50 protein-coding genes and 1 pseudogene (2 of these 51 cut by a window edge) are annotated in these 55,434 nt (G+C 70.9%); 35 read left to right on the top strand and 16 right to left on the bottom strand.

Annotated elements, in window-relative coordinates; genetic code table 11:
• The 8 genes from ACOQFR_RS05630 to ACOQFR_RS05595 all read left to right on the top strand — a co-directional run.
• On the top strand, nt 1–8 hold the 3' portion of the coding sequence (locus tag ACOQFR_RS05630) for a putative signal transducing protein (protein WP_421379457.1). 280 nt of this gene lie to the left of the window's left edge; the window shows 8 of its 288 coding nt (coding positions 281–288); the start codon falls outside the window, past its left edge; its stop codon occupies nt 6–8.
• A 63-nt stretch (nt 9–71) separates the two neighbouring features.
• Complete coding sequence (locus ACOQFR_RS05625; RefSeq protein WP_421379455.1) at nt 72–836, top strand: hypothetical protein; 765 nt, start codon at nt 72–74, stop codon at nt 834–836.
• An 87-nt stretch (nt 837–923) separates the two neighbouring features.
• Entirely contained in the window at nt 924–1,751 is an 828-nt protein-coding gene (locus ACOQFR_RS05620) for a hypothetical protein (protein ID WP_421379453.1), read from the top strand.
• Nucleotides 1,751–2,605 (top strand): hypothetical protein, encoded by an 855-nt coding sequence (locus ACOQFR_RS05615; RefSeq protein WP_421379450.1) that lies wholly within the window; start codon nt 1,751–1,753, stop codon nt 2,603–2,605. The genes ACOQFR_RS05620 and ACOQFR_RS05615 overlap by 1 nt, the downstream gene beginning before the upstream one ends.
• On the top strand, nt 2,602–4,767 hold the full coding sequence (locus ACOQFR_RS05610) for a TonB-dependent receptor family protein (RefSeq protein WP_421379447.1): 2,166 nt from the start codon (nt 2,602–2,604) through the stop codon (nt 4,765–4,767). The genes ACOQFR_RS05615 and ACOQFR_RS05610 overlap by 4 nt, the downstream gene beginning before the upstream one ends.
• A gap of 85 nt (nt 4,768–4,852) precedes the next feature.
• Entirely contained in the window at nt 4,853–5,494 is a 642-nt protein-coding gene (locus ACOQFR_RS05605) for a hypothetical protein (protein WP_421379445.1), read from the top strand.
• Between the two features lie 52 nt (nt 5,495–5,546).
• A complete protein-coding gene (locus ACOQFR_RS05600) occupies nt 5,547–6,323 on the top strand; it encodes an EcsC family protein (protein WP_421379792.1) in 777 nt (258 codons plus the stop codon).
• Nucleotides 6,324–6,444: 121 nt separating this feature from the next.
• Complete coding sequence (locus ACOQFR_RS05595) at nt 6,445–6,660, top strand: hypothetical protein (protein WP_421379444.1); 216 nt, start codon at nt 6,445–6,447, stop codon at nt 6,658–6,660.
• 16 nt (nt 6,661–6,676) lie between these two features.
• Here the strand turns inward: ACOQFR_RS05595 and ACOQFR_RS05590 are convergent, their stop codons facing one another.
• The 3 genes from ACOQFR_RS05590 to ACOQFR_RS05580 are packed head-to-tail and all read right to left on the bottom strand — an operon-like array spanning nt 6,677 to nt 8,515.
• Nucleotides 6,677–7,165, bottom strand: a complete 489-nt coding sequence (locus ACOQFR_RS05590; RefSeq protein WP_421379441.1) for a DNA-deoxyinosine glycosylase — start codon at nt 7,163–7,165, stop codon at nt 6,677–6,679.
• A gap of 45 nt (nt 7,166–7,210) precedes the next feature.
• Entirely contained in the window at nt 7,211–8,074 is an 864-nt protein-coding gene (locus ACOQFR_RS05585; RefSeq protein WP_421379439.1) for an SDR family oxidoreductase, read from the bottom strand.
• Between the two features lie 18 nt (nt 8,075–8,092).
• Nucleotides 8,093–8,515 carry a hypothetical protein gene (locus tag ACOQFR_RS05580; protein ID WP_421379437.1) on the bottom strand — a complete coding sequence of 141 codons (423 nt, stop codon included), beginning with the start codon at nt 8,513–8,515 and terminating at the stop codon, nt 8,093–8,095.
• Between the two features lie 137 nt (nt 8,516–8,652).
• On the opposite strand from ACOQFR_RS05580, the gene ACOQFR_RS05575 reads away from it, so the two are divergent.
• From ACOQFR_RS05575 to ACOQFR_RS05540, 8 genes and pseudogenes are all read left to right on the top strand, one after another.
• Nucleotides 8,653–9,231, top strand: coding sequence for a GIY-YIG nuclease family protein (locus ACOQFR_RS05575; protein WP_421379435.1), 579 nt, complete (start codon nt 8,653–8,655; stop codon nt 9,229–9,231).
• A 65-nt stretch (nt 9,232–9,296) separates the two neighbouring features.
• Nucleotides 9,297–10,298 carry a Ku protein gene (locus ACOQFR_RS05570; protein WP_421379433.1) on the top strand — a complete coding sequence of 334 codons (1,002 nt, stop codon included), beginning with the start codon at nt 9,297–9,299 and terminating at the stop codon, nt 10,296–10,298.
• Nucleotides 10,295–12,838, top strand: a complete 2,544-nt coding sequence (gene ligD, locus ACOQFR_RS05565) for a DNA ligase D (protein ID WP_421379431.1) — start codon at nt 10,295–10,297, stop codon at nt 12,836–12,838. Before ACOQFR_RS05570 ends, ligD begins: the two co-directional genes overlap by 4 nt.
• Entirely contained in the window at nt 12,835–13,842 is a 1,008-nt protein-coding gene (locus tag ACOQFR_RS05560; protein WP_421379429.1) for a ligase-associated DNA damage response exonuclease, read from the top strand. The genes ligD and ACOQFR_RS05560 overlap by 4 nt, the downstream gene beginning before the upstream one ends.
• Before the next feature lie 19 nt (nt 13,843–13,861).
• A complete protein-coding gene (locus tag ACOQFR_RS05555; protein ID WP_421379427.1) occupies nt 13,862–15,466 on the top strand; it encodes an ATP-dependent DNA ligase in 1,605 nt (534 codons plus the stop codon).
• Between the two features lie 44 nt (nt 15,467–15,510).
• Nucleotides 15,511–17,982 (top strand): annotated as a pseudogene (locus tag ACOQFR_RS05550) (ligase-associated DNA damage response DEXH box helicase).
• Nucleotides 17,969–18,637, top strand: a complete 669-nt coding sequence (gene pdeM / locus ACOQFR_RS05545; RefSeq protein WP_421379425.1) for a ligase-associated DNA damage response endonuclease PdeM — start codon at nt 17,969–17,971, stop codon at nt 18,635–18,637. Before ACOQFR_RS05550 ends, pdeM begins: the two are co-directional and overlap by 14 nt.
• Nucleotides 18,638–18,717: 80 nt before the next feature.
• On the top strand, nt 18,718–19,155 hold the full coding sequence (locus ACOQFR_RS05540) for an OsmC family protein (RefSeq protein WP_421379423.1): 438 nt from the start codon (nt 18,718–18,720) through the stop codon (nt 19,153–19,155).
• Nucleotides 19,156–19,235: 80 nt separating this feature from the next.
• Here ACOQFR_RS05540 and ACOQFR_RS05535 read toward each other — a convergent pair whose 3' ends face one another.
• The gene (locus tag ACOQFR_RS05535) at nt 19,236–19,841 is read right to left on the bottom strand and encodes a DUF4142 domain-containing protein (RefSeq protein WP_421379421.1); all 606 of its coding nucleotides are present in this window, start codon (nt 19,839–19,841) and stop codon (nt 19,236–19,238) included.
• A gap of 156 nt (nt 19,842–19,997) precedes the next feature.
• Here ACOQFR_RS05535 and ACOQFR_RS05530 point away from each other — a divergent pair, with 156 nt between their 5' ends.
• Nucleotides 19,998–21,602, top strand: coding sequence for a sensor domain-containing diguanylate cyclase (locus ACOQFR_RS05530; RefSeq protein ID WP_421379419.1), 1,605 nt, complete (start codon nt 19,998–20,000; stop codon nt 21,600–21,602).
• 6 nt (nt 21,603–21,608) lie between these two features.
• On the opposite strand, the gene ACOQFR_RS05525 is transcribed toward ACOQFR_RS05530, so the two are convergent.
• The 3 genes from ACOQFR_RS05525 to ACOQFR_RS05515 are packed head-to-tail and all read right to left on the bottom strand — an operon-like array spanning nt 21,609 to nt 25,803.
• Nucleotides 21,609–22,517, bottom strand: a complete 909-nt coding sequence (locus ACOQFR_RS05525; protein WP_421379416.1) for a DUF72 domain-containing protein — start codon at nt 22,515–22,517, stop codon at nt 21,609–21,611.
• On the bottom strand, nt 22,514–23,389 hold the full coding sequence (locus ACOQFR_RS05520) for a ribonuclease H-like domain-containing protein (protein WP_421379414.1): 876 nt from the start codon (nt 23,387–23,389) through the stop codon (nt 22,514–22,516). The genes ACOQFR_RS05525 and ACOQFR_RS05520 overlap by 4 nt, the downstream gene beginning before the upstream one ends.
• On the bottom strand, nt 23,386–25,803 hold the full coding sequence (locus tag ACOQFR_RS05515; protein WP_421379412.1) for a DEAD/DEAH box helicase: 2,418 nt from the start codon (nt 25,801–25,803) through the stop codon (nt 23,386–23,388). Before ACOQFR_RS05515 ends, ACOQFR_RS05520 begins: the two co-directional genes overlap by 4 nt.
• A gap of 144 nt (nt 25,804–25,947) precedes the next feature.
• On the opposite strand from ACOQFR_RS05515, the gene ACOQFR_RS05510 reads away from it, so the two are divergent.
• Nucleotides 25,948–26,376, top strand: coding sequence for a VOC family protein (locus ACOQFR_RS05510; protein ID WP_421379411.1), 429 nt, complete (start codon nt 25,948–25,950; stop codon nt 26,374–26,376).
• 36 nt (nt 26,377–26,412) lie between these two features.
• Here the strand turns inward: ACOQFR_RS05510 and ACOQFR_RS05505 are convergent, their stop codons facing one another.
• On the bottom strand, nt 26,413–27,429 hold the full coding sequence (locus ACOQFR_RS05505; RefSeq protein ID WP_421379409.1) for a hypothetical protein: 1,017 nt from the start codon (nt 27,427–27,429) through the stop codon (nt 26,413–26,415).
• A gap of 205 nt (nt 27,430–27,634) precedes the next feature.
• On the opposite strand from ACOQFR_RS05505, the gene ACOQFR_RS05500 reads away from it, so the two are divergent.
• The gene (locus ACOQFR_RS05500) at nt 27,635–28,792 is read left to right on the top strand and encodes a threonine aldolase family protein (RefSeq protein WP_421379406.1); all 1,158 of its coding nucleotides are present in this window, start codon (nt 27,635–27,637) and stop codon (nt 28,790–28,792) included.
• A gap of 5 nt (nt 28,793–28,797) precedes the next feature.
• Here the strand turns inward: ACOQFR_RS05500 and ACOQFR_RS05495 are convergent, their stop codons facing one another.
• Nucleotides 28,798–29,268, bottom strand: coding sequence for a DUF1456 family protein (locus ACOQFR_RS05495; protein ID WP_421379404.1), 471 nt, complete (start codon nt 29,266–29,268; stop codon nt 28,798–28,800).
• A gap of 177 nt (nt 29,269–29,445) precedes the next feature.
• Between ACOQFR_RS05495 and ACOQFR_RS05490 the strand changes: the two genes are divergently transcribed.
• Both ACOQFR_RS05490 and ACOQFR_RS05485 read left to right on the top strand, forming a co-directional pair.
• Nucleotides 29,446–30,414, top strand: coding sequence for a L,D-transpeptidase family protein (locus ACOQFR_RS05490; RefSeq protein ID WP_421379402.1), 969 nt, complete (start codon nt 29,446–29,448; stop codon nt 30,412–30,414).
• Nucleotides 30,415–30,432: 18 nt separating this feature from the next.
• Nucleotides 30,433–31,233 (top strand): M23 family metallopeptidase, encoded by an 801-nt coding sequence (locus ACOQFR_RS05485; RefSeq protein WP_421379400.1) that lies wholly within the window; start codon nt 30,433–30,435, stop codon nt 31,231–31,233.
• Nucleotides 31,234–31,298: 65 nt separating this feature from the next.
• On the opposite strand, the gene ACOQFR_RS05480 is transcribed toward ACOQFR_RS05485, so the two are convergent.
• Complete coding sequence (locus tag ACOQFR_RS05480) at nt 31,299–31,691, bottom strand: VOC family protein (protein ID WP_421379398.1); 393 nt, start codon at nt 31,689–31,691, stop codon at nt 31,299–31,301.
• Nucleotides 31,692–31,937: 246 nt separating this feature from the next.
• Here ACOQFR_RS05480 and lexA point away from each other — a divergent pair, with 246 nt between their 5' ends.
• From lexA to ACOQFR_RS05455, 5 genes are all read left to right on the top strand, one after another.
• Nucleotides 31,938–32,555 carry a transcriptional repressor LexA gene (gene lexA / locus ACOQFR_RS05475; protein WP_421379396.1) on the top strand — a complete coding sequence of 206 codons (618 nt, stop codon included), beginning with the start codon at nt 31,938–31,940 and terminating at the stop codon, nt 32,553–32,555.
• Between the two features lies 1 nt (nt 32,556).
• Nucleotides 32,557–33,171, top strand: a complete 615-nt coding sequence (imuA, locus tag ACOQFR_RS05470; RefSeq protein WP_421379394.1) for a translesion DNA synthesis-associated protein ImuA — start codon at nt 32,557–32,559, stop codon at nt 33,169–33,171.
• Nucleotides 33,172–33,180: 9 nt separating this feature from the next.
• Complete coding sequence (locus ACOQFR_RS05465; RefSeq protein ID WP_421379392.1) at nt 33,181–34,605, top strand: Y-family DNA polymerase; 1,425 nt, start codon at nt 33,181–33,183, stop codon at nt 34,603–34,605.
• A 2-nt stretch (nt 34,606–34,607) separates the two neighbouring features.
• Complete coding sequence (locus ACOQFR_RS05460; protein WP_421379390.1) at nt 34,608–37,754, top strand: error-prone DNA polymerase; 3,147 nt, start codon at nt 34,608–34,610, stop codon at nt 37,752–37,754.
• 198 nt (nt 37,755–37,952) lie between these two features.
• Nucleotides 37,953–39,116, top strand: a complete 1,164-nt coding sequence (locus ACOQFR_RS05455; RefSeq protein WP_421379388.1) for a zinc-dependent alcohol dehydrogenase — start codon at nt 37,953–37,955, stop codon at nt 39,114–39,116.
• A gap of 96 nt (nt 39,117–39,212) precedes the next feature.
• Here the strand turns inward: ACOQFR_RS05455 and ACOQFR_RS05450 are convergent, their stop codons facing one another.
• The 4 genes from ACOQFR_RS05450 to ACOQFR_RS05435 all read right to left on the bottom strand — a co-directional run bounded on the left by ACOQFR_RS05450 (nt 39,213) and on the right by ACOQFR_RS05435 (nt 44,210).
• Nucleotides 39,213–41,231 carry a catalase gene (locus ACOQFR_RS05450; protein ID WP_421379789.1) on the bottom strand — a complete coding sequence of 673 codons (2,019 nt, stop codon included), beginning with the start codon at nt 41,229–41,231 and terminating at the stop codon, nt 39,213–39,215.
• A gap of 378 nt (nt 41,232–41,609) precedes the next feature.
• Nucleotides 41,610–41,888, bottom strand: coding sequence for a hypothetical protein (locus ACOQFR_RS05445; protein WP_421379386.1), 279 nt, complete (start codon nt 41,886–41,888; stop codon nt 41,610–41,612).
• 2 nt (nt 41,889–41,890) lie between these two features.
• A complete protein-coding gene (locus ACOQFR_RS05440) occupies nt 41,891–42,511 on the bottom strand; it encodes a ferritin-like domain-containing protein (protein WP_421379384.1) in 621 nt (206 codons plus the stop codon).
• A gap of 55 nt (nt 42,512–42,566) precedes the next feature.
• Nucleotides 42,567–44,210 carry an ABC1 kinase family protein gene (locus ACOQFR_RS05435; RefSeq protein WP_421379382.1) on the bottom strand — a complete coding sequence of 548 codons (1,644 nt, stop codon included), beginning with the start codon at nt 44,208–44,210 and terminating at the stop codon, nt 42,567–42,569.
• Between the two features lie 210 nt (nt 44,211–44,420).
• Between ACOQFR_RS05435 and ACOQFR_RS05430 the strand changes: the two genes are divergently transcribed.
• The 4 genes from ACOQFR_RS05430 (at nt 44,421) to ACOQFR_RS05415 (ending at nt 47,873) form a co-directional block, all read left to right on the top strand.
• On the top strand, nt 44,421–44,915 hold the full coding sequence (locus ACOQFR_RS05430) for a hypothetical protein (RefSeq protein WP_421379380.1): 495 nt from the start codon (nt 44,421–44,423) through the stop codon (nt 44,913–44,915).
• A gap of 70 nt (nt 44,916–44,985) precedes the next feature.
• A complete protein-coding gene (locus ACOQFR_RS05425; RefSeq protein WP_421379378.1) occupies nt 44,986–45,195 on the top strand; it encodes a DUF1289 domain-containing protein in 210 nt (69 codons plus the stop codon).
• Nucleotides 45,196–45,275: 80 nt separating this feature from the next.
• Nucleotides 45,276–47,324 carry a S9 family peptidase gene (locus ACOQFR_RS05420; protein ID WP_421379376.1) on the top strand — a complete coding sequence of 683 codons (2,049 nt, stop codon included), beginning with the start codon at nt 45,276–45,278 and terminating at the stop codon, nt 47,322–47,324.
• Nucleotides 47,325–47,483: 159 nt separating this feature from the next.
• The gene (locus tag ACOQFR_RS05415; protein WP_421379374.1) at nt 47,484–47,873 is read left to right on the top strand and encodes a hypothetical protein; all 390 of its coding nucleotides are present in this window, start codon (nt 47,484–47,486) and stop codon (nt 47,871–47,873) included.
• A gap of 85 nt (nt 47,874–47,958) precedes the next feature.
• Here ACOQFR_RS05415 and ACOQFR_RS05410 read toward each other — a convergent pair whose 3' ends face one another.
• The gene (locus ACOQFR_RS05410) at nt 47,959–50,868 is read right to left on the bottom strand and encodes a two-component regulator propeller domain-containing protein (RefSeq protein WP_421379372.1); all 2,910 of its coding nucleotides are present in this window, start codon (nt 50,866–50,868) and stop codon (nt 47,959–47,961) included.
• A 165-nt stretch (nt 50,869–51,033) separates the two neighbouring features.
• On the opposite strand from ACOQFR_RS05410, the gene ACOQFR_RS05405 reads away from it, so the two are divergent.
• The 4 genes from ACOQFR_RS05405 (at nt 51,034) to ACOQFR_RS05390 (ending at nt 54,108) form a co-directional block, all read left to right on the top strand.
• Nucleotides 51,034–51,528: a DUF4124 domain-containing protein gene (locus tag ACOQFR_RS05405; protein ID WP_421379370.1), complete on the top strand. Its 495-nt coding sequence runs from the start codon at nt 51,034–51,036 to the stop codon at nt 51,526–51,528.
• A 140-nt stretch (nt 51,529–51,668) separates the two neighbouring features.
• Nucleotides 51,669–52,094, top strand: coding sequence for a hypothetical protein (locus tag ACOQFR_RS05400; protein ID WP_421379368.1), 426 nt, complete (start codon nt 51,669–51,671; stop codon nt 52,092–52,094).
• A 45-nt stretch (nt 52,095–52,139) separates the two neighbouring features.
• The gene (locus ACOQFR_RS05395; protein WP_421379366.1) at nt 52,140–53,018 is read left to right on the top strand and encodes a DMT family transporter; all 879 of its coding nucleotides are present in this window, start codon (nt 52,140–52,142) and stop codon (nt 53,016–53,018) included.
• A gap of 61 nt (nt 53,019–53,079) precedes the next feature.
• Nucleotides 53,080–54,108, top strand: coding sequence for a hypothetical protein (locus ACOQFR_RS05390; protein ID WP_421379364.1), 1,029 nt, complete (start codon nt 53,080–53,082; stop codon nt 54,106–54,108).
• 11 nt (nt 54,109–54,119) lie between these two features.
• Here ACOQFR_RS05390 and ACOQFR_RS05385 read toward each other — a convergent pair whose 3' ends face one another.
• Complete coding sequence (locus ACOQFR_RS05385; RefSeq protein ID WP_421379362.1) at nt 54,120–54,776, bottom strand: YceH family protein; 657 nt, start codon at nt 54,774–54,776, stop codon at nt 54,120–54,122.
• A 121-nt stretch (nt 54,777–54,897) separates the two neighbouring features.
• Here ACOQFR_RS05385 and ACOQFR_RS05380 point away from each other — a divergent pair, with 121 nt between their 5' ends.
• Nucleotides 54,898–55,434 carry the 5' portion of an HAD family hydrolase gene (locus ACOQFR_RS05380; protein WP_421379360.1) on the top strand. Its footprint extends 201 nt past the window's final position, so only the first 537 of its 738 coding nucleotides appear in the window; the start codon lies at nt 54,898–54,900; its stop codon lies beyond the right edge, outside the window.

Raw genomic sequence — 55,434 nt, 5'->3', positions numbered from 1 at the left:
ACGCCTGAGTCCCCGGCACGACAGCCTGGCCGGTAAATGGCAGACTCGCGCAATCCCCCGGAGGCCGACCGATGAAGACCCCCCTGCTGATCGCCCTGCTTGGTCTTGCCCTTCCGGCGCTGGCGGCAGACGGCCGTCCGTCCGACCAGTACTACACCGTGCGCATGTCGATCGATGCCGATGGCCGCGTCACGGCGGCCGAGCCGCAGGGTGACATCCCCCAGGCGCTGCGCAAGGTGGTGCGTGATGTCGCGGAACGCACGAGCTTCGATCCGGCGCGGGTGGCGGGGCGGCCCGTCAGTAGTCGCACCTCGATCAACGTGGCCGTGAGCTTCCGGCCGATCGGGACGCGCTACGAAGCCAAGGTGTTCGACGTTCGGCCCGGCGGCGGCTGGCAGATGCGCAGCCTTCCGCCCCCGTATCCGCGCGCGGCCCATTCGCGGGGCATCGGCGCCTACGTCATGTCCTACGTCAGCTACGACGCCAAGGGCGACATCGACATGGAGAAGTCGCAGATCCGTTACCTGGTGGCCCGCACGCGGGGCGGCCCTCTGGACGCCAAGGCACAGGCCCGGTACGACGCGGAGTTCCGCCGCAGCGTGCTGCAGGCCATGAGGCGCTGGAACTACACGCCCGACGAGGTCGACGGCAAGCCCGTGCCGGCCTCGGCCCTGGTGCCTACCCTCTTCTGCCCGCAGGGCAAGTGGTCCTACGAACGCTGCGCTGCCGACCTCACCGCCGAGGCGACGCTGGCCGAATCGGCCATTGCGCCGCTGGATCCCTCGGTCAGTTTTGCGGTGCTCAAGCCGGTTTCGCTGCCGGATGACGGCGGCTGAGGGGCGGCCGCCACCGCAGCACGCGGACTTGAGTTCGCCGCGCGGCTTCGGCCAAACTCGGCGGGCACCTCACCCATCGGGACGACCATGATCCGCAAGACTCTCCTTGGCCTGGCCCTGGCCGGCGCCAGCACCGGCGCCTTCGCCGGCGAATGCGAAACCAACTTCTCCAAGTCCGGCAGCGTGTTCTCCGGCACCGACTTCTCCAGCCGCGTCACGGTGGCCGACCTGTCGCTGGCCGATGCCATGGGCCAGATGCGCGGCATCATGATCGCCGAGAAGATGGACGTGATCACTGAAGACCTCGAGGGCGGCACCCTGCTGGTCGAGCAGCGCGCCACCGGCACCACCCGCGCCATCCCCACCCTGATCAACGTCAGCGCCAGCGGCACGGCCGCGGTGGTCGCCATGACGGTGAAGACCGAGAAGGGCCAGATCGCCAAGCAGGACGCCATCCGTCCGTACATGTGCGACCTGCTGGGCCGGGTGAAGGGCGGCGACGCGGGACGTACCGCCGGCGCGGCCGGCGCCGGCGCGCAGAACGCCGCCGACACCACGGTCAAGGACGTCTTCATCTTCTCGCGCGAGATCGCCCGCGAGGCCAAGGCCAATGCGGTGGCCGTCAACGCGCGCCACAAGGGCCGCAGCTACGCGCTCAGCGGACGCGTGGACTACATCCAGGAGGACGGCGAGGAATACAACGTGTCCTTCGACATCCCCGAGCAGTCCGAGCTGCAGCTGCGCCTGCCCAATGACGAGCCGCGCGTGGGCGTGGCCTGCCTGTTCAAGCCCAACCAGCTGGCCAACGTGCTGACCTTCCGCAAGGGCGAGAAGGCGCAGTTCACCGGGTCCTTCCTGCGCTACGACGACTTCAAGCGCATGGTGTGGCTCGAGAACTGCAGGCAGACCCGCTGATGTCGCGCAGCGGCGCGCGCCCGCTGCCGGCCTGGCGCCGGATCCTGACGGGCGCGCTGGCCTGCCTGCCGCTGCTGGCCGGCGCCACCGTAAAGGAGCTTCCGGTCGGCGGCGTGCCGATCGGCCTGCCGGTCGCCGATGACGAGGTGTCCATCGCCAGCGCTTCGCCCGAGCTTTTCAACGTGTTCCGGGCCGGCATCCCGGCCGAGGTGCGGCTGCTGGCGGCGCTCAGCACCCGCGGCGACTTCGACCGGATGATGAAGGGTGAAGCGCAGCAGGACGTGTCGCTGATGGTGCTGGTGCCCAAGCTGCTCGAGGACAAGGAGTTCACGCGCCAGGAGTGGATCGACGCGCGCCCGGCCCTGACCCGGGGCATGCAGGAAGTGGACGTGGCCGAGCGCGTGCAGGCCGAGACCGCCGGCAGCAACCAGCGCATGAGCCAGGCCGCCGGCATGGACGTCAGCGTGAGCTACGGCAAGGTCGATGCGCCGACCATCTACCGGCAGACCGACGACGCGCTGTACTACACGATGCGCGTGCCGGTGAAGGTGTCGGTGAAGTCGGAGCAGGGCGAGATGCTCGAGGATTCCGAGAGCCACGTGGTGGGAAGCATCGTCTTTGTGCGCGGCAAGGTCGTCTTCATCAATGGCTATGCCGACGTGGTGGATCATCGCCCCGACGATGGCCTGGCACCCGACGTGCTGTTGCGCCAGCGCCTGGAGGACAGGGTGGCCCGGGTGCTGGAAATCAATGCGGTCGCGCCCGCGCCGGCCGCGCCCGACGCGCCGGCCGCGGACGGCCAGCCGAGCAAATCGCTGCCTCTGAAGAAGCCGGCGGACGCAGGCAAGTCATGACTCCCGGCGGTCGCGCCGCCTGGGGCCTGGCGCTGTGCGCGCTTGCGCCTGCAGCGGCCGGCCAGCAGACGGCGACCGGACCGGGCTCCGCGCCCGCCGCCGAACTGGCGCCGGTGGTGGTTACCGCCACCCGCGAGGCCGACGAAGCCCTGCAGGTGCCCGCGGCCATCGACGTGATCGACGCGCGCCAGCTGTCGCTGGCGCAGCCGCGGCTGCAGCTGTCGGAATCGCTGCAGCGCGTGCCCGGCGTGGTCGCGCGCGACCGCAACAACTACGCCCAGGACCTGCAGATCTCGATCCGAGGCTATGGCGCGCGCGCCAGCTTCGGCGTGCGCGGCCTGCGTCTGTACACCGATGGCATCCCGGCCACGATGCCCGATGGCCAGGGCCAGGTGTCGCATTTCGCGCTGGAGTCGGCGCAGCGCATCGAGGTGCTGCGCGGGCCCTTCTCGGCGCTGTACGGCAATTCCTCGGGCGGCGTGATCTCGGTGTTCAGCGCCGATCCGTCGCGGTCGCCGCAGCTGTCGCTGGGGCAGGTGCTGGGCTCCGATGGGCTTCGGCGCAGTTCGGTGTCGGCGCAGGGTCCGCTGGGCACGGCGCATGGCGTCGCCCTCGACGCGGGGCTGCTGGAGAGCGACGGCTACCGCGACCACAGCGCGGCCCGTCGCCTCGGTGGGCAGGCCCTGTTCAAGGGCGGATGGCGCGAGGGCACGCGCTACACGCTGCTGGTCAACCACGTGGACCTTCGCGCGGACGATCCGCAGGGCCTGACGTCCGCCCAGCTCGACGGCGACCGGCGCGCAGCCAGCGCCGGCGCGCTGGCCTTCGATACCCGCAAGACCGTCACGCAGACGCAGGCGGGCCTGGCGCTGCAGCAGGACCTCTCGCTCAGCCAGGGGCTGGCCCTGGTGCTGCACGCGGGCCAGCGCGACACCTTCCAGATGCTGTCGGTGCCGGTGGCCGCGCAGGGCAATCCGCTCAGCGGCGGCGGCGCGATCGACCTGGCGCGCGAGTACGGCGGCATCGACCTGCGCTGGCAGTGGGCGGGCGACGTCGCCGGCAAGCCGGCCTCGCTTTCGGCGGGCCTGGAGCATCAGTTCGCCGATGAGCGCCGGCGCGGCTTCGAGAACTTCATCGGGGCGCAGCTGGGCGTGGTCGGCCGCCTGCGTCGCGACGAGGGCAATCGCGTGAGTGGGCGCGATGCCTACGTGCAGGCCGATTTCGAGCCGGGCGAGCGCTGGCGGCTCAACGCCGGCCTGCGGCGCAGCCGCGTGCGCTTCGAGTCCGACGACGACTACGTGCAGGCCGGCAATCCCGACGACAGCGGCCAGCGCGACTACGGCGAAACCTCGCCCGTGGCCGGCGTGCTGTTCCGCGCCACGCCGTCGCTTAGCCTGTACGCGAACACCGGCCGCGGCTTCGAGACGCCCACCTTCGCCGAGCTGGCCTACCGCAGCGACGGCGGCAGCGGCCTCAACGCCGCGCTGCGGCCGGCGCGAAGCCGCAGCCACGAGCTGGGGCTGCGGCTGCGGCGCGAGGGGCTGGACGCCGACCTGGCGCTGTTCCAGTCGCGCACGCGCGATGAGCTGGTGGTCGTATCCAACCAGGGAGGACGCAGCGTATTCGGCAATGCGGCCGATACGCGCCGTCGCGGGCTCGAATTGTCGCTGGCCCGCCGCTGGGACGAGCAGTGGCAGTTCGCGGCGGCCTACACTTGGCTCGATGCGCGCTACCTGCAGGACGTGCCGGGCTGCGGCAGTCCGCCGTGTGCGCCCGGCGATCGCCTGGTGGTCGCCGGCCGGCAGCTGCCGGGCCTTTCGCGCCACTACGCCTGGGCGCAGCTGCGCTGGCAGCCCCGCGCCGGCACCGACCTGGTGCTGGAAGGACGCCATGCCTCGCGCGTGTTCGCCAACGATGCCAACAGCGCCGGGGCCCCGGCCTACACCAGCGTGGACCTGGGCCTGGAGCGGCGCCTTCACTGGGGGCCGCGCGGGTTGCGGGTGTTCGCGCGCGTGAACAACGTCTTCGACCGCGAGGTGATCGGTTCGGTGATCGTCAACGAGGCCAATGGCCGCTACTTCGAGCCTGCGCCGGGGCGGCACTGGCTGCTGGGGCTGAGCCTGGACCTTGCAACGCGCAAGGACGCGCCGGACGGCGACTGAACGAGCGCACCGGTGGGCGTGGTGGTCATGACCGATTCCGCCGACGCGTGGCATCATCGGTGAATCAATCCACGGAGTGCCGCCCATGCGTCGTACCGCGCTGTTTTCCGCCCTCGTCCTCAGTCTCGGGCTGGCCGCCGGCCAGGTGGGCGCGCAGGCGCCGGCCGAACCCTACGAAGTGGAAGTGTGGGCCGACGCCGAATACGCGGCCAGCGGCGAGCTGGTGAGCCTGGAGTTCGTGGACGCAGGGCAGTATCCCGATGCCTTCCTGGCCAACCTGCGCAGCCGCATCGCGGCGCGCGAGTACACCGCGCCGGTGGTGGACGGGCAGCCGGCGTCGTTCGAGACCGGCGTGCGCGTCCAGATCACCGTGACGCCGGGCGCGGGCGGCGGCCAGGTCAAGATCGATGCGATCACCGACTCGGCGCGCGTGGTGCGCATGACCGAGGCGCGCATTCCCGCCGGCACCGACGGCGCCGACTGGAACGGGGTGCTGATCGCGCGCTGCCTGGTCACCGCCAAGGGCCGCTGCAACCTGGCCGGGGTGGAAGACCGCAGCGGCATGGATGGCGCCACCGCGGACCGGTTCGCCAAGAGCATGCTGTCGGATTGGCGCTTCAAGCCGCAGCGGGTGGGCGGCAAGCCGATCGAGTCGGAAGTGACGATTCCGATCCGGCTGGAAGCGGCGGGTACCGAGCGGCCCACGATCCGCGGGCGCCAGTATTGAATCCGCGTCGCGCCAGCGCGGAGCGCGCCTCATGAAGGCGATGGTCACGGCGATGTCGGCGGCCGATCTCGCCGATCTGGCGCGCGCGAAGGCCTTGCTTGAATCGCCGGGCTTGGCGATCCAGCTGGCCAACACGGTGGGTGCGCCGGTGGAATACCTGCTGGCGAAGAAGCTGCCGGTACCGGTCAGCGGCCTGGTGCACCGGGCGGCGCGGCGTGCGGTGGAGGCGGGCTACAGCGCGGCCGCCGCGACCCTGGGCCAGCCCGAGGGCAAGGTCGCCGCCAGCAACCGCGCGCACAAGTTCGCGGTGGCCAGCACCGGCGCGCTGGGCGGCTTCTTCGGCCTGCCCGGGCTGCTGGTGGAACTGCCGGTCACCACGGCCACCATGCTGCGCTCGATCGCGGACATCGCGCGCAGCGAAGGCGAGTCGCCGCGCGACGAGGGCACGCGCCTGGCCTGCATCGAAGTGCTGGCGATGGGCGGCCGACGCAGCGACGACGACGGCGCCGAATCAGGCTACTTCGCCACGCGCGCGGCGCTGGCCCAGCAGGTCACGGCCGCCTCGCGCTACCTCGCCACCAGCCTGGGCAGCGGCGGCGCGCCGGCCGTGGTGCGCGTCATCAACGCGGTGGCCAGCCGCTTCTCCATCCCGGTCACGCAGAAGGCGCTGGCGCAGGCCGCCCCGCTGATCGGCGCCGCCGCCGGCGCCACCCTCAACCTGGTCTTCATCCACCACTTCCAGAACGCCGCGCGCGGCCACTTCATCATCCGCCGCCTCGAACGCAAGCACGGCCTCCCCCGCATCCGCGCCGCCTACGAAACCACCTGACCCCGAAAAAAACATACCAGGTATGTTTTCGGCTCTGGAAAACATACCTGGTATGTTTTTTTTCGGGGTGGGGCTGGCACGGAATGTGCAGCGGGTGGGGCATGTCACCGGGAGATGCCGCATGCCGCTGGAAGAATCCGCCGTACTGTCGCAGGCCGCTGCCGATGCCCTGGATGCGCTGGCGCACCTGACGCTGTTCGCCAAGGCCGCGGGCTATGAACAGTTCGCGCTGGCCGCGATGCACAGCCTGGATGCGCTGATGCAGGCGCCGGATGCCGGGCAGATCATCCCGGCCGAGTACTTCAAGTTCGCCCAGGAGTCCAAGCTCGGGGGCTGAAGCGCGACCCGTGCGATCAGGGCTCCAGCGCCTGGCGCCAGCGCGCCAGCTTCTGGTCGGCGGGTACCGACGCATTCGCAGGACTCGTGGAGGGCAGGCGAAGCCGCGGCAGCGCCGCCAGGTCCGTCGGCAAGGTGGGCACCACATGCCGCTGGAACAGCGCCTCGGCCAGCGCGCCGTTGAAGACGATGCGCTGCAGTCGCGGCAGCGCGTCGAGCAGCGCCGGGAAATCGTTCACCCGCGCGCTGGCCAGTTCGATCGCCGAATCCAGGCTGCCCTGCCGCACGCCGCTGGCCAGCACGTCCCAGACCGCGACACCGTGCGACTGCAGTTCCTGCACGCGCGCCGCATACGGCAGCGCCACCGGGATGGCGAACACCTGGTCCATCACCCACCAGAAGTGATTGCGCGGGTGCGCGTAGTAACGCTGCTCGCGCAGCGACTGCACGCCGGGCAGGCTGCCCAGCACCAGCACACGCGCGCGCGCGTCGGCTATCGGCGGCATCCCGCTCGATCGCGGCGTCATCGCAAGCGGCGCCGGCATGCGCAGTCAGGCCGAAAGATACGAACCGCCGTTGACGTGCAGGATCTGCCCGGTGACGAAGCTGGCGTCCTCGCAGGCCAGGAAGACATAGGCCGGCGCGATTTCGCAGGGCTGGCCCGGCCGCTTCATCAGGGTGTCGCTGCCGAATTCCGCCACCTTGTCCGCCTCGAAACTGGCCGGGATCAGCGGCGTCCACACCGGCCCCGGCGCCACCGCATTGACGCGGATGCCGCGCCCGGCCAGCGACTGCGCAAAGGACATCGTCATCGCGTGGATGGCGCCCTTGGTGGCGGCGTAGTCGAGCAGGGTCTTGTGGCCGCGGCTGCCGGTCACCGAACCGGTATTGATGATGCAGGCGCCGTGGCCGAGGTGCGGCAGTGCCGCGTCGATCAGGCTGTAGAAGCTGAAGAGGTTCGTGCGGAAAGTCTTTTCCAGCTGCTCGCGGTCGAGGTCTTCGGCGCGCTCGACCGGATGCTGCTCGGCGAGGTTGTTCACCAGCACGTCCAGCCGCCCGAAGGCCGCGATCGTGCGATCGATCGCCGCCGCGCAGGCCTGCTCGCCGCCGAGGTCGCCAGCGACCAGCTCGCAGCGGCGGCCTTCGGCCTCGACCAGGCGGCGCGTTTCGCGCGCGTCCTCGGTCTCTTCCAGGTAGGCCACGGCCACGTCGGCGCCCTCGCGCGCGAAGTGCACCGCCACCGCGCGGCCGATGCCGCTGTCCCCGCCGCTGATGAAGGCCACCTTGCCCTCCAGCTTGCCGCTTCCGCGATAGCCGTCGCGGATGGTCACCGGCTCGGGATCCATCAGTGATTGCCGGCCGGGCTGGTGCGCCTGGTGCTGGGGCGGCTGCAGGGCTTTTTCTTCGTCCGTCATCGGAAAGTGTCCCGGAACTCAGGGCCGACGCGGCGTGCGGTCCGGCGGTGGCCGGATCCCGTGAAATGCAAGGTAGGCCCATGCTTCCCGCACGATTGCATAGGCCTCGGGCCAGTCCAGGCGTGACACGCCGCGCAGTTCATCCCACTGCGCCTCGAGTTCGGCGGTCGCCTCGCGGTCGGCGACCGGACCATAGGCGGTGTGGGTGAGATAGCCCAGTGCATACGCCGGGCAGGCGTCCTTCCAGTCCAGGTCCTCGCGCTCGTTGAGGGCCAGGAAATGCTGGCCCGCGAAGCGTTCGTAGGCTTCCGGGATGCGGCTCATGCCGTCCCACGGCAGGCATTGCCGCACGCGGCCCGCCAGCGCGTGCGCAGAGGCGCCGAGGTCGCTGGAGAGCTGCTCGGCTGCGGGCAGGAAGGTCGGGGCGGGACCCAGGGGCATGGCATCAGGGAGTCGGGGCGTTGCGGAAAGACTTGCAGGATCCGGGCCAAGCCGCTTTCGTTGCCCGGGGCGCGGCATGCAGGCAGTCTGGCGCCATGACGCGCCGAACCTCGCCCCCGCGGCCCGCGATCCGGAACGTGGCCCCCAACCGCTCCCCCAGCCACCTGTACCTGTTCCCCGACGCGCACGAGGACCTGCTCAAGCTGGGCATGTCGCGCCGCCCGCTGGCGCGCATCGAAGCCTTCCACCGCCGCTGGTACGAAGCCTTCGACCTCGACCGCGGCCTGCTGCTGGAAACCGAAACCGGACGCGACGCGCGCGAACTGGAGCTGCGCCTGGGCCGCGCGCTGCGCGCCCACAACGCGCCCATGCCGCTGCTCATCCGCGGCGAGGCCGGGGGCCACACCGAGTGGTACCGGGGCGCCTACGCGCCCCTGGCCGAAGCGCTGCAGGCGCTGGCGGCGCAGGGCTACCGGCTGCATGCCCCGCTGCGGCCGTGGCTGCGCGAGGCGCTGCTCGAACGCGCCGACCAGCTGTACGCCTGGGGCATGGGCGCCCTGGACCAGGCCTCGCTGCGGCCCGGCGAGGGTGGCCTGGAACGGCTGACACCCGGCGAGCGGCAGATGATGCGCGACGCGCTCGATGCCTACCCGGCCCTGGACATCGACCTGGCTCCGCGCCTGCCCCCGGAAGTGATGGCCTGGTACCGCGGCTGACCGGGGCTGGCACGGTCCCTGCAGGCCTTTGACTCGCCACCCCCGGCCATTCCCCAGGTATTCCCATGCGCCCCATCTGGACTGGCACGCTGTCCTTCGGCCTGCTCAACATCCCCGTCAGCCTGATGTCGGGCGAGCGCCGCACCGACCTGCAGTTCCGCATGCTCGACAGCCGCGACGATTCGCCGGTGCGCTACGAGCGCGTCAACAGCGAAACCGGCGAAGAGGTGCCCTGGAAGGACGTGGTCAAGGCCTTCGAATACGAGAAGGGCAGCTACGTCGTGCTGGCCGACGAGGACCTCAAGGCCGCGGCGCCCGGCGGCAAGGAGACGGTGGAGATGGCCGCCTTCGTGGACGAAGCGCAGATCGACACCCGCTATTTCGAGAAGCCCTACGTGCTGGTGCCCGGCCGCAAGGCCGAAAAGGGCTACGTGCTGCTGCGCGAAACCCTGCGCAAGCTGGGCAAGGTCGGCGTGGCCCGCGTGGTGGTGCGCACCCGCGAATACCTGTGCATGGTGAAGCCGCTGGACGATGCGCTGGTGCTGATCATCCTGCGCTTCCCGCAGGAGCTGGTGGACCTGGCCGACTTCAAGCTGCCCGGCAAGGCCACCGCCGACTACCGCATCAGCAAGTCGGAGGTGGCCATGGCCAGCCAGCTGATCGAGTCCATGTCGGGCCAGTGGACGCCGGGCGAATATCGCGATGATTTCCGCGACCGCCTGCGCAAGGTGATCGACCAGCGCATCCACCAGAAGGGCGGCACGACCCAGGTGCGCGATGCCGACGAGGACCTGCCCGAGGATGCCACCACCAACGTGGTGGACTTCATGTCGCTGCTGAAGAAGAGCCTGGACAGCAAGAAGCGCACGCCGGCGGTGGGCAAGTCCGCATCGCGTGCTGCCGCTGAAAAGCCGGCGGCGAGGAAGAAGGCCCCGGCGAAAAAGGCTACGGTGAAGAAGGCGCCCGCGAAGAAGGCGGCCTCGAGGGCGGACGCAGGCAAGCCCACGGCGACCAGGAAGGCCGCCGCGCGCAAGCGTCCGGCCAAGGCGACCCGCAAGTCGGCATGAGCCTGGACGAGTACGACCGGAAACGGAACTTCTCGCGAACGGCCGAACCGCGCGGCAAGTCGGCGCACCAGGCCGGCGCGGCGCCGATCTTCGTGGTGCAGCTGCACCACGCGCGCGCCAGGCACTTCGATTTCCGGCTGCAGGTGGGCGGCGCGCTCGCGAGCTGGGCGGTGCCCAAGGGCCCCTCGCTGCGCCCGGGCGAAAGGCGGCTGGCGGTGCAGGTCGAGGACCACCCGCTGGACTACGCGGGCTTCGAGGGCATCATCCCGGAAGGCAACTACGGGGCGGGCGACGTGCGCGTGGTCGACCACGGCACCTGGCAGCCCGAGGGCGACGCCGCGCGCGCCATCAAAAAGGGCAAGCTGGATTTCACGCTGCATGGCACCCATCTCAAGGGACACTGGACCCTGGTCCGCACCGGGAGCGGTGGCAAGCGTGCGCAGTGGCTGCTGATGAAACGAAGCGACGACCAGGCCCGCGATACCGACCTGGATACGCTGGTGCACGCTGCGGCACCGGCGACGAGTGTGCGTGCGTCGGCGAAGGCCAGGCGCCGCACCGCGGCGCCTGAGCCGAAAACCGCCGCAGCTGCTCCGAAAAAAGCCCGCGGCACCGCCGCCACCTCACGCTGGGCGCAGCGCGCACTGAAACTGGCCGGCGCCAAGCCGGCAGGCAAGGGCGCGCCGCCGCTGCAGCTGGCGACGCTGTCGGAGAAAGCCCCGGCGGGCGACGACTGGCTGCACGAAGTGAAGTGGGACGGCTATCGCCTGCTGGCCAGCCGCAGCGGCGACACGCTGCGGCTGGAATCACGCAACGGCACCGACTGGACCGGGCGTTTCCCGGATCTGGAGAAGGTGCTGCTGTCGCTGCCGGTGCACTCGCTGCGCCTGGACGGTGAACTGGTGGTGCTGGACGAGCGCGGGCGCAGCGATTTCGCCCGACTTCAGCGCAGCCTGCAGGGCACCGATCCCGCGCCGGTCTGCTGCATCGCCTTCGACCTGCTGCAGCTTGAAGGCGTGGACCTCACCGGCGTGGCGCAGCTCGAACGCAAACGACTGCTCGAAGCCGTGCTGGCCAAGAAGCCTTCGCCGCTGCTGGCCTACAGCCAGCACATCGTCGGCCACGGCCCCGAAGTGTTCGCGGCCAGCCAGCGCCAGGGCCTGGAAGGCATCCTCAGCAAGCGCGTGGACGCGCCCTATGTCGACGGCCGCAGCCGGCACTGGCTCAAGGTCAAGCACCACGACGGTACCGAGGCTGTGGTGGTGGGCTACACCGCGCCGCAGCGATCGCGCACCGGCCTGGGTTCGCTGATGCTGGCACTGCGCGAAGGCAGGGGCTGGCGCTATGTCGGTCGGGTCGGCACCGGCATGGACGAGGCCACGCTCAAGGACCTGCGCCGGCGTCTTGAGGCGATGAAGCAGGACGCGCCGGTGCTGGAATTGCCCGCACACGTGCCGCTGTCATCGCGTGCCATCACCTGGGTTCGCCCGACGCTGGTGGTGGAAGTCGCCCATCGCGGCTGGGGCAAGGAAGGCCTGCTGCGGCAGGCCAGTTTCCTGCGCGAACGACTCGACAAGTCCGGCGGCGCGGACGATGCCGCGCCGGCAAAGGCGCGATCCGCGCGCGTGGCGGCGAAACCTGGCAAGGCGAGCGGCAAAGGCAAGGCCGCCGAGCCCGCGAAGTCGCGCCTTACCAGCCCGGATCGCGTGGTGTTCAAGTCCCCCCGGCTCACCAAGCGCGATGTCGCCGACTACTACGCCACCGTCGCGCCCTGGCTGCTGCCCGGCATCGTCGGCCGTCCGCTGTCGGTGCTGCGCGCGCCCGACGGGGTTCCGGGCGAAACCTTCTTCCAGAAACACGGCGGCCCCGGGTTTGGCGATGCGGTGCATGCCATCGACGTGCGCGAGAAATCGGGACGCCGGCAGCCCTACCTGGCCATTGATGACGCCGACGGCCTGCTCGCCCTGGTGCAGATGAACGCGCTGGAGTTCCATCCCTGGGGCGCGCACTCGGGCCACCTGGAGGAACCGGAACGCATCGTGTTCGATCTCGACCCGGGCCCCGGTGTGGGCTGGAAGGCGATCCTCGCGGCGGCCCGTGCGGTGCGTGACCAGCTTGCCGAGCTCGGCCTTGAAAGTTTCCCGCTGCTGTCCGGCGGCAAGGGCGTGCATGTGATCGTGCCGCTGGCCCGGGGCCACGACTGGGACCACGCCAAGTCCTTCGCCGAAGCCATCGCCCGGCTGTTGGCGCTGCGCGAGCCCGGCGCCTACGTCGCCACCGCCAGCAAGCAGCGCCGGCAGGGCCGCATCTTCATCGACTGGCTGCGCAATGGCCGCGGCGCCACCAGCATCGCGGCCTGGTCGCTGCGGGCGCGGCCCGGCGCGGCGGTGGCCATGCCGGTGCGCTGGCAGGACCTGTCGCGGCTCACCGGTGCCGATCACTTCCGCCTGCCGGCGGCGCGCCGTCGCGCGGCCACGCTCAAGGCGCATCCCTGGGGCGACTACAGCGCGCTCGACCAGCACCTGCCGGTGCCGCCATGAGCCCTGCCGCCCGTTCGCGCGACCTGGTGCAGCTGCGCCCGGAAGGCCTGTACTGCCCGCCCGGCGATTTCTACATCGACCCGTGGCGACCGGTCGCGAACGCCGTGATCACCCATGGCCACAGCGACCACGCGCGCACCGGCATGGGCCGCTACCACGCGGCGGCGCCGGGCGTGCCGATCCTGCGCTGGCGCCTGGGCGAACAGGACGTGGTGGCGCACGCGTACGGCGAAGTCTTCCGCCTGGGCGATGCACGCGTGTCGCTGCATCCGGCCGGGCACGTGCTGGGCTCGGCCCAGGTGCGCATCGAGGCGGGCGGCGAAACCTGGGTGGCCTCGGGCGACTACAAGCGCCAGCCCGATCCCACCTGCGCGCCCTTCGAAGTGCAGCGCTGCGACACCTTCATCACCGAAGCCACCTTCGGGCTGCCGATCTACCGCTGGCCCGACACCGCCGAGGTGGCCGCCGAACTGGTGGCCTGGCGCGAGGAGTGCGGCGCACGTGGCGAAGTGGCCATCCTGTACTGCTATGCACTGGGCAAGGCGCAGCGCGTGCTGGCCGAGCTGGCGCGGATTTCGCGCGAACCGGTGTGGCTGCACGGCGCGATGCAGGCCGGCCTGCAGATCTACCGTGACGCCGGGATCGACCTGGGCGAGACGGCGATGGTGGCCGATGCGCCGGCGGGCGAGGACTTCGCCGGGCGCCTGGTGCTGGCGCCGCCGTCGGCCGCGGGCAGCCCCTGGCTGCGCCGGTTCAAGCGCGCCCAGCAGGGTTTCGCTTCGGGCTGGATGCAGATCCGCGGCAACCGCCGCCGCCGCAACTACGACCGGGGCTTCGTGGTGTCCGATCATGCCGATTGGCCGGCCCTGCTGCGCACCGTGCGCGAGACCGGCGCGCCGCGCATCATCGCCACGCACGGCAACACCGAAGCCCTGATCCGCAAGCTCAACGAGGACGGCATCGCCACCGAGGCCTTCGCCACCCAGTACGGGGACGAGAATTGAACCGGACCCCGAGTGGCGCATGAAGGCCTTCGCCGACCTGTACACGCGCCTGGACCGCAGCACCGCCACCGGCGACAAGCGTGCGGCCCTGGTGGACTATTTCCGCAGCGCGCCGCCGGCGGACGCGGCCTGGGCGCTGTGGCTGCTCGCGGGCGGCAAGGTCGCGGGCGGCAAGGCCGGCGTGCTGGCGCGCTCGGGCGAGCTGCGCCAGTGGATTGCCGAAGAAAGCGGCACGCCGCCGTGGCTGGTGGACGAAAGCTACGACCAGGTGGGCGACCTGGCCGAAACCCTGACCCTGCTGCTCGACGATCCCGCCACGCCGGCGCCCGACGCGCCGCTGGCGCAGTGGATCCAGCAGCGCCTGCTGCCGGTGGCGGGCCAGGACATCGCGCTGCGCCGCGAGCAGGTCGTGGCGGGCTGGCGTACGCTGCCCGCGCCCGAGCGTCTGGTGTTCAACAAGCTGCTGACCGGCGCGCTGCGCGTGGGTGTGTCGCAGCGGCTGGTGCAGCAGGCGCTGGCCGAGCTGTCGGGCGTGGACATCGCGCTGATCGCACAGCGCATGCTGGGCGCCTGGACGCCGGATCCGGACTTCATGCAGGCCCTGCTGTCCACGGAGGCGCTGGACAGCGACCGCCAGCAGCCCTTCCCGTTTTTCCTGGCCTCGCCGCTGGAAGCCGCCGCGGAATCGCTCGGCGACATCGGCGACTGGCTGCTGGAGTGGAAGTGGGATGGCATCCGCCTGCAGCTGATCCGACGCCAGGGCAGCGTGGCGCTGTGGTCGCGCGGCGAGGAGCGGCTGGACGGCCGTTTCCCCGAGATCGAAGCGGCCGCGGCGCACCTGCCGCGCGACTGCGTGCTGGACGGCGAGCTGCTGGCCTGGAAGCAGGGCGATGCGCCGCTGCCCTTCACCGCGCTGCAGACCCGCATCCAGCGCCGCAAGCCGGGCGCGAAAACGCTGTCCGAAGCGCCGGCACGACTTCAGCTTTATGACCTGCTGGAGCTCGAGGGCGAGGACTGGAGATCGCGTCCGCTGCACGAACGCCGCGCGGCGCTGGTGGCCTTGGTGGAGGCGACCGGTGATCCCCGCCTCACCGTCTCACCGGAAGTGCAGGCGGCCGACTGGTCCGCCGCCGCCGAGGCGCGGCTGGGCGCCCGCGAGCGCGGCGTCGAGGGCCTGATGCTCAAGCGGCGCGCCTCGGCCTACCAGGGTGGCCGCCGCCGCGGCGACTGGTGGAAGTGGAAGGTGGATCCGCTGGTGATCGACGCCGTGCTGCTGTACGCGCAGTCGGGCCACGGGCGCCGCAGCACGCTCTACACCGACTACACCTTCGGCGTCTGGGACGAGGGCGTGCTGGTGCCGGTGGCCAAGGCCTACTCGGGCCTGGACGACAAGGAGATCCTGGCGCTGGACAAGTGGATCCGCGCCAACACGCTCGAGCGCTTCGGTCCGGTGCGCTCGGTGAAGGCGCACCACGTGTTCGAGCTCGGCTTCGAAGGCGTCAACCGCAGCACGCGGCACAAGTCGGGCGTGGCCGTGCGCTTCCCGCGCATCCTGCGCTGGCGCCAGGACAAGCCCGCGGCCGAGGCCGACCGCATCGAAACGCTGCGGGCGTTGGCGCAGTGAGCGAAGCGCCGGAACCTGGACCGCCTGCGGCGCGGCACGAACGCGTGCTGTCGGCCTGGTTCCGCGCGCAAGGCTGGACACCGTCGGCCTTCCAGCGCGAGGCTTGACGGCGCTACCACGCGGGCGAGTCGGGGCTGATCCACACGCCCACCGGCAGCGGCAAGACGCTGGCGGCCTTTGGCGGTCCCCTGATCGAGGCGATCGCGGAGACGGTCTCGTCGCCGCAGGCGGCTACCGTGGCCACTGGAACGAAACCGCGTCGTCGCAAGCCGCGCGCACAGGCACTGCGCGTGCTGTGGGTCACGCCGCTGCGTGCGCTGGCCCTGGACACCACCCGTGCGCTGCGCGAGCCGCTGCAGGGCCTGGGCATCGACTGGCAGGTGGCGCTGCGCACCGGCGACGCCAGCGCGCGCGACCGCCGCCTTGCGCGCGCCGGCCAGGCCGAAGTGCTGGTGATCACGCCCGAATCCCTGGCGTTGCTTTTGAGCTACGCGGACACCGCCGCCACCTTCGCCACCCTGCGCAGCGTGGTGGTGGACGAGTGGCACGAACTGCTGGGCAACAAGCGCGGCGTGCTGCTGCAGCTGTGCCTGGCGCGGCTGCGCACGCTGGCGCCAAGCGCGCGGCACTGGGGTCTGTCGGCCACGCTGGGCAATCTGGACGAGGCGCGATCGGTGCTGCTGCCGCACCAACCGGACGCGCGCATCGTCGCCGGCGCGCGGCCGCGCCCGGTGAAGGTGGAAACGCTGGTGCCGCCGCCGGGCGCGCGCCTGCCCTGGGCCGGCTACCTGGGCCTGGCGCAGCTGCCGCGCGTGGTCGAGCGGCTGATGACGGCCCGCACCAGCCTGCTGTTCACCAACACGCGCTCGCAAGCCGAGCTGTGGCACCAGGCGCTGTCCTCGGTGTGGCCCGAACCGCTTGAGACCCTGGCGCTGCACCACGGCTCGCTGGGACAGGACCTGCGCGCCGCGGCCGAAGACGGCTTGCGCGACGGTCGCCTGCGCTGCGTGGTGGCCACGTCCAGCCTGGACCTGGGGGTGGATTTCCCCGCGGTGGACCAGGTGATCCAGATCGGCAGCCCCAAGGGCATCGCGCGACTGCAGCAGCGCGCGGGGCGGGCCCGGCACCGGCCGGGCGAATCGGGGCAGGTGGCCTGCGTGCCGTCGCATGCGCTGGAGATGCTGGAGTACGCCGCTGCACGCGAGGCGATCGCGCGCGGCCGGATCGAATCGCGGCCGCCGCCGCGGCTGTCGCTGGACGTGCTGGCCCAGCACGCGGTCACGCTGGCCCTGGGCGGTGGCTTCGAGGCGGGTGCCCTGTTCGACGAAGTGCGCGGCACGCACGCCTTCGCGCAACTGGACGCCACGATGTGGCAGGCGGTGCTCGACTTCATCGTGCATGGCGGCCAGGCGCTGGGCGCGTATCCGGATTTCCAGCGCGTGGTGCGCGGCGACGACGGCGTGTACCGCGTCACGGACCGAAAGCAGGCGCTGCGCCACCGCCTGTCGATCGGCACCATCACCAGCGACGGGCACGTGAGCATCAAGCTGCTGCGCGGCGGGCGGCTGGGCTCGGTGGAGGAAAGTTTCGTGAGCCGGCTGCGGCCGGGCGACCGCTTCCAGTTCGCGGGCCGGCTGCTGGAACTGTTCCGGCTGCAGGACATGGTGGCGCACGTGCGCCTGGCCAAGGGCGGGCAGGGCGTGGTGCCGCGCTGGCAGGGCGGGCGGCTGCCGCTGTCGTCCGAGCTGGGCGAAGAAGTGGAGCGCCTGTTCGCGCAAGCCGCGACGCATCCCGAGGTCAAGGCGCTGGAACGCGTGCTGGCGCTGCAGGCCTCATTGTCCGCGCTGCCGCAGCCCGGTCGTCTGCTGGCCGAGCGCATCAAGGCGCGCGACGGGCGGCACCTGTTCGTCTATCCCTTCGCGGGCCGCGTGGTGAACGAAGGCCTGGCGGCGCTGCTGGCCTTGCGTTGGGGCCGCCTGGAGGCGAACAGCTTCCGCTACGCCGCCAACGATTACGGCTTCATCCTGTCGCCGGCGCGCGACGTGCCGCTGGAGGCCGAGGCGCTGCAGGCCATGCTCACGCCCGAGCGGCTGCTGGAAGACCTGGCCGAGTCGCTGAACCTGGCCGAGCTGGCGCGCCGGCAGTTCCGCGACGTGGCGCGGGTGTCGGGCCTGCTGCCGCCATCGCTGCCGGGCAGGGCGCCGCGCTCGATGCGCGCGCTGCAGGCGTCCAGCGGCCTGATCTACGACGTGCTGCTGCGCCATGATCCGGGCCACGTGATGCTGGCGCAGGCCACGCGCGAGGTGTTCTCGGCCCAGCTGGACGTGGCGCGCCTGTCGGACGCCTTGGCCCAGTGCCGCGCGCGCCAGCTCGCGCTGCATTTCCCCGAAGGGTTCACGCCGCTGGCGTTCCCGCTGTGGAGCGAATCGCTGCGCGGGCACCTGAGCACCGAAGACTGGAAGACCCGCGTGCGCCGCGTCGCCGAGCAGCTGGAGAAGCGCCATGGCGGCCAGTGAAACCTTGCCGTTGGGCGGCGAGCCGATGCAGCTGCTGGCCGATTGCGCGCTGTACTGGCCGCGGCGCGAGCGGCTGCTGATTGCCGACCTGCACCTGGGCAAGGGCGATGCCTTCCGCAGCGCGGGCATCGCGCTGCCGCGCGGCGGCACCGAGGATGACCTGGCGCGCCTGGACGCGATGCTGGCCGACACCGGCGCCAGCGAGCTGATGGTGCTGGGCGATTTCCTGCACGGTGCCGCGGGCGACCGGCCCTGGCGCCATCGCTGGCAGGCCTGGCGCGAGGCGCGCCCGGCGCTGCGCGTGGCGGTGCTGGCCGGCAACCACGACCGCGCGCTGGGCGGCGCCGGACTGGACATCGAACTCGTGGGCCCGGTGCTGGACGACGGTCCCTTCCAGCTTCGTCACGAACCTGCCATCAGCGACGGGCGTCATGTGCTGTGCGGACACCTGCATCCGGTGCTGCCGCTGCCGGGACTGCCGGGGCGCTGGCCGGTGTTCTGGCTGGGCGCGACGATGACGGTGCTGCCGGCCTACTCGCGCTTCACCGGCGGCGTGGTGCCGGCCCCTGCGCCCGGCGATCGCTTCCGGGCCTGCGCGCACGGCGAGCTGGTGGCGGTGCAGGCCGCGGCGATCGGTCGCCAGCCCCGGCCTTAGCGGTGCGTGACCCGGCCCGGCGGCCCGTATTCAGCCGCAGGCAGGCATAAAGGACATTCCCCCCAACGATGGAGAACACCATGAGCGAGAAGAACGCGAACGTGCACTGGGAAGGCCGCGGCAAGGAAGGCGTGGGCAAGATCAGCACCGACACCGAGGCGCTGCGGTCGTATCCGTATGGCTTCGGCAGCCGCTTCGGCGACGACCGCAGCGGCACCAATCCCGAGGAGCTGCTGGCGGCGGCGCATGCGGCCTGCTTCACCATGGCCTTCTCCTTTGCCTGCGACAAGGAAGGCTTCGCCACCACGAAGGTGGACACCAAGGCGCATGTGCGCCTGGCCAAGGAAGGCGAAGGTTTCCGCATCGACCGCATCCGCCTGGTGCTGGAGGCCACCGTGCCCGGCATCGACGAGGCCAAGTTCCAGGAGATCGCCGAGGGCGCCAAGAAAAACTGCCCGCTCTCGAAGGCCCTCGCTTCGGTGCCTGAAATCACCCTCGAGGCTACGCTGCGCGGGTAATCCAACCGGCACCGGATCAAAAAAAAGGGCCACCCGAAGGTGGCCCTTCCTGCTGGCGTTGGATCCGGCAGGCTTGTTGCTCAGTACTTCTTCTGCAGCATTTCCAGGCGCGACAGGTGGCGACGCACGATCACCAGCGCGTCCTTGGACAGCGCCATCACTTCGGCACCGCCGCCTTCGGACCCGTTGCGGAAGCGCTCGATGGACTTCTCGTGGCCGTCGATCATCATCTGCACCCAGGCGGCGTCGAAGTCGCGGCCCTGCAGGCCCTCGAGCATGCTCAGGTCATGATCGGTGGCGACGGTCGGGTTCACGCCCGGCGCCTTCGCGTCCGGCTCCGGGTTCACGTGGTTGGCGCCCGAGTTGGTGGCCGGCGCGTCATACGCACGCACGCCGCCGCCGATGGAGGCGAGGCGATTGTTCAGTTCGGTGTGGTCGGCCTCGATCTGGGTGGCGACGCCACGCACGTCCGGGTCGGCGGACCGGGAAATTGCAAGGCGCGCGGCCTCCACTTCCTTGCGACCTGCATGCAGGGATTCGCTGACGACCTTCTGGTCCACGGCCGACAGGCCATGGCTCATGGTCTTGCCCTCGCCCTGCATGGCGGGGGTCTGGGACACGGCCGGGCCGGCGAGCGCGAGGCCCAGCACGGCGGCGAGCAGGGTGGGGCGGGGGAACATCTTCATGCTGTCTTCTCCAGATAGATCGGCGGCACGGGGGTGGCGCCGGTGGGGGCGTCCCGGGGGCCGGGATGCGGATGTGGCTGCAGGGATGCTGCAATACCCGTGCCAGCCGCGGAGGGGCCTGCGGTAAGCTTGGCCGTCGCCCCGTGACCGCCGCCGATGACTGCAGCCGCTTCCCCCCGCCCGGACCGCTCGCACCTGTGGACAGGCGCGGCCCTGTTCGTACTGGGTCTGATCGTGGCGTGGCTGTTCACCGGTTTCGTCACCGGCACCGGCGACCGGCTAGAGCGCGAGCGCATCCTGTCGCTGGCCCGCACCGCCGCGGCCACGCTCGAATCGCCGCGCATCGCGGCGCTGCAGGGCAGCCCGTCCGACATCGGCAGCGCCGGCTTCGACGGCGTGCGCGACGAGCTGCGTCGCGCGCGTGACGTCAATCCCGATTTCCGCTTCGTGTACCTGATGCGCCCGGCCGGCGACACGCTGGTGTTCCTCGCCGATGCCGAAGCGCCGGAGTCGGCCGACTACTCGGCGCCCGGCGATCCCTACGACGGTCCCTCGGACGAACTGCGGCGCGTCTTCCGCACCGGCATGCCGGAGATACAGCCGCCCTACGCCGACCGGTGGGGAAACTGGGTCACCGCGATCGCGCCGGTGCGCGACGGCACCGGCAAGGTCATCGCCATCCTGGGCATGGACGTGCGCGCCGATGCCTGGCTGGCGACGCAGGCGCGCTACCGCGCCTTCGCGCTGACCATCTCGGGCCTGCTGCTGGCCCTGATCCTGCTGTTCACCCTGGGCCTGCACCTGCAGCGGCGCGGCGCCGCGCGGCTGGCCGGCCTGAACGCGCAGCTGGCGCAGAAGCTGGACGAACTCGAGCAGGCCCAGGAAGGCCTGCGCCTGGCCGACGTGGTGGTGCGCCACACCGGCGAAGGCATCCTGGTGCTGGACGCCGACCTGCGCGTGCGCAGCGCCAATCCCGGCTTCGAACGCATCACCGGGCACGTGGCCGAATCGGTGCTGGGCGAGGTGCCGCCGCTGTTCGGCGATGACCCGGATGCGCTGCAGCAGGTGCGTTCGCGGCTGCAGGCGGGCGCGCACTGGGAAGGCACGCTGTGGGCGCGCCGCGCCGACGGCGACCGTTTCCCGCTGGAAGCCAGCCTGGACGTGGTGCGCAATGCCGAGGGCCGGGTCGAGCACCACGTGATGGTGTTCCGCGACGTCACCGTACAGAAGCAGCTCGAGGATCGCCTGCGCGAGCTGTCGGCCACCGATGGCCTGACGCTGCTGGCCAACCGCCGCAGCTTCGACGAGGCGCTGGAGCGCGAATGGCACCGCGCCACCCGCCACGGCGAACCGGTCAGCCTGATCATGGCCGACATCGACCACTTCAAGCCCTACAACGACCTGTACGGCCACGTGGCCGGCGATCGCTGCCTGCAGCAGGTGGCGGCCGCCATCGCCGCCGGCGTGCGCCGCGAGGGCGCGCTGGTGGCGCGCTACGGCGGCGAGGAGTTCGCGGTGATCCTGCCGCGCACCGACGAGGCCACCGCGCAGGAGATCGCCGAATCGCTGCGCCGCCGGGTCGAGGCCCTGGGCATCGCCCACGGCGGCAACCCCGACGGCGGCCGCGTCACGGTCAGCATGGGCATCTCCACCCGCACGCCGCCGCAGGCCGCGGATTTCGTCGGGCTGATGCAGAGCGCGGACCAGGCGCTGTACCGCGCCAAGGTCGGTGGCCGCAATTCGGTGGCCGCGTCCGAGTAAGGCCCGCTAGGTTTCCAGCAGCGCGCGCAGCGTGCTCGCGTTGCGCTGGCCCTGGTCGCCGTAGTTGTTGTTGAAGATGGCGTGGGTTTCGCCGCCCAGTTCGCGGGCGATGCGGCGCAGCGGCACCGACAGCTCGGCCAGCTCGGCATCGCTGTAGTCGTAGTTGAAGCGGTCGGAGGCCGCCTCGCCGCCGATGTTCCAGGTGGCGTGGTTGCGGCCGTGCAGGCGCAGCAGGGCCAGCTTGTCGGACGTGACCGCCCACACCGTGGGGATCGAATTCTCGAAGCCCTGCGGCTCGTCCACCACCACGTGGCTCAGGTCGTGCGCACGCTCGAAGGCCAGGGTGTCGTCGGCGGCGTCGCCCGCAAACCAGCTGCGGTGCCGGAATTCGATCGCCAGGTGGTAGCCGGGCAGTCGCTGCGCGCATTCCAGGATGTGGTCCTTGGCGCGCGCGCTGCGGGTCACCCAGGGCGCGAACTGGAAGTGCAGCGCGCGCAGCTTGCCGGCCTCGCGCAGCGGCCGCACCGCGGTTTCGAAGCGATGCCACAGCAGGTCGCGGATCTCGGCCGGCGTGTCCTTGTAGTACAGGTTCTTCTTCGCCGCGAAGTGCGTGGCCAGCGCCTGCTGCACGTCGCGCGGCAGCGCCTTGGCCGGCGTCTGGTGGCCGGTGAAGAGACGGAAGGCCTTGAGGTTGAAGGCGAAGTCGTCGGGCGTGCGCTCGACCCAGGCGTGCGCGTTGCGGGCCGAGGGCAGGGCGTAGTAGCTGCTGTCCACCTCGACCAGGTCGAACCGGTCGGCGTAGTAGCGCAGGCGGCCTTCGGCCGAGGTGCAGCCCGGCGGGTAGAACTTGCGGCTGTCGATCAGGCTGGGATCGGTCCAGCTGGCGGTGCCGACGCGGATCGGTCGCGGGCTCATGGCCCCAGCATAGCGCCGTCCGACAGGCGGGCGTGGTGCAGGCACAGCGCGGCCAGGCTGCGCAGGTCCTGGGCGTTGTGTTCGGCCACGCGGCGCAGGTTGCGGGCGCAGCCGCCGCGCAGGTAGTCGAGCCAGGCGCGGGGCGCCTCGGCGCCGGGCAGGTCGTCCTCGCGCACGATGCCCAGCACCTGGCGCTCGAGGGTGCCGAGGCGGCAGTTCTCCCATCGGCCTTTCCAGCGGCGGCGGCTGGGGTGCAGCAGGTCCAGGTGGACCAGGCCGGGCAGCGGGCTGGCCAGGCGCGCCAGCCGGTAACGCGTGTTGAGCAGGGGCGCGTCGTAGCACTTGCCGTTGTAGCTCACGAGCACGGACTGCGGTGAAAGCCACGAGGCGAACAGGCCCAGCATGGCGGTCTCGGCGGCCATGGTCGCCATCGTCAGCTGGCGCAGGCGCAGCCCGCCCGCGTGCCAGTCGGCCGCACCGATCATGAAGGCGCGCGTGCCGGTGCCGCCGGCCAGGCCGGTGGTTTCGGTGTCGAAGAAGACCAGGTGTTCACGGGCCAGCAGGTCGAGCCGGGCGAAGCGGGCGTCCACGCGTTCGGGCACGTCCGGCCAGGGCTGGTGGTGTTCGCTGTAGTACAGGCCGTCGGCGATGGCGACGCCCGGCATGCGGCGATCGGTCGCGACCACGGGCACGGGTGCGGCGAGCCGCGGCGCCGTGGCTTTGGCGCGGATGCCGAGCAGGCGGCGGATGTGTTCGGGCACTTCGCTGCGCGGCCGCAGGGGAGCAGCCGGCGGCGGCGCCAGCACCGGTGTCGTATCCGCGACGCCCGCGTCCCGGCGCAGGCGCCGCAGCTGCTCGAGCGTGGTGCTCATGCCGCGTCGAGCAGGGCCAGCACGCGTGCGGCCAACTGCTTGGGCGGTGCCACCGAGGTTTCGTCGGAAGCCAGCACCGGACCGACACAGGCCGGGCAGCCGGCCGGGCAATCGCAGGCGGCCAGCAGCTGGCGCGCGCGCTGCAGCAGGTCGGCGCGGCGATGGAACAGCGGTTCGCTCAGGCCGATGCCGCCAGGGTAGGCGTCGTAGAGATACACGGTGGGCACGAAGCGGTCCGGCGTGCCCGCGTCCATCGGCTTGCCGTCGATGCCGCGCAGCTGGCCGCGGCCGCGGCCGTCGCTGGAGGCGAACCAGGCGCCGTCGCCGCTGCCCACCGCCTTCTGCAGGTCGCGCGCCTCGGCCATCACCGACACGCTGGCGACGATGTGCAGGGCGTAGGCGGCGCCGAGGAAGCCGTCCAGCGCGTCCTGCCGCGACGGGAATTCCGCCTCCAGCACCGCCGCCGGCAGCTGCCACCAGACCGCGGTGGTGTGCAGTTCCTGGTCGGGCAGCGTGACCGGCCCGTAGCCGATGTTTTCGTGGGTGTAGTAACGAATCTTCTTGTAGCCCGACACCCGCCGCACCACGTGCACCTCGCCGTGGTGGCAGCTGCCGGCGGCCGCATTGGCACCGTCGAAGCGCTCGAGCACCTTGAGCCGCGTGTAGTCGATGGCGTCGGTGTAGTAGTCCACATGGGTGCGGGTGACGAAGGCCTTGCGGCCTTCCCAGTCCAGGCGCTCGACCTGGTAGGGCACCGACTGCACCATGTGGATGGCGCCTTCGTACAGGGTGAGCGCGGCCGCGCTGTAGTCCACCTCGGCGATGATGACCTGCTTGCCCTCGCTGCGGTCCACCACCACGAAGTTGCCGTCGGCCACCGAGCGCAGGCCCACCGCGTTGGCCGGGTAGCTGTCGGCGATCCATTCCCAGCGCTCGCCCTCGCAGTGCAGCACGTCGGTTTCGGCCAGCAGCTCCAGGTAGGGCGTGGCGTCCACGGGGCCGAAGGTTTCGCCGCGCAGGAAGGGCAGCTCGAAGGCGGCGCAGCGGATGTGGTCGAGCAGGATCAGCGGCTGGTCGGCGTGCAGGCGCGCGTGTTCCGGCGGCGAGCCTTCGAAGAATTCCGGATGCCGCACCAGGTACTGGTCCAGCGGATCGGAGCTGGCCACCAGCACGCCCAGTGCCGCCTGCTGGCGGCGGCCGGCGCGGCCCAGGCGCTGCCAGGTGCCGGCGATGGAGCCGGGGTAGCCATTGAGCACGACCACGTCCAGCGAGCCGATGTCCACGCCCAGCTCCAGCGCCGAGGTGCTGACGATGCCGTCGATGCGGCCGGCGCGCATGTCGCGCTCGGCCGCGCGGCGTTCGGTGGGCAGGTAGCCGCCGCGGTAGGCGCGGATGCGCGGCGGCTTGCGCGGGTCGTGGTCGAACACGTCCTTGAGGTATTTGGTGAGCACCTCGACCATGGTGCGCGACTGCGCGAACACCAGGGTCTTGAGTCCGGCCTTGATCGCGAGGCGCGCGATGCGGTTGCTTTGCGAGCGCGCCGAGGCGCGCAGGCCCAGGTCGGGGTTGACCACCGGCGGATTCCACAGCAGCACGGTCTTGTCGCCGGTGGGGGCGCCGGATTCGGTGATGGCGGTCACCGGCGCCTCGACCACCGCTTCGGCGTGGTCTTTCGGGTTGCCGATGGTGGCCGAGCACAGGATGAACTTCGGGTCGGCGCCGTAGAACGCGCACACGCGCTTCAGGCGCCGCAGCACGTTGGCCAGGTGCGAACCGAACACGCCGCGGTAGGTGTGGATCTCGTCGATCACCACATACTGCAGGTTCTCGAAGAACTGCGCCCACTTGGTGTGGTGGGGCAGGATGCCCTGGTGCAGCATGTCGGGGTTGGACACCACGATGTCGCCGTGCAGGCGCACGGCCTGGCGCGCATCGCCGGGCGTGTCGCCGTCGAAGGTGAAGGCCTTCAGGCCCAGGTCGCCGGCGGCGTTGAGCTCGAGCAGCTCGGCCACCTGGTCCTGCGCCAGCGCCTTGGTGGGGAACAGGTACAGGGCCTTGGCCTGCCTGCGCATCGCGGCGGCCACCACCGGCAGCGTGTAGCACAGCGTCTTGCCCGAGGCGGTGGGCGTGACCACCACGGTGTGCTCACCGCGCTGGCTGGCGGCCCAGGCCTCGGCCTGGTGGCTGTAGAGCCGGGTGATGCCGCGCCGGCGCAGGGCCGCGGCCAGGGCTTCGGGCAGGTCCTCCGGGAAGGGCGCGTAGGCGCCCTCGCGACCGGGCAGGTGGATCATGCCGGTGATGCGGTCGGCGTACTTGCGGCCCAGGCGCGCGGTGAGTGCCTGCGAGGTTTTTTCCGGCACCGGCAGCAGCCCGGTGGCGTGGCGGTGCGGGGCGAGCTGGGTCGAGGCAGGCATGGGGATCGGCGCCGGGCTGGGGACGCCAGCAGAGCGCAGCCGCGTCTCACCACGTGAGACCGGGTCAGCCGATGCTCAGCTTGCCGGCGGATCGCCGCGCAACAATGCCTATGTTTACCGAATCCGCAGCCGAGGAGAATGCCGATGGAAACGCAGGAGCTCTACCGGGGACGCCTGATCGACCACATCCAGTTGGTAGTGCGCGACCTGGCGGCCAGCCAGGCCTTCTACGAAGCCATCTTCAGGACGCTGGGCGTGCCGATGGGCGGTACCGGCGACGACTATTTCTGGGCCGACGAGCTGTTCGTGTCCACGGTCGGCAGTGAGGCCGCCCAGGGCAGCCTCACCGGTCGCCACCACCTGGCCTTCCAGGCGCGCGACCGCGCCATGGTGGATGCCGTCCACGCGGCGGCGCTGGCCCACGGCGGCCGCGACAACGGCGGTCCCGGCGTCCGCGCCTACCATCCGGGGTATTACGCCGCCTTCGTGATCGATCCCGACGGCAACAACATCGAAGCGGTGCACCACGGCGAGGCCACGCGCAGTGCCGACGCGGTGAAGGTCACGTTCTGACCGGAACGCGGGCCATCCCTGGCCCCAAGGCGGGGCTCACTGCGTGCCGCAGGCGGTGCGGATGACCGTCACGTCGTCGCTGGTCGCCACGGCCGCCTCGCAGCGCGCGGCGCGGGCCTGGGCGATGGCCAGTTCCTGCACCTTGTTGAGGTACTGCAGACGCGCGTCGTCCTCGCCCTTGCGGCGGTTGAGGCCTGCGGTGAGCGCGGTGGAATACGCGGCGATGACTTCGGTGGGCAGGGTCAGCAGGCCCTGGATCTCGCCCGAGGCCTCGACCTTGTAGAGCGTGGGCGAGCCCTTGTCGAAGGTGATGCCCCAGTCCACTTCCGAGAAGAAGCTGCGCGGGATCGGCAGGAAGCTGATCGGCGAGGCCTCGCTGGCCACCGAGGGGAAGAAGTATCGGGTCTGGCCGGCCGAGGTCACGGCCACTTCCATCGGCATGCGCTGGCGGTAGTAGAGGCCGAAGCTGAGGCCGGTTGGCGCGCCGTAGTTGGATGCGGGCGCGGCCGCGCCCGGCTGCCCGCTGCCCGGGGTGCGCATCGTCACTTCCAGTCCGCAGGCGGCATAGCCCGATTCCTGGCGGGGCAGCAGCGTCCAGCGGTACACGCCTTCCTTGGCGCAGGGGTTGCCCGGCGTATTCAGGATTTCGAACAAGGGCTCCTGGCCGACGGTGCCCGCCACTTCCGCCAGCTCCTTGCCGATCTCCACCACCGCCGGCACGCTCTTGCCCTTGGACGCGCCGGTCAGCAGGCCTTCGCTGTTGATCGCGATCTCCAGCGTGTTCTTGGCCGCCTGGCTGCGCGAGTAGTTGAGCAGGTAGCGATGGCGCGTATCCGGAATCGCGTCGAGCACCTCGATGTCCACGGTGCGCTTGCCGTCCTTGTCCACGGTGAGCTTGAGCACCAGCGGATGCATCGGCATGAAGTAGGTGAGGCCGCGGGTCCCGGCCGAAGCCGTGTCCAGGCGCTGCGACGTGACCGAGGCGCAGCCCGCACCCATCAGCGCGAGGCCGATGCCCAGGGCCAGGCCGCGTGGCGGAAGGCGAGTGATCATGGTTCCCCCTGTGCGGACCCGGAATGGGCCCTGCCTGCTGTCACGCAGCCGGCGCGCGCGACCGGTCAGGACACGCCGCGTGATGCCGCGGCTGCAAGCCGTGATGTCCGGAGCGGGCATGCCGATGCGTTGGCGGGCCATCGGCATGGACCGTATGCTGGCGACTGGGCGCAAACGGCGCCGGCCAGGCCTCGGGGAATCAGTGATGGATCGTCGACGTTTCCTGGCGGCCGGTGGACTGGCTGCCGTGTCACCCGCGCTGGCGCAGCCGGGCGTCGCCAAGGTCGCGCCGGGCGAGGATCCGGCCCTGTTCCAGACGGTGAACTTCTACTCCGACGGGGTGGACTACACGCCGGCCGAATATGCGCAGCGCCTGCAGGCCCTGGCCGCCACCGGCGCGCTGCAGGCCGACAATTATTCGCTGGGCGGCGCGGTGCAGGCGCTTGAGAAAACCTTCGCCGACGCGCTCGGCAAGCCAGCCGCGATGTTCGTGCCCACCGGCACGCTGGCCAACCACCTGGCGGTGCGCACGCTCGCCGGCGCCGACCGGCGCGTGCTGGTGCAGGCCGAAAGCCATCTCTACAACGACAGCGGCGACGGCGCCGGACTGCTCAGCGGCCTGAGCCTGGTGCCGCTGGGCCTGGGCGGGACCGGCATGGCGCTGGACGAAGTGCGGTCCTGGGTCGAACGCTCCGCCGGCGGCCGCGTGCCCAACCGCGTGGGCGTGCTGTCGATCGAAAGCCCGGTACGGCGCCGCGACCATGCCTTCGTTCCCTACGCCGAACTGCAGGCGCTGTGTGCCTACGCGCGCGGGCAGGGCATCCGCCTGCATCTGGACGGGGCGCGGCTGTTCAGCCTGCCGCTGCACAGCGGCCACTCGGTGCGTGAATACGCGGCGCTGTTCGACACGGTGTACGTGTCCACCTGGAAACATTTCGACGGTGCCTCGGGCGCGATCCTGGCGGGCGAGGCCGAGGTCATCGACGGGCTTTACCACCAGCGACGCCTGTTCGGCGGCGGGCTGCCGCATGCCTGGCCGCTGATGGCGCTGGCCGAAGCCTCGGTGGCGGGCTTCGAGGCGGACTATGCGCGCGCATGGCAGGCGGCGGAGCAGGTGATCGCGCTGCTGTCGGCCGATGCGCGCTTCAGCATGCGTCGCATCGCCAACGGCACCAGCCGCTTCTACCTGCGCGTGCAGGGCGTGGCGCTGCCGGCCTTCGTCGCCGCGGCGCAGGCGCGCAGCGTGCTGCTGCCGGGCGCGCCGGCCGGGGCCGACGAAATGGCGATGCAGGTGAACCTGTCGCTGCTGCGCTCGCCGCCCGCGCTGGTGGCGCGCAAGCTGCTGGACGCGGCCTCGGCCTGAGCGGCTCAGGCCGGACGGAAGCGCAGCGTCAGGCCCTTGAGGAAATTGCGCAGCAGCTGGTCGCCGCAGGCGCGGTAGTTCTTGTGCCCGGGCTGGCGGAACAGGGCCGACAGCTCGGGCTTGGAAATCGGGAAGCCCGCCTCGGCGAACACCTGGTGCATGTCCACGTCCTTCATCTCGAAGGCCACGCGCAGCTTCTTGAGCACCAGGTTGTTGGTGATGCGCTTCTCGACCGGGCGCGGCGTGGCGCTGTCGCTGGGCCCGCGGTACTCGACCACCAGGCCATCGAGGAAATGCGCCAGCACCGCGGGCGGGCATTCGACGAAGCCGTCCTCGCCTTCCTTCTTCAGGTAGGCCTGCAGGTCCGCGCGCTCGAGCTCGAACGCGGGATCGGCCAGGCGGGTGATCTCGATGATCCGGGGTTCGCCCAGGTCGAGCATGAAGCGGATGCTGCGCAGTACGTCGTTGTTGATCATCGCCGGGTCCGGTGGCCAGGGCGTGCAGTATGCCGGTCCGGCGTGCTCGCAGGCATGCGGATCGCAAGCGGTGCGGCGTCTACGTGGCAAGGGTTCAGCCGGAGGCGGGGATTGCGTACGTGTCGTTCAGCAAGGCACGGCCATAGTCGCGGCATCTTCCCTGCAGGCCACGCACCCATGATTGTCCGCACGTCCCGACTCGCGCTCGCCCTGGCCTTCGCGCTGGTTCCCCTGGCGGCCGTACATGCCAATCCGGTGCCGGCGCAGGATGCCCCCGTGTCCGCGGCTGCGGCGCCTGCGGAAGAAGCGCGCAGCGTGCTGCGTGCCCAAGTGCTGCTGGACCGCGCGCATTTCTCGCCCGGCGAGATCGACGGTGAATCGGGCAGCAACCTTCGCACCGCCCTGATCGGCTTCCAGCGCAGCCGCGGGCTGCCCGAGGACGGCGAGCTGGGCCCGGCCACCTGGGCCGAACTCGAGCGTGAGGCCGTGGCCACCCTGGTGGACTACACCGTGCAGGGCGAAGACGTGGCGGGTCCGTTCGAAGCGCTGCCGACCGACATGATGGAAAAGGCCAAGCTCGATGCGCTGGGCTACACCAGCGTCGAGGAAGGCCTGGGCGAACGTTTCCACGCCAGCCCCGCCCTGCTGCGCTCGCTCAACGAGGGCAAGCCGCTGGACGTGGCCGGCACCGTGATCCGCGTGCCCAACGTGGCCGATGCGCCGGCGCCCGCCGCCGCGACGCAGGTGATCGTCGACAAGTCCGAGGGCACGGTGCTGCTGGCCGCGGCCGACGGCAAGGTGATCGCGCAGTTCCCCGCCTCGACCGGCAGCGAGCACGACCCGCTGCCGCTGGGCGAGTGGAAGGTGACCGGCGTGGCGGTAGATCCGACCTTCAGTTACAACCCCGACCTGTTCTGGGATGCGAATCCCGAGCATGCGAAGGCGAAACTGGCGGCGGGCCCGAACAATCCGGTGGGACGCGTCTGGATCGACCTGTCCAAGGAGCACTACGGCATCCACGGCACGCCCGAGCCTTCGCGCGTGGGCAAGGGTGAATCGCACGGCTGCATCCGCGTCACCAACTGGACGGCGCTGCTGCTGTCGGAAGCGGTGAAGGCCGGCATGCCGGTACTGATGCGCGAATAACCGACGGAGCGTGCACGCATGAAATCGGTGGCGATGTTCATGGCGGGGCTGCTGGTGGGAGCCGCAGGGCTGTGGTTCCTGCTGGGCGAGGGGGCGGTGCCGGCGGCGCGCGTGCCGGAGCCGCTGCGGCTGCTGCCGGCGAGCGTGGCGGCGGGGGCGGAGGATCCCGCGCCGGTGGGCGCCCCGGCAGTGCGCGAGGACCCGGCGCCGGCCGATGTTGTGTGGGCGGATGGAATCTCGACGTCGGAGGAGGTCCCGACGCCACCCTCAGACGCTGCCGCCGTGCCGCCTGCGCCCGTCAGTGAGATCGCGCCGGGCACCGACGTACCCGACACCGCGCCTGCCGCGCCCGAACCCGAACCGCCGGTCCTGCCGCTGCCGACCCGCACGCCGCGGCTGTTGCTGCCGGTGGGGGGCGTCGCCGCCACGCAGCTGGCCGACACCTTCAACGACGCGCGTAGCGAAGGACGGCGGCACGACGCCATCGACATCATGGCGCCGGCCGGCACGCCGGTGCTGGCGGTCGAGGACGGGCGCCTCGTCAAGTTCTTCGACAGCGTGCGCGGCGGCGTGACCATCTACCAGTTCGACGTGGACGGCGAGTACGCCTACTACTACGCGCACCTGCAGGGCCGCGCCGACGGACTGGCCGAGGGCCAGGACGTGAAGCAGGGCCAGGTGATCGGCTACGTCGGCCACACCGGCAACGCGGACCCGGCCGCGCCGCACCTGCATTTCGCGGTGTTCGTGCTGGGGCCGGAAAAGAACTGGTGGCAGGGCATGGCGATCAATCCGTATCCGCTGCTGACCGCGCCCTGAGTTTTACCGCGTGCCGGGCCGTGCCTGCGCGCAGCCGGAGCGCGACTGAAGTGTGCGGCGCGGGATCACGCCCCGATCGGGGTGCACAGCTCGACCAGGCTGCCGTCGGGCGCGCGCACGTAGGCCACCACCTGGCCCCAGGGCTTGGTGGCGGGCGCGGCGAGTGACGTGGCGCCGTGGGCGATCGCGCGCTCGTGCGCCGCCGGCACGTCGTCCGTGACCAAGCCGATCTCCATCCCCAGCGGCCGCGCCGAGTCGCTGGCGTGCACGTGGCCGCCGGGGAAGTTGGCCTCGCCCATCGCGTGCGCGGCGAAGGAGAGCGTGGTCTGGCCGGTGTCGAGTTCGCCGTACAGGCCCGATTCGTGCAGGAACTTCTGCGGCAGGCCGAAGGCGTCGGTGAAGAAGCGCAGCGATGCGGCGACGTCGGGCACGTAGATGATGGTGTAGCCGAGTTTCATGGCGGGTCAGTGGGCTTCAGGCGTGGGGGATCCATTGGCGCAGGATGGCTTCGAGCGCATTGCGTTTGTCCGGGAGCTCACCGGGACCGGTGAACCTGACCGAGGCGCCCTTCGTCCCCATCCCGCCCCCTGTCTCATCGTCAATGAAAATATACCGGGTATGTTTTCTCGTGGGATGAGACGGGTAAGGGGTTGAATTTGAAGGGAGGGTGACAGGGGAGGGGAAAGGTGTATAAATATTCACCCATGAGCGCCGACCTCACCGCCCGCCAGCAGGCCCTGTACGACTTCATCGCCGAGCGGGTGCGGGCGGGCGATGCGCCGTCGGTGGCCGAGATCGCGCGCGCCTTCGGCATCCAGGACAGCGCCGCGCACAAGCACCTGCGCCTGCTCGAGGCCAAGGGCGCGCTGGTGCTGCTGCCCGGGCGGGCGCGCGGCATCCGGCTGCCCGCGGCGGCGAAGAAGGCCGCGCGCCGCGACGACACCCTGTCGCTGCCGGTGCTGGGCCGCGTCGCCGCCGGCGCGCCCATCGATGCCGCGGCCGAACACGAAGGCCAGCTGCTGTTCGACCGCGCGGCGTTTTTCCCGCGGCCCGACTACCTGCTGCGGGTCAAGGGCCACTCGATGCGCGACGACGGCATCCTCGACGGCGACCTGATCGCCGTGCAGCGCACCGCCGTGGCCGAGAACGGCCAGATCGTGGTCGCCCGCATCGACGGCGAGATCACCGTCAAGCGCCTGCAGCGCCGCCGCGAAAAGATCCTGCTGCTGCCGCGCAATCCCGACTACGCGCCGATCGAAGTGCCGCCCGACGCCGACTTCGCCATCGAAGGCCTGTACTGCGGCCTGGTGCGCCGGGGCTGACATGGGCGCGGTGGTTTCCCTCGACACGCTGCTGGCCGACCGCCGGCTCTGGCGCGGCCAGCCGACCCCGCGTCCCGCCGGCAACGAGCCCAGCGGCCACGCCGCGCTCGACGCCGCGCTGCCGGCCGGCGGCTGGCCCGAGGCCGCGCTGGTGGAGATCCTGCAGGCCGCCGACGGCCTGGGCGAACTGCGCCTGGTGCTGCCCACGCTGGCCCGCCACACCCGCGCCGGCCGCGAGATCGCGCTGGTGGCGCCGCCCTACCTGCCGCATCCGCGCGCGTGGCAGGCGGCAGGCGTGGCCTTCGACCGCGTGCACTTGGTCGCCGCCGAACCTCGCCAGGCCCTGTGGGCCACCGAGCAATGCCTGCGCGCCGGCTGCCTGTCGGCCGTGCTGTGCTGGCCGCACAAGGCCGACGACCGCGCGCTGCGCCGGCTGCAGGTGGCGGCCGAAAGCGGCCAGGCGCTGGTGTTCGCATTCCGCGATGCGCGCGCCGCGGTCAATGCCTCGCCGGCCGCACTGCGGCTGCAGGTGGAAGCCGGCCAGCTGCGCGTGCTCAAGAGCCGCGGTGGCCTGGTGCGCAGCCAGCCGCTGCCGTTCGCGCCCCCGCTGCATTGACGACGCGCCATGCTCTGGGCCTGCGTACTGCTGCCGCACCTGGCGCTGGACACCGTCCTTCGGCGCCATCCCGCGCCTGATCAGCCGCTGGCCCTGGTGACCGGCCCGCTGCAGCGGCGCGTGCTGTCGGCGGTGAACGCGGCGGCCGCGGCGCAGGGCCTGCATCGCGGCCAGTCGGTGGCGGCGGCCGAAGCCCTGTGCGGCGCACTGCAGGTGATCGATGACGATCCGGCCCGGGTCGCGCGCACCCGCGATTTCCTCGCGGCCTGGGCTTATCGCTACAGCTCGCAGGTAAGCCTGGACCTGCCCGGCGCGCTGGTGCTGGAAGTCGAGGGCAGCCTGGGCCTGTTCGGCCCCTGGCCCGCCTTCGAGGCGCGGCTGCGCGACGACCTGCGCGCGCTCGGCTTCCGCCACCGCATCGCGATGGCGCCCACCGCCGCGGCCGCCGCGGTGCTGGCCCGGCACCAGGATGGCCTGGCCGTGACCACGCCGGGGGTGATGCACGCGGCGCTGTCGTCGGTGCCGGTGGCGCAGGCGCGGCTGCCGGGCAAGGCGGCCGCCGCGTTCGAACGCATGGCCGTGCGCCGCCTGGGCCAGGTGCTGGCGCTGCCGCGCGCGTCGCTGGGACAGCGCCACGGCCCCGCGCTGTTGTCGCACCTGGACCAGCTGCTGGGCCACGCGCCGGAAACCCTGGCGCTGTACCGCCCGCCGGATGCGTTCGATGAAAAGATCGAGCTCAACTACGACGTCGAGAGTTCGCTGGCGCTGCTGTTCCCGCTGCGTCGGCTCACCGCCGACCTGGCGGCCTACCTGGCCGGGCGCGACGGCGGCGTGTCGCGCTTCGTGCTGCGGCTGGGCCACGAGGACCGCGAAGACACCGAGGTTGTGGTGGGCCTGCTGGCGCCGGAGCGGCAGCCGGCGATGTTGTTCGAACTGGCGCGCGGACGGCTCGAGCGCGTGGCGGTGCCGGCGCCGGTGCGCACGCTGCGGCTGCTGGCGCGCGAGCTGCCGCCGTTCGTGCCGGCGGCGCGCGAACTGTTCGAGGCGCGGCCGCAGCAGTCGGTGGACTGGCCCTCGCTGCGCGAACGTCTGCGCGCGCGCCTGGGCAACGACGCGGTCTATGGCCTGGAGGCGGTGGCCGACCATCGCCCCGAACGCAGCTGGAAACGCCGCGACGGCATCGCGCCGCCATCCGCGCCCGCGCACGCGCCGCCTGCGCCGCGGCCCACCTGGCTGCTGCCGCGCCCGGTGCCGCTGCATGGCCGGCCACTGCGCCTGCTGGCCGGGCCGGAGCGCATCGAGTCGGGCTGGTGGGATGGCGGCGACGTGCAGCGCGACTACTACGTGGTCGAGACCGCGCAGGGCCAGCGCGCCTGGGCCTACTGCGCCGCCGGCGAGCACGGCCCCTACATGCTCCACGGCTGGTTCGCCTGATCATGGCAACTCCGGGGTCAGAGTACGTTTATCCAACGGCGGACAAGCCGTTGGATAAACGTACTCTGACCCCGGAGTACGTGGAGCTGCATTGTTTGTCGAATTTCAGTTTCTTGCGGGGGGCGAGTTCGGCGCGGGAGTTGTTCGAGCGGGCCAAGGCCTTGGGGTATGGCGCGCTGGCGATCACGGACGAGGCTTCGATGGCCGGCATCGTGCGGGCCTTCGAGGCCTCGCGAAAAACCGGCCTGCCCCTGATCGTCGGCAGCGAACTGCAGCTGGCCCAAGGCCCGAAGCTGGTGCTGCTGGCGCAGAGCCTGCCCGGCTACCAGACCCTGTGCCGCTGGATCACGCTCGGCCGCCGCCGCGTCGCCAAGGGCAGCTATCGTCTTACGCAGGCCGACCTGGCCGGCGACACCAGCGGCCTGCTGGCGCTGTGGGTACCCGGCGACGAACCGGTGGCCGCGCACGGCGCCTGGGTCGAAGCCACGTTCCCGCAGCGCAGCTGGATCGCGGTGGAACTGCACCGCGGTGCCGACGACACCCGCCGCCTGCGGCAGCTGCAGGCGCTCGGCGCCACGCTGGGCCTGCCCCTGGTCGCCGCCGGCGACGTGCACATGCATGCGCGCGGCCGGCGCGCGCTGCAGGACACCGTCACCGCCATCCGCCACCGCACCACGGTGCGCGAGGCCGGCGACCGCCTGTTCCCCAACGGCGAACGCCACCTGCGCCGGCGCGAGCTGCTGGCCCAGGCCTACCCGCCGGAGCTGCTGGCCGAAACCCTGGCGGTGGCCGCGCGATGCCGCTTCACCCTGGACCAGCTCAAGTACGAATACCCGCGCGAAGTGGTGCCCGAAGGCCAAACGCCCACCGGCTGGCTGCGCGAACTGGCCCTGGACGGCGCCCGCTGGCGCTGGCCCGGCGGCACGCCACCCGAAGCCCTGGCCAAGATCGAAAGCGAACTGGCCCTGATCGCCGACCTGGGCTACGAGTCCTACTTCCTCACCGTGTACGACATCGTGCGCTTCGCGCGCAGCGAGGGCATCGTCTGCCAGGGCCGCGGCTCGGCCGCCAATTCGGTGGTGTGCTACGCGCTGGGCATCACCGAGGTCGATCCCTCGCGCATCGGCATGCTGATGGAGCGCTTCATCTCGCGCGAGCGCCGCGAGCCACCCGACATCGACGTGGACTTCGACTCCACCCGCCGCGAGGAAGTGATCCAGTACGTCTACCGCCGCTACGGCCGCGAACGCGCCGCGCTGACCGCCATCGCCACCACCTATTCCGGCCGCAGCACCCTCCGCGACGTGGCCAAGGCCCTGGGCCTGGCGCCCGACCAGGTGGACCGGCTGGCGCGCACCCTGGGCCGCTGGGACGACGCGCTGCCCGCGGCCGACCGCCTGCGCGAGGCCGGCTTCGATCCCGACAACCCGGCGCTGCGCCGGGTGATGGCGCTCACCGCGCAGCTGCTGGATTTCCCGCGGCACCTGTCGCAGCACCCGGGCGGCTTCGTGATCAGCGACGCGCCCCTGCACACCCTGGTGCCGGTGGAAAACGCCGCGATGCCCGACCGCACCGTCATCCAGTGGGACAAGGACGACCTGGACACGCTGGGCCTGATGAAGGTGGACGTGCTGGGCATCGGCATGCTGGGCGCCATCGCGCGCTGCCTGCAGCTGCTGCGCGACAGCGGCCGCCGCGACCTGCGCCTGCAGGACATCCCGGCCGAGGACCCGAAGGTGTACGCGATGATCCAGCGCGCCGACACCATCGGCACCTTCCAGATCGAAAGCCGCGCGCAGATGGCGATGCTGCCGCGGCTCAAGCCCGCCTGCTACTACGACCTGGTGGTGCAGGTGGCGATCGTGCGGCCCGGCCCGATCGAGGGCAGGATGGTGCATCCCTACCTGCAGCGGCGCATGGGCCGCGAAGCGGTGATGTATCCCTCGCCCGCACTGGAGAAAGTGCTCAGCCGCACGCTGGGCATCCCGCTGTTCCAGGAACAGGTGATGCAGATCGCGATCGTCGCCGCCGGCTACACGCCCGGCGAAGCCGACCAGCTGCGCCGCTCGATGGCCGCCTGGAAACGCCACGGCGGCCTGGAGCCGCACCGCGACCGGCTGCTGGCCGGCATGCGCCAGCGCGGGTATGCCGACGAGTTCGCCGAGCGCATCTTCGAGCAGGTGAAAGGCTTCGGCAGCTATGGTTTCCCCGAATCGCACGCGGCCAGCTATGCGCTGGTGGCCTACGTCAGCAGCTGGCTCAAGTGCCACGAGCCGGCGGCCTTCGCCTGCGCCCTGGTCAACACGCCCACGCACATGGGCTTCTACACGCCCGACCAGCTGCTGCAGGATGCGCGCCGCCACGGCATCCAGGTGCGGCCCGCGGACGTGCGCTACAGCGACTGGGACTGCAGCCTGGAAGACAGCTCCGCCGGATCGCAGCCCGCGATCCGCATCGGACTGAACCAGGTGCGCGGTTTCCAGCAGGCGGTGGCCGAGCGCCTGATGATCGCGCGCGCGCGGGAGCCCTTCCGCCACCTCGACGACCTGGCGCACCGCGCCGGGCTCGAGCGCCGGCACCTGGACCTGCTGGCCGAGGCCGATGCGCTGCGCGGCCTGGCCGGCCACCGCAACCGCGCGCGCTGGGCCGCGGCCGGCGTCGAGACCAGCCTGCCGCTGTTCGCCGGCCTGCAGGCCTCGCCCGAGGCGCGCATCGCGCTGCCGCCGCCCACGGCCGGTGAATCGGTGCTGGCCGACTACGCCAGCACCGGCACCACCCTGGGTCCGCATCCGCTGCGGCTGGTGCGCCGGCAGCTGCGCGCGCAGCGCTGCCGCCCCTCGCGCGAACTGGCCACGCTGCCGCACGGCGCCCACATCCGCCATGCCGGCCTGGTCACGCTGCGGCAGCGGCCCGGCACGGCCAAGGGCGTCACCTTCGTCACGCTGGAGGACGAGGACGGCACCGTCAGCGTGGTGATCTGGAAGGACCTGGCGCAACGCCAGCGCCGCGAACTGGCCAACGCCAGCCTGCTGGCCGTGGACGGCCGCTGGGAAAAGGTGGACGGCGTGAGCCATCTCATCGCGGGGCGGCTGCATGACCTCACGCCGCTGCTGGGCGCGCTGGACGTCACGTCGCACGACTATTACTGAACGCGGCAGCGCGTCTGCGCACGAAGGCAGGCACGCGCCCGTGCAGGCTGCAGGCCGCCGGCCGATCCGCCGCGCATCTCTCCGCCGCGGCCGTCACCGCCACAGCCCGCCGCAGCGCCCTGTACGCCCTTGCGCGCGTGCCGCGCCGCACTTGGCACGCGTATTGCTCCTTCCCACTACCCCCCACTGGAGCAGCCCATGCGCGCATTGACCTACCACGGCCCCAAGGATGTCCGCATCGACAACGTCCCGGATCCGATGATCCTGGAAAGCGACGACATCATCCTTCGCGTCACCGCCACCGCCATCTGCGGTTCCGACCTGCACCTTTACCGCGGCAAGGTGCCCGGCCTGAGCGATGGCGACATCTTGGGGCACGAATTCATGGGCATCGTGGAGGCCAAGGGCAAGGCCGTCACCGAACTCTCGGTCGGCGACCGCGTCGTGGTTCCGTTCACCATCGCCTGCGGCGACTGCTTCTTCTGCGACCAGACCGAATTCGCGGCCTGCGAGAACACCAATCCGGGCAAGGGCGCGCTGCTCAACGCCAAGGACCTGCGCTCGGGCGCCGGCATGTTCGGCTACACCGCGCTGTACGGGGCCTACCCGGGCGGCCAGGCCGAATTCGTGCGCGTGCCCAAGGCCAATGTCGGCCCTATCCGCATCCCGGATGCGCTGTCGGACGAGAAGGTGCTGTTCCTGTCCGACATCCTGCCCACCGGCTACCAGGCCGTGCTCAACGCCGGCGTCGGGCCGGGCTCGACCCTGGCCATCTTCGGCGCCGGCCCCGTGGGCTGCATGGCGGCCGAGTGCGCGCGCGCGATGGGCGTGGAGCGCATCTTCATGGTGGACCACCACCCCTACCGGCTCGAGTACTGCGCCCGGACCTACAACGCAGTCACCTTCAACTTCGATGAAGTGGACGATCCGGCCCGGGAAATCATCGCCGCCACGCAGTCGCGCGGCGTGGATGCGTCCATCGACGCGGTGGGCTTCGAGGCCAAGGGCAGTTCGCTGGAAACGGTGATGACCAACCTCAAGCTGGAAGGCTCCAGCGGCAGTTCGCTGCGCCAGGCCATCGCCGCCACCCGCCGCGGCGGCACCGTGAGCGTGCCGGGTGTCTACACCGGCTTCATCCACGGCTTCCTGTTCGGCGATGCGTTCGAGAAGGGCCTCACCTTCCGGATGGGCCAGACCCACGTGCAGAAATACCTGCCCGAACTGCTGGAAATGATCGGCGAGGGCCGCCTGCAGCCCGAAGCGCTGATCACCCATCGCATGAGCCTGGAGGAGGCGGTGGCGGGTTACCAGATCTTCGACGAGAAAAAGGAAGACTGCCGCAAGGTGATCCTGACGCCCTGAACGAAAACGCCCCGGCCTGGGGGCCGGGGCGGTGTATTGATGCCGGCCAGCGTCGCGCTGGCCGGCATTTTCTTGTCGCACGCAGGGTCCGCGGGCTCAGACCCGGGGCGGATCGGTCTCGCGCTCGAAGTGGCGATGCAGCGACAGCGCCTTGACGAAGGCCGCCGGCGCGTTGGCCTTGCCCTTGGCGAAGGCCAGCAGGCCCGCATCGTCGCCGTCGGTCGGCACGCCGGCCGCCGCCAGCAGGTCCACGCCCGAGCCCAGCGCCAGGATCGTCTTGCAGTGGCGGTAGGGATCCTGCACGTATTCCCGCACCTGGCCATTGCCCGCCAGCGCCGCGAACGCGCCTTCGCCGCCCGGCAGCACCAGCCCATCGAACAGCACCGACGGTTCGTTCTCGAACGAGGCCTCGGCCTCCAGGGTTTTGCCCTGGGCGGTGGTGAACGGGCCCACGCGCGGCCCGACCAGCCGGCCCATCGCGCCTTCCTTCGCCAGCGCCGCCTGCACGGCCGCCACCGCCGCGCCGTCCACGCCGTCGGCGATGACGATCGCCACCTTGCGCGAGCGGATGCCCTGTTCGCCCGGCAGGGCCATCAGCGACAGCGCCGGGGAAGCCTTCACTTCCGGCTTGGGCGTGCGGGGCAGGGCGCGCGGCATGGCCTCGGGCAGGTCCATGCCCAGGCCTTCGGCGACGCCGCCCGCCAGTTCGTCGGACACGTTGCGCAGCATCGCCAGCGTGCGCGTGCGGATCGCCGGCACCGTCACCTTGCTCAGCTCGAAGCGGAAGGCCGCGATGATGTGCGCCTTCTCCGGTGCGGTCTGGCTGTCGAAGAACAGCCTGGCCTGGTTGTAGTGCTCGGCGAACTTCTCGGGCTTGCCGCGCATCTCGTCGCCCTGGATCGGCTCGGGGAAGGGCACGAAGCCCATCTGCCCGGTCTGGAACGGGCAGCCGCCGCCCAGCGAGTTGGGCTCGTAGGACACGCGACCGCGATGGATCGCCTGCCGGTGCATGCCGTCACGCTGGTTGTTGTGCACCGGCGCCAGCGGCGCGTTGATCGGCAGTTCGTGGAAGTTGGGTCCGCCCAGGCGCGAGATCTGCGTGTCCACGTACGAGTGGATGCGCCCGGCCAGCAGCGGATCGTTGGTGAAGTCGATGCCAGGCACCACGTGCGCAGTGCAGAAGGCCACCTGCTCGGTTTCGGCGAAGAAGTTGTCGGGGTTGCGGTTGAGCACCATGCGCCCGATCGGCGTCACCGGCACCAGCTCCTCGGGCACCAGCTTGGTGGCGTCGAGCACGTCGAAGCTGAACTTGTCGGCATCGGCCTCGCTGAACACCTGCACGCCAAGCTCCCATTCCGGATAGGCGCCGGACTCGATCGCCTCCCACAGGTCGCGGCGGTGGAAGTCCGGATCGCAGCCGGAAATCTTCACCGCTTCCTCCCACACCAGCGAGTGCGTGCCCAGCAGCGGCTTCCAGTGGAACTTCACCAGCGAGGACTGGCCGTCGCCGTTGACGAAGCGGTAGGTGTGCACGCCGAAGCCCTGCATCATGCGGTAGCTGCGCGGGATGCCGCGGTCGGACATGGCCCACATCAGCATGTGGGTGGACTCGGGCATCAGCGACACGAAATCCCAGAAGGTGTCGTGCGCGGACCCGGCCTGCGGCATGCCGTGGTGCGGCTCGGGCTTCACCGCATGCACCAGGTCCGGGAACTTCATCGCGTCCTGGATGAAGAACACCGGCATGTTGTTGCCCACCAGGTCCCAGTTGCCCTCGTCGGTGTAGAACTTCACCGCGAAGCCGCGCACGTCGCGCGCGGTGTCCTTCGAGCCGCGCTCGCCCTGCACGGTGGAGAAGCGCACGAACACCGGTGTGCGCTTGCCCGCCTCCTGGAACGGCGCGGCACGGGTCAGCGAGGTGAGCGGCTTGTAGGCTTCGAAGTAGCCGTGGGCACCCGAGCCGCGCGCATGCACGATGCGCTCGGGAATGCGCTCGTGGTCGAAGTGGGTGATCTTCTCGCGCAGGATGAAGTCCTTGAGCAGCGCGGGTCCACGCAGGCCAGCCTTGAGCGAGCTCTGGTTGTCGGCGACGGGCACGCCCTGGTTGGTGGTCATGCCCTGGCCGGACGAGTCCACGCGCACGCGGTCCAGCGGATCGGTGCCGGGGTTGGCCCCCGGCGCCGGCGTCGCGCCGGTCTTGCCGGTGTCATTGGCCTCGGACAGCGAACTGCCGGTGACCGCGCGGGAACGCGGCTCGACCGATTTGCCGGCGGGCGGCACGGCGGCCTGCTTGCCGTATTCGGCGGCCTTGTTGGCGTTGGCGGGCATCGCCGCGGCGGTGGCGTCGGTGTCGGCCAGCTGGGCCTTCATCGCGTCCGGACCCGGGCCGCCCTTGGCGGCGGCGGATCGGGAACCGGCGCCGCGCGGGGGCGCGGCGGTTTTTTTCTTCATGGCCATGACGGCATTACTCCCTGCGGATACGTGCGTGCCGCATCACGCCTGGCCCGAGGCTTCGAGCCTGACGTTGCGGCGTTGGACCCACTGGCCGACGAAGGCGGTCAGCAGGAGCGCGGTGTTCGTCACGACGAACACCCAGTTTTGCAGCAGCCAGCTGTAGGCGACGAAGCCCGTGCTGGCCAGGATCTGTCCGACGAACAGCAGGCCGGAGACGCCTTGCGTGGATCGCTCGCGCCACTGCACCCAGACCTGGCGGCCCAGCGTGGCGAGCAATACCGCCGAAGCGCTCCAGCCCAGCAGGTCGGCGGGCTCCATGCTCAGTGACGACCCTTGAGCATGTCGCCGCGGGCCTGCTCGGCGCGCGAGGCACCGATCGCTGTCTCGACCTTCTTGACCTCCTCGGGCGGCGGCAGCACCGCGGGCAAGCCCAGCGACTCGATCCACAGTTCCCGGGTCCAGCCGGTGGTGTGGTAGAGGTGGTGGTCCTCATCCTTTTCCACGGCCTCGTGCGCCGCCTTGAGCACCTTGGTTTCCTTGCCCTTGCCGTGCGAGGCCAGGTGGCCGATCAGCTCCCAGTTCATGTGGTCCTTGGTCTCGGCCAGCACCACGCACTCCCCGGCCACCAGCTGGGCGGCGTCGGGCGTGCCTTCGGCCTTGGCCATTTCCATGGCCTGGACGAGGGAGGCGCCAATGTGGCCCACCACCTTGCGGCCCGGCGTCTGCTTGTCCGGGTCCAGGCCCAGCTCGGCGAACAGGTTGAGCAGCACTTTGCGATGCGTGCGGGTTTCCTCCAGATACTCGGTCCACTCCTTGCGCAGGTCGTCGTTGACGGCGCAGGTGATGGCGGTTTCGTAGATGCGGATGCCGCCCAGTTCGGTTTCCAGGGCCTGGTAGAGCAGTTCGTGCAGCTGGGCCTGGTCGTATGCCTTCTTTGCCACGGTCGTTCTCCAATTGGGGGGGGGATTGGAATGCGCAGGGGTGCGCGGGGTTGGCCTAGAGCGGATCCTTCTCCGCCCGCGGCTTGCTGCGGCGGTCGCCGAGCAGGGAACTGACCACCAGGGCCGCGCCCAGGCCAGCCGCGACCAGGAACATGACCAGAGCGAGCGCCGGATAGCCCAGCAGCTGGTGGCGGGTGGGAATGTCCATGATCAGCGCGGCGCCGACGATCATCGCCGCCGCGATCACGCCGACGGTGATGCGGTTGGCGATCTTCTGCATGCTTTCGATCAGGCGCGATTCCTCCAGCCCGGCTATGTTCACGCGGAAGCGGTTGTCGGCCAGGGTGCGCAGCAGCACCGCCAGGCGCTGCGGGGCCTCGCGCACCAGCTCCTGCATCTCCAGCGCGTCGGTGGCCAGGCGGCCGATGTCCAGGCTCGAGCGGGTGCGTGCGCGGAACAGCTCGGCCAGGTGGCCGCGCAGCACGTCGCGCATGGACACGTCCGCGTCCAGCGCCAGCAGCACCGCCTCCAGGTTGAGCAGGGTCTTGCCCAGCAGCGTCAGCTCGGCCGGCGGGCGGAGGCCGCAGTCGCCGCCCACCTTCACCAGCTGCAGCAGGAAGCCGCCCTCGGAGTCGGTGCGCACGGTGGTGTTGGAGAAGCGGGCGACCATGCGGCCGACCTCGCGCGAGAAGCGCGGCTCGTCGAAGTCCTCCAGGCGCGTGCCCATGTGCATCAGGGTTTCGGCCACCTGCTCGCCGCGGCCTTCCACCGTGGCCAGGATCAGCTTCAGCAGCTGGTCACGCATGCGCGGCGGCACGTAGCCCACCATGCCCAGGTCCAGCAGCACCAGGAAATGGTCGGGCGTCAGCACCACGTTGCCCGGATGCGGGTCGGCGTGGATCAGGCCGTGGATGAAGATCTGGTCCAGGTAGGCCCGGCCCAGTTCGCTGGCCAGCGGCGCCAGGTCCACTTCGGTGCGCTGCACGTTGGGGATGTCGGTGACGCGCATGCCCTCGGCCAGGTCCATGGTCAGCACCTTGCGCGTGGTGTAGTCCCAGACCGGCGCCGGCACGCTGATGCGCTCGTAGTCGACCAGGCGCTCGCGGAAGGTCTCGAGGTTGTTGGCCTCCTGCAGGTAGTCCAGCTCGCCCAGCATGGTGGCGCGGAATTCCTCCAGCCATTCCTTGAAGCCCAGGCGCTTGCCGACGCGGCTGACCATGCCCAGCGAATCGATCAGCCGGGTGATGGTGGCCAGGTCGCCCTCGATGGCTTCGGCCAGGCCCGGACGCTGCACCTTCACCGCCACGCGCCGGCCGCTGGGCAGCGTGGCCGCATGCACCTGCGCAAAGGATGCGGTGCCGATCGGAATCGAATCGAACTCGGCGAACAGGTTGCGCAGCGGCACCTTCAGTTCGCTGCTGATCTGCTCCTCGATGTCCGACAGCGCCGCGGGCGCCACCTTGTCCTGCAGGCGGCACAGGGCGGTGATGTATTCGGGCGGCACCAGGTCGGGCCGCGTGGACAGCATCTGGCCGATCTTGATGAAGGTCGGTCCCAGCGCCTCCAGATCGCGCGTGAAGGCTTCCGCACCGGCCGGATCCGGCGGCGGCGGCGTCGTGCCATAGCTGCGGAACACCGGCGAGTTGCGATGCTTGACCAGGAAGGCCGTGATGGCGGCCAGGCGGGTGGGTTCGGACATTCGGGACTCCGGGCTTGAACGCGGCGTGATGGCACTGAACTTGCAGCACCTTTCGTGCCAAGGCGCTCCATCGCGCCGCGACAGGCTCCGGGCCGCGAACCCTGCGGACGGCGTCGTCGCGGTCTCCTGCGATCTGCATGCCCGGCCTGCAACTTGAAGGCACCGGACCGTCGCAAGCGTCCCCACCGATTTCCTACTGGAGCCACCGCCATGAAGATCAAACGCGTCTACCGCATTCCCCTTCCGCAGATGGGCAGCGCCATCGGCGTGGTGCGCAGCGCCGGCGTCCCCGACGAGGACATCGCGCTGATCGCGCGCAGCGACATCGAGATGGAAACGATCCCCGAGCAGTTCCGCAACGCCAGCACCGACTTCGTTCCGGCCGCGCTGAAGGGTGCCGCCACCGGCGGCACCGCGGGCCTGGTCGCGGGCCTGGTGGCCCTGGCCGTTCCCACCTTCGGCGTGACCCTGATCGGCGCCGCGGCCATTGCCGCGGCCGGCGTCGCGGCCGGTACGTTCTCGTCGGCGCTGGTGGGCTCCTCGCTGCCCGATCCGGTGCGCCGCACCTTCGAGGACGAGATCAAGGCCGGCAATGTGCTGATGACCGTGGACGCGGCGGAGGAGAACCTTCCGCGGATCGAGGCCGCGCTGCTGGCAGTCGGCGCGACGGTGCTGCCGTTCGAAGAATCCTCGGCGCTGACCTGAGTCCGGCCGGGTGGGGGATGCCGCGCACGGAGAGTGGCGCCGCGGGCGCCGCACGCACAGACTGGGCGCCATGGATCCCCTGCGCCCGCTGCCCGACTCGCCCTGCGTCCGCAACTGCTGCCTGGACGAGCAGGACGTGTGCCTGGGCTGCGGCCGCCTGCTGACCGAGATCACCGGCTGGCAGGCGGCGGGCGCGGAGCAGCGGGAGGCGATCCTGGCACGCGCGGCCGAGCGCCGCGCCCGGCGCCCCGGCGCCTGGGTGGGCAAGGGCCGCCCCTGACGACCGGCCCTGTTTTCGCGCCGGGCTGCGGGTAGAGTGGGGCGGCTTCCGTCCACGCCACCGCCACCCGGGGAAACCACATGGCTTCGATCCACCGCGTCACTTTGCTTGCCGCTGCCCTTGTCCTTGCGCTGGCCGCCTGCCAGCCCGCCGCCGCGCCGGAGGCCGCCACCGGTCCCGATGCCGCCACCGGCACGGATGTTGCTGCCGCCACCCCGGCGCAGGTCGCGCGCCCGTCGCGCCAGTACCGCATCGAGGAATTCGTGGAGTCCACCGGCGTCTCGGGCGTCTCCTTCAGCGCCGACGAGACGCGGCTGCTGTTCTCCTCCAACAAGACCGGCATCTGGAACGCTTACACGATGCCCGTGGCCGGCGGCGAGTGGGCCCCGGTGACGCAGTCCACCACCGACAACAACTATGCGGTGGCCTACTTCCCGGCCGACGACCGCGTGCTGGTCACGCGCGACCAGGGCGGCAACGAGCTCAACCATCTCTACGTGATCCAGGCCGACGGCACGGAGAAGGACCTCACCCCGGGCGACGAGCTGAAGGCCGACTTCCTGGGCTTCACCGCCGACGGCAGCGCCTTCCATGTGATCAGCAACGAACGCGACCCGCGCTACTTCGATGTCTACCGCTACGACGCCGGCAGTTACGAGCGGACCCGCGTCTACGAGAACACGACCGGCTACGAGCCGGGCGAAATCTCTCCGGACGGCAAGTGGCTGGCCCTGGCCCAGGCGACCACGACGAACAATTCCGACCTGTTCGTGCTGGAGCTGGCCAGCGGCAAGCTGACCAAGGTGTCCGAGCATGAGGGCGAGGCGCAGTTCTCCGGCGAGGCCTTCTCACCCGACGGCCAGTGGCTGTACTACACCGCCAACGACCAGGGCGAATTCGCCCAGCTGCGCCGGGTGAACCTCTCGACCTGGCAGCACGAGCCGGTGCACTCGGCCGAATGGGACGTGGTGGACGCGGCCCTGTCGCACAAGGGCACCTACCTCAGCGTCAGCACCAACGTCGACGGCAGCACGCAGCTGTCGGTGTTCGAGACCGCGGGCATGAAGCCGGTGGCGCTGCCCGAGCTGCCCGCCGGCGAGATCCGCAACCTGCGCATGAGCCGCAGCGAGGCGCGCATGGCCTTCTACCTCAACGGCGACCGCCAGCCCAACGACCTGTACGTGGTCGAGAACGGCGGCGCGCCGCGGCAGCTGACCACGTCCCTGAACCCGGCCATCGACCCGGCCGACCTGGTGGATTCCACGGTCGTGCGCTTCAAGAGCTTCGACGGGATGGACATCCCCAACATCCTGTGGAAGCCGCACCAGGCCACGGCGCAGGCACCGGCGCCGGCCCTGGTGTGGGTGCACGGCGGCCCGGGCGGCCAGACCACGCGCGCGCATTCGGCCACCATCCAGTACCTGGCCAACCACGGCTACGTGGTGCTGGGCATCAACAACCGCGGCAGCTCGGGCTATGGCAAGACCTTCTTCGCGGCCGACGACGGCAAGCACGGGCGCGAGCCTTTGTGGGACACGATCGAGGCCAAGAAGTACCTGCAGTCGCTCGACTACGTGGACGACGACAAGATCGGCATCATCGGCGGCAGCTACGGCGGCTACATGACCCTGGCGGCACTGGCCTTCAAGCCGGGCGAGTTCAAGGTCGGCGTCAACATCTTCGGCGTCTCGAACTGGGTGCGCACCCTTGAGTCGATTCCGCCGTACTGGGAGAGCTACCGCCAGGCGCTGTACCAGGAGATCGGCAATCCCGAGACGCAGCGTGATTTCCTGGTCGAGACCTCGCCCCTGTTCCATGCCGACAAGATCAACGTGCCGCTGATGGTGCTGCAGGGCGCCAACGACCCGCGCGTGATCAAGCCCGAGTCCGACGACATCGTCGCCGCGGTGCGCAAGAACGAGGTGCCGGTGGAATACGTCGTGTTCGACGACGAGGGCCACGGCTTCAGCAAGAAGAAGAACCAGATCGAAGGTTATGGCCGCATCCTGGCCTTCCTCGACCAGCACCTGCTCGGCATCGAGCCGACGCCGGACCCGGCGGCGGCTCCTGCCGCGGCAAGCACGGGTGACGCCGCGCCGGCCGCCGAGGGCGCGCCCGCCGCGGAGTGATTCCCCGCGACCCGGGTCACAGGCGCGAGGGTTGCCTGTCGTCCCGGGAGGCAAGGCCTGAAGGGTCTTCCTTGCTGGCCGGTCGCTGGCACGGGTATTGCAGCGTTCCTGCAACAGGCGCGACTCCGCGCCTGCCTACCCCCCCCCAGGAGATCGGCCATGGCCAAGCACCCCAAAGCGGCAGATGGATTCGTCACGGACCCCGATGAGGGCAAGGCGCAGCCCGACTCGGGCGGCAATGAAGGCACGGGCCTGTCGCAGGCCGCCTACGATCCGCGCCAGGACGGCTTCAATCCGCCGGCCGACTGGGACTCGTCCGCGCCGTTCCAGGGCGACTACGGGCGCTCCGGCAGCGGTTCCGCCACCCAGGCCGGGTCCGGTGACTACGGCAGCGAGGCGGGGCGCTACAGCTCCTCGCCCGATGAGCTGGGCGATCCGGAAGGCATCGATCCGCAGGATGCGATTAACCTCGAGGACGAAGGCGACATCGACTCGCCCGAAATCCCGGATGAAGACGTAGGCGCCGAGCCCCCCGTCAAGCCCACCTGATCCGGGGAAAACGCGCCCTCTCCCATGCACTACGCATGGGGGCGGGCCGCGCTTCGCAGGCCGCCCCAGCACGACCTGCGCCACCTCATTCGGCCGCGTAGACGCGGTCGCGCCCGGCGGCTTTTGCGCGGTAGAGCTGCTCGTCGGCCTCGCGCAGCAATTCGTCCGGGGTGGCACCGAGGCGCGCGCGCGACAGCCCGATGCTGGCGGTGCTGCCGATTACCTGGCCATCGTCCAGCCGCACCTTCAGCACGGCCAGTTCGCGGCGCAGCCGCTCGCAGCGTTCCCAGGCCTCGGACTGCGCCAGGCCGCAGAAGGCCAGCATGAATTCCTCGCCGCCATGGCGCGAGGCGAAGCCGTGCTCGTCCACGGCCTCGGCGATCACCCGGGCCACTGCGCGCAACACCGCGTCACCGGCCGCGTGGCCGTGCTGGTCGTTGATGGCCTTGAAGCGGTCCAGGTCCAGCAGGGCGACGCAGGCCAGCGGCGCCGCTTCGTCCGCGCAGATCGCGGCCAGGCGCTGGTCGCCGGCGCGGCGGTTGGGCAGGCCGGTCAGTTCGTCCTGGGTGGCCTGGCGCTCGAGACGCACCATCAGGAATTCGCGCTCGCGGTCGGCGCGCTGCAGGGCGGCGTTCTTCTCGCTCAGCTCCTGCGTGCGCGCTTCCACCATGTCGCGCAGGGCCTGGGCGCGGCGCTCGAAGATCATGGTGCGCAGGCGCCAGACGCCGATCAGGGCCAACAGCCCCAGCACCGCGACCAGCGCCTGGAACCAGGGCGTGCGCCAGAACGGCGGCTGTAGCCGGAAGTCCACCACCTGTTCGCCCAGCACGGTGGCGCGGTCCCATTCCGAGGGCCGCACCGTGGCCTGCACCCGGAAACGGAAGTCGCCCGGCGGCAGGTTGGTGAACACCGCCTCGTTGGCGTCGGCCACGTCCACCCAGTCCGGATCGAAGCCTTCCAGGCGATAGCGGTAGCGCAGGTTGCCGGCGTTGCGGAAGCTCAGGCCGGCGTAACGGATGACGATGCGGCGCGCCTCCGACACAGGCCGTTCGTAAAGCGGCACCAGGCTCATGCGCACGCCGTCGATGCTGATGCGCTCGATCGCCAGCGGCAGCGCGTCGGGCTCGGCCTGCGCCACCGCGGCGGTGTCGATGATGGCCACGCCCGCGGCCGTCGGCACCCACAGCCTTCCGTCGCCGGTCATCGCCCCCGCGGGCATGCTGCTGCCGTTGGCCTGGCTGCTGGGCATGCCGTCGGCGTGGTCGATCACGTCCACCGAAAGTTCTTCGCGCGTGCCCGCATCGATCTCGGCGAACTGCGCGCGCGGGATCCGGAACACGCCGTCGTTGCTGGTCAGCCACAGGTCGCCGCGCGGGTCGGCCAGCACGCGGAAGATCGATTCGTTGGGCAGGCCCACGTCCTGGCCGAAGGCGGTGAATTGTCCGTCGCGATGGCGCACCAGACCGCGGTCGCTGCCGATCCACAGGGTGCCGTCGGCATCGCTGAGGAAATCGAAGGCCGAGGTGGCCGGATACTCCTGCTCGGTAAACACCCGGAAGCGGCCGTCGGGAGAGCGCAGCGCCAGGCCGGTGCCGGTGCCGATCCACAGCTGCCCGTCGGGCTGTTCCGCGAGCGAACGCACGATGGTTTCCGGCAGGCGGCCCTCGCCCCGGAAGCTGCTGATCACGCCCTCGGCGGACCGATGCGCCAGGCCGGCGACCGTGCCGATCCACAGGCCGCCGTCGCTGGCGGGCTCGATCGCGCGGATGTGGTCGGAGGGCAGGCCGTCGCTGCGGCGCGCGCGCAACTCCGGATCGCCGGGACGGCGGCTGGCCCGGATCAGGCCTTCATCGAAGGTGCCCAGCCACACGCCATCGCGGTTCTCGGCCAGCGTCAGCACCGAGCTCGGTGTCGTGCTGGCCCAGCGTACCGGGGCTGGCGACAACTTGCCGTCGCGCAGCACGTCGGCGCCCAGGCCGGTGCCTATCCACACACTGCCGTCGCTGGCGGCCAGTACCGTGCGGGTATAGCCGTCGGTCAGGCCGCGCGCGGTGTCGAGCGATTTCACCGGGCCATCGGCGATGCGGAACAGGCCATTGGTGGTGCCCACCCAGATCAGGCCTTCACGGTCCTCGATCAGGGCTTCGGTGCCGCGGCCGGTGATGCCCTTGTAGGCGCCGAGCGACTGCACGCGGCCCTGGTACCAGTGCATCAGGCCGTGTTCGGAGGTGTTGGCCCAGAGCGCGCCGTCGCGGTCTTCCAGCAGCGCGTCCACGCGGGCATGCTCCAGGCCCGGCAGCGGCAGCAGGCGCTGGCCCTGCAGCCGGTAGACGCCACGATCGCCGGCCACCAGGACTTCGCCATTGCGGCGACGGGTGAGGGTGCGCGCGGGACCCGGCGGCAGGCCCGACAGCGCGCCAAAGGGTTCGGCCCGGTCGGCATCGGCGGCGATCCGGAACAGTCCGCCCTCGGCGGCTACCAGCACGCTGCCGTCGTCCTGCTCGAGCACCTTGAACACCCAGGCCGGTTGCTGCCCGAGGTCGTCGTCGAAGTGGCCGGTGCGCTTGCCGCGCGCATCAAGGCGGTACAGTCCATCCTCGGAGCCGATCCAGAGCGCGCCGTTGGGCAGGCGCAGCAGGGACGTGGTCCACACTTTCGCCAACTCACCCTCCGCCACCGGCTGCCAGTCGTCGCCACGCACGCGCCACAGGCCGTTTCGGGTGGAGCCCAGCAGCATGCCGCCGGCCGGGTCGGGCAGCACCGCGCGGAAGCCGCGGGTGGTCATGCCCGGCACGTTGTAGGTATTGAAGACGCTGAAGTCGCGGCCGTTGAAACGCACCGCGCCTTCCCAGGTGGCGAGCCAGAGGAAGCCCTCCTCGCTCTGGGCGATGCGGTGGATCATGTTGTGCGGCAGGCCGTCCTCGATGGTCCAGGACTGCACGGTGTAGTCCTCGACGCGGCGGTCGAGGTCCAGGGCGGTCGCGGGCGCCGCCATCATCGCCAAGCACAGGGTCGTCCCTAACCGCCGCCGCATCCGCCCGAGGGCTCCTCCGCCGTTTCCGGCCCGAGTATGCCCAATCCGCTCCGGCCCGGAATGAAGAAAGTCACAGATGCGGGTGGCGGGGGTAATCTGGGGCGTCCCCGCCGTCGCGAGACCGCCATGCCACGCACCTTGCCCGTCCTGTTCTGCCTGCTGCTGGCTGCCGCGCCGGCCGCCGCCGAGTCGCTGTACAAGTGCACCGACGACAAGGGGGCGGTCAGCATCCAGTCCGAGCCTTGCCCGCGCGGCAGCACCCAGGTCTGGAAGCGCGATGCCTCACCCGATCCGGCGCCGGATCCGGAGGTGCTGGCACAGCGGGCGGCACTGGCGCAGGCCGAGGCCGAACAGGCGGCCCAGGCCGCACGGCTGGCCGAAGAGGTGCGGCTGGCGGAGCAGGCACGACGCGAGGCCGAGGCACTGGCGCTCGCCGCCGCCGAAGCTCCGTCGATCCCGGCGCGCAAGAGTGATTGCACCCTTGCCCACGACTTCTCCGACGCGGCGGAGGCCAAGCCCTGGCTGGACCTGACGCAGGCCCAGCGCGAGGCGATCAAGCGCTGGGTCGTGGAGCAATGCCGCGATCCCGATTCGCCGGTGCAGGAATCGGCGGACCTCTGAGGCGAAAATCCTGGCGGCCCGTCGTTGAGGGGCGGGCAGCCCTTCGGAGAACCCATCCAATTTCCTACCTGCGACAGCGCCGGAGTCGTGCCGGACCGGGCGCCATTGTCCGGCGGCGGCCGCGCCGGCCCTGCGATGGAATGATCGTCCCCGAAGGGAGGACGACGATGCGGGTGATGATGCGGAGCGTGGGCTTGTTGCTGGGCTGCCTGGTTCTGGATGCGGGTGGCGCGGTGCTGCACAAGTGCGTCGGTGCCTATGGCGTGGCCAGCTACCAGACGCTGCCTTGTGCCGATGCGCGGCAAACACACTGGGTGCGTGAGATCGGCGACGTCAGACCGCCCCTGCCTGCGGTCGCGGTTGAGGCACCGCGCACGGCGGCGCGGTCCGGCGCGAGGCGACCGGTGGCTTCACCTCGGCCGGCGCAGCCCGATCCGCGGCTGGCTCGCTGTGACAAGGCCCGGCGCGAGGCAGAGCACGTGCGCGACCGGCTCTGGAACCGGCTCGGTTTCCGCGAACGCTCGGCCCTGGACGCCAAGGTGGCACGCGCCTGCTCACGCCACTGACCCGTGGCCTTGGGCCCGGTCACGGGATTGCCGCACAATGCCCGCATGTCCCCTCCCAACAACCTGCGCGGCATCATCGCGATGCTGCTGGCGGTCGGCCTGTTCTCGCTGATGGACGGCGGGCTCAAGCACCTGGCCGGCCATTACCCCGCGATGCAGGTCGCCGCGCTGCGCGCGCTGTCCTCGCTGCCGCTGGTGGTGGCGTGGGTGCTGCTCACCGGCGGTGTGCGCGGCCTGTTCCGCGTGCGCTGGCCGCTGCACCTGCTGCGCGGCGCGCTGGCCATCGCGATGTTGTCCACCTTCGCGTATGCCCTCAAGCGCATGCCGCTGACGGGAGCCTATGCCCTGTTCTTCGTGGCGCCGCTGATGATCACCGCGATGTCGGTGCCGCTGCTGGGCGAAAAGGTTGGTCCGCGCCGCTGGGCCGCGATCGGCGTCGGCCTGCTGGGCGTGCTGGTGGTGCTGCGTCCCAGCGGCGAAGGCATGTTCACCTGGGCGGGCCTGGCCGTGCTGCTCGCGGCCGCCGGCTACGCGCTGTCGGCGATCACGGTGCGGGTGCTGCACCGGACCGACAGCACGCAGGCGATGGTGTTCTGGATGCTGGCGATCACCGCGGTCGGCGCCACGGCCCTGGCCCTGCCGCAGTGGCACGACCTGCGCGCGGCCGATGCCTGGGTGATCGTGGCTGTCGGCGGTACCGGTTTCCTGGGGCAGGTCGCCGTCACCGAGGCCTTCCGCTCCGGCGAAGCCTCGGTGGTGGCGCCGTTCGAATACAGCGCGCTGGCCTGGGGACTGGGTCTGGACTGGCTGGTGTGGCAGGTGCTGCCCGACGGCTGGACCTTCGTGGGCGCCGGCATCATCGTCGCCAGCGGCCTGTACCTGATCCGCCGCGAGCGGGTGCACGCCGAGGCCGAACATCCCTGACGCGGTGGCGCCGGGCCGCGGCCGGGCTATGCTTCGGCCGATGCGATTCCGGAGTTCCCCCATGCGTGCATCCCTGTCCCTGAGCCTGCTGCTCCTGCTGCTGTCCGCGTGTGGCGGCGAGGCGCCGACGCCCGAGACCGTGCCGTCCGCCGCGCCAGGGCCGGCACCCGCCGCGGCAGTGGACTGGAGCCGCTGCCGCTTCCCGGGACTGTCGTTGCCGGTGCCAGGCCGCCTGTTCGTCGTCGATGGCGGCGCACCGGGCGAAAACGCCGAGCCGGGGCGGGAGACCATCCGCCGCGTGGACATCCTGGTGCCCGGTCCGGTGTCGCTGCTGCTTACCGCGCCCGATGCCAGCGTGTGGCTGGTGCGGCCATCACCGCAGACGCGCATCGGCGCCATCTTCGCCAGCGGCGACCAGCCGCAGCGCATCACCGGCCAGGCCCTGGGTCCCTCGCGGCTGGAGCGCTCGCAGTCAGCGGGCGATGACTGCGGCCGCTACTGGATGGCGCAGGGCAGCGGTCCGGAGCTGGCCCAGGCCAGCGAACAGGTCTTCGGCCGCCGGTATGACGCGGTGCACACGATGCGGAACGGCCGCGTCATCATCGGCGACAGCGCCGAAGCCCCGGTGCCCCGCGTGGATGCGGCGCCGGCGGCCCCGGTGCGCGCCAGCCCGGAGCCTGCATCGGAATCTCCCGTGAGTGAGCAGGCGGCCCCGCGCCCCGCGGCCCCGTTGCCCGCGTCCGCAGCGGCGGCCGGCAACAGCGAGGCCCTGGTGCTGGACGCGCTCAAGTCCGGCGCCCTGCGCTACGCGCACCAGGGCGACCTCAAGCGCTGGATGGAGCGTCGCGAGGAGATGGGCGCCGAGCCGCTCAACCCCGCGGTCGTGGCGCGGCTGCGGGCGATGCCGTCCTACATCGTGGTGGGGAGCTTCACCGTCGGGCCGGCCTTCAGTGGTCCGCGCGCGGCGCTGTTCCTGGTCGAGCCGCGCGGCGAAGCGCCGCCCAACCTGTCCGACGGTTCGCTGGTGCTGACGATGGCGCTGGGCGGCTGCGACGGGACCGGCTGTCCGCCGCCCCCGCCCCCGCGCTGAGACGCGATCCTTCAGTCGGCGGCGTCCGGCAACAAACGCGCCACCTGCGCGCGCAGCCACGACACCTCGGCTTCCAGCGCCGCCACCCGGTGCTCCAGCGTGCTGCGGTCGCTGGCAGCGGCCGGTGCGCGTGCCGGCGGCAGGTCCTCGGGCGACACGGGTCCGCACAGCAGGTGCATGTAGCGATCCTCGCGCTGGCCGGGTCCGCGCCCGAGATTGATGGCCAGGCCGCGCTGCTGCAGTCGTTCCAGCACGGTGCGCACCTCCTCCAGGTCGCGCAGCGTGGCCAGGCGCTCGCAGCGGGCCAGCAGTTCGGCCACCGTCTGCGGTCCGCGCAGCAGCAGCACGCTGGCCACCGCCTGCTGCGGCAGCGTCAGTGAGTAGGCGGTCGCCATCCGGTGTTCGTAGCGCTGGGCCCGCGCGCCATGTACCGAGCGCACCAGGCCGCGGCCCTCGAGATCGCGCAGGGCGTGGCCCACCTCGCCCGGTTCCAGCTCCAGCACCGGCTCGCGGTTGCTCTTCTGGTTGCAGGCCAGCACGACCGCGTTGGCGGTGAGCGGATAGGCCTCGGGCGTGGTGGCTTCCTTCTCCACCAGGCTGCCCAGGATGCGGGCTTCGACCGCGGTGAGCGGCGCGGGACCGGGGGCAGGCGTGGTTTCGTCGGTCATGGCAGGCAGGCTCGTGCTGGGTTACGTAGGATGCCCGATCACGCCGCGTCGCGACGCGAGGGGGCCAAGGCAGGCCGGACGGTAGTAATCTTGGGCTCCCCCGGCTCGTGCGGCGCCCCCCATGATCCAGCTGATCGGCTTCGACGGCGACGACACCCTCTGGCACAGCGAGGGTTATTACCAGTCGGCGCACGCGGCCTTCGAGGCCATCGTGGGCAGTTATGTCGACCTGGCCGATGCCGGCCTGCACGACCGCCTGCTGGAAACCGAGCGTCGCAACCTCCGGCTGTTCGGCTACGGTGCCAAGGGCATGACGCTGTCGATGCTGGAAGCCGCCTACGCGGTGACGCAGGGCCGCATTTCCTCCGCGGACATGCACCGCATCGTCGAGCTGGGCAAGGAGGTGATGGCGCATCCGGTCGAACTGCTGCCCGGTATCCGCGAGGCGGTGCAGGCGGTGGCGCATCACTATCCGATCGTGCTGATCACCAAGGGCGACCTGTTCCACCAGGAGATCAAGGTGGCGGGCTCGGGCCTGGCCGACCTGTTCCGGCGCATCGAGATCGTGTCCGAGAAGGACGCACGCGCCTATGCGCGCGTGCTGGGCGAGTTCGGCCTGGAGCCGTCCAACTTCGCGATGGTGGGAAATTCGGTGCGC

Source organism: Arenimonas sp. MALMAid1274, from assembly GCF_049195245.1.
Classification (GTDB): Bacteria; Pseudomonadota; Gammaproteobacteria; order Xanthomonadales; family Xanthomonadaceae; genus Arenimonas.
This window is presented reverse-complemented; position numbering and strand designations above follow the sequence as displayed.

Bases quoted from the DNA above. Each gene is read 5' to 3' on its own strand.
- ligD (WP_421379431.1), top strand. From the start codon at position 10,295: ATGAGCCTGGACGAGTACGACCGGAAACGGAACTTCTCGCGAACGGCC.
- ACOQFR_RS05515 (WP_421379412.1), bottom strand. From the start codon at position 25,803: ATGCCTGCCTCGACCCAGCTCGCCCCGCACCGCCACGCCACCGGGCTG.
- ACOQFR_RS05570 (WP_421379433.1), top strand. From the start codon at position 9,297: ATGCGCCCCATCTGGACTGGCACGCTGTCCTTCGGCCTGCTCAACATC.
- ACOQFR_RS05410 (WP_421379372.1), bottom strand. From the start codon at position 50,868: ATGGCGGCGCCCGCGACCGCCCTGGACCTCGACCGCCGCGTCGAGGAC.
- ACOQFR_RS05595 (WP_421379444.1), top strand. From the start codon at position 6,445: ATGCCGCTGGAAGAATCCGCCGTACTGTCGCAGGCCGCTGCCGATGCC.
- ACOQFR_RS05615 (WP_421379450.1), top strand. From the start codon at position 1,751: ATGTCGCGCAGCGGCGCGCGCCCGCTGCCGGCCTGGCGCCGGATCCTG.
- ACOQFR_RS05620 (WP_421379453.1), top strand. From the start codon at position 924: ATGATCCGCAAGACTCTCCTTGGCCTGGCCCTGGCCGGCGCCAGCACC.
- ACOQFR_RS05585 (WP_421379439.1), bottom strand. From the start codon at position 8,074: ATGACGGACGAAGAAAAAGCCCTGCAGCCGCCCCAGCACCAGGCGCAC.
- ACOQFR_RS05510 (WP_421379411.1), top strand. From the start codon at position 25,948: ATGGAAACGCAGGAGCTCTACCGGGGACGCCTGATCGACCACATCCAG.
- pdeM (WP_421379425.1), top strand. From the start codon at position 17,969: ATGGCGGCCAGTGAAACCTTGCCGTTGGGCGGCGAGCCGATGCAGCTG.
- ACOQFR_RS05520 (WP_421379414.1), bottom strand. From the start codon at position 23,389: ATGAGCACCACGCTCGAGCAGCTGCGGCGCCTGCGCCGGGACGCGGGC.
- ACOQFR_RS05425 (WP_421379378.1), top strand. From the start codon at position 44,986: ATGGATCCCCTGCGCCCGCTGCCCGACTCGCCCTGCGTCCGCAACTGC.
- ACOQFR_RS05605 (WP_421379445.1), top strand. From the start codon at position 4,853: ATGCGTCGTACCGCGCTGTTTTCCGCCCTCGTCCTCAGTCTCGGGCTG.
- ACOQFR_RS05495 (WP_421379404.1), bottom strand. From the start codon at position 29,268: ATGATCAACAACGACGTACTGCGCAGCATCCGCTTCATGCTCGACCTG.
- ACOQFR_RS05435 (WP_421379382.1), bottom strand. From the start codon at position 44,210: ATGTCCGAACCCACCCGCCTGGCCGCCATCACGGCCTTCCTGGTCAAG.
- ACOQFR_RS05395 (WP_421379366.1), top strand. From the start codon at position 52,140: ATGTCCCCTCCCAACAACCTGCGCGGCATCATCGCGATGCTGCTGGCG.
- ACOQFR_RS05445 (WP_421379386.1), bottom strand. From the start codon at position 41,888: ATGGAGCCCGCCGACCTGCTGGGCTGGAGCGCTTCGGCGGTATTGCTC.
- ACOQFR_RS05430 (WP_421379380.1), top strand. From the start codon at position 44,421: ATGAAGATCAAACGCGTCTACCGCATTCCCCTTCCGCAGATGGGCAGC.
- ACOQFR_RS05420 (WP_421379376.1), top strand. From the start codon at position 45,276: ATGGCTTCGATCCACCGCGTCACTTTGCTTGCCGCTGCCCTTGTCCTT.
- ACOQFR_RS05625 (WP_421379455.1), top strand. From the start codon at position 72: ATGAAGACCCCCCTGCTGATCGCCCTGCTTGGTCTTGCCCTTCCGGCG.
- ACOQFR_RS05455 (WP_421379388.1), top strand. From the start codon at position 37,953: ATGCGCGCATTGACCTACCACGGCCCCAAGGATGTCCGCATCGACAAC.
- ACOQFR_RS05460 (WP_421379390.1), top strand. From the start codon at position 34,608: ATGGCAACTCCGGGGTCAGAGTACGTTTATCCAACGGCGGACAAGCCG.
- ACOQFR_RS05390 (WP_421379364.1), top strand. From the start codon at position 53,080: ATGCGTGCATCCCTGTCCCTGAGCCTGCTGCTCCTGCTGCTGTCCGCG.
- imuA (WP_421379394.1), top strand. From the start codon at position 32,557: ATGGGCGCGGTGGTTTCCCTCGACACGCTGCTGGCCGACCGCCGGCTC.
- ACOQFR_RS05415 (WP_421379374.1), top strand. From the start codon at position 47,484: ATGGCCAAGCACCCCAAAGCGGCAGATGGATTCGTCACGGACCCCGAT.
- ACOQFR_RS05535 (WP_421379421.1), bottom strand. From the start codon at position 19,841: ATGAAGATGTTCCCCCGCCCCACCCTGCTCGCCGCCGTGCTGGGCCTC.
- ACOQFR_RS05485 (WP_421379400.1), top strand. From the start codon at position 30,433: ATGAAATCGGTGGCGATGTTCATGGCGGGGCTGCTGGTGGGAGCCGCA.
- ACOQFR_RS05505 (WP_421379409.1), bottom strand. From the start codon at position 27,429: ATGATCACTCGCCTTCCGCCACGCGGCCTGGCCCTGGGCATCGGCCTC.
- ACOQFR_RS05480 (WP_421379398.1), bottom strand. From the start codon at position 31,691: ATGAAACTCGGCTACACCATCATCTACGTGCCCGACGTCGCCGCATCG.
- ACOQFR_RS05530 (WP_421379419.1), top strand. From the start codon at position 19,998: ATGACTGCAGCCGCTTCCCCCCGCCCGGACCGCTCGCACCTGTGGACA.
- ACOQFR_RS05555 (WP_421379427.1), top strand. From the start codon at position 13,862: ATGAAGGCCTTCGCCGACCTGTACACGCGCCTGGACCGCAGCACCGCC.
- ACOQFR_RS05560 (WP_421379429.1), top strand. From the start codon at position 12,835: ATGAGCCCTGCCGCCCGTTCGCGCGACCTGGTGCAGCTGCGCCCGGAA.
- ACOQFR_RS05525 (WP_421379416.1), bottom strand. From the start codon at position 22,517: ATGAGCCCGCGACCGATCCGCGTCGGCACCGCCAGCTGGACCGATCCC.
- ACOQFR_RS05490 (WP_421379402.1), top strand. From the start codon at position 29,446: ATGATTGTCCGCACGTCCCGACTCGCGCTCGCCCTGGCCTTCGCGCTG.
- ACOQFR_RS05600 (WP_421379792.1), top strand. From the start codon at position 5,547: ATGTCGGCGGCCGATCTCGCCGATCTGGCGCGCGCGAAGGCCTTGCTT.
- ACOQFR_RS05540 (WP_421379423.1), top strand. From the start codon at position 18,718: ATGAGCGAGAAGAACGCGAACGTGCACTGGGAAGGCCGCGGCAAGGAA.
- ACOQFR_RS05610 (WP_421379447.1), top strand. From the start codon at position 2,602: ATGACTCCCGGCGGTCGCGCCGCCTGGGGCCTGGCGCTGTGCGCGCTT.
- ACOQFR_RS05400 (WP_421379368.1), top strand. From the start codon at position 51,669: ATGATCGTCCCCGAAGGGAGGACGACGATGCGGGTGATGATGCGGAGC.
- ACOQFR_RS05450 (WP_421379789.1), bottom strand. From the start codon at position 41,231: ATGACCACCAACCAGGGCGTGCCCGTCGCCGACAACCAGAGCTCGCTC.
- ACOQFR_RS05590 (WP_421379441.1), bottom strand. From the start codon at position 7,165: ATGCCGCCGATAGCCGACGCGCGCGCGCGTGTGCTGGTGCTGGGCAGC.
- ACOQFR_RS05580 (WP_421379437.1), bottom strand. From the start codon at position 8,515: ATGCCCCTGGGTCCCGCCCCGACCTTCCTGCCCGCAGCCGAGCAGCTC.
- ACOQFR_RS05385 (WP_421379362.1), bottom strand. From the start codon at position 54,776: ATGACCGACGAAACCACGCCTGCCCCCGGTCCCGCGCCGCTCACCGCG.
- lexA (WP_421379396.1), top strand. From the start codon at position 31,938: ATGAGCGCCGACCTCACCGCCCGCCAGCAGGCCCTGTACGACTTCATC.
- ACOQFR_RS05465 (WP_421379392.1), top strand. From the start codon at position 33,181: ATGCTCTGGGCCTGCGTACTGCTGCCGCACCTGGCGCTGGACACCGTC.
- ACOQFR_RS05500 (WP_421379406.1), top strand. From the start codon at position 27,635: ATGGATCGTCGACGTTTCCTGGCGGCCGGTGGACTGGCTGCCGTGTCA.
- ACOQFR_RS05405 (WP_421379370.1), top strand. From the start codon at position 51,034: ATGCCACGCACCTTGCCCGTCCTGTTCTGCCTGCTGCTGGCTGCCGCG.